Below are 55,061 nucleotides of genomic sequence, written 5' to 3' on the forward strand. Positions count from 1 at the left end.
GTTCACGGTGTCTTTACCTTCTATGTTGCCTTGGGGGAAATCGGTGGAATGCCGGGAGTCGGACCCGAATCGATTCCTAGAAAGCGCGAAGCTGGAAGCCCGACGCCGATACCCGCCTCGTGTGCGGGTATCGACGCCAGGCTTCCAGCTTCTTGCTTCAAGCTGCCGACCGGAGTCGCTTAGCGACGCAGACCCAGACGGCCGATCAGGGCAGTGTAGCGAGACACGTCTTTACCCTTCAGGTAGTCCAGCAGCTTACGGCGCTGGTTAACCATACGGATCAGACCACGGCGGGAATGGTGATCCTTGCCGTTGGCCTTGAAGTGATCCTGCAGCTTGTTGATGTTGGCGGACAGCAGGGCTACCTGCACTTCCGGGGAACCGGTGTCGCCTTCAGCTTGCTTGTATTCGTTAACGATCTGCGCTTTTTCTTCAACGCTCAGTGCCATGATGGGCTTCCTCTGAGTGAACAGGCCGGGAATCGCTTCCCGTGTTTTAAAAGGAGGAATGACCGTGCCTGCTGACAGCCACCCTCGTATCGGTCTTATGACCGAATCAGTCGACGCGGGGCGATACGCCCGTCGTCGGTCACTTCACCGATACCGATGAAACGACCTGTCTGATCCTGCACCCGCAACCAGCCGAACTTCGGCGCTTCCGGGGCCCGCACCGGCTGCCCGTGCAGCCAGTAGTACGCACTGTGCTCGGACAACTGCAACACCGGCCAATGCAACAGGCCGCTGTCTTCCGGCATCAGGAATTGGTCCAGCGCTTCCGGACCACCTTCGGCATGCACGCGTTCGAGCGTCTCGAGGGTGATCGCCTGGGCCAGGGCGAACGGCCCGGCCTGGGTCCGCCGCAGTGCCGCGACGTGCGCGCCGCAGCCCAGGACCCGGCCAAGATCTTCCACCAGCGTACGCACGTAGGTGCCTTTGCTGCAGGAAACGGCCAGGGTCGCACAGGGCGGCTCGAAAGAGAGCAAATCCAGGCGCGTAATAGTAACAGAACGCGCCTCGCGCTCCACTACCTCTCCTGCACGGGCGAGCTTGTACAGCGGCTGTCCGTCTTTCTTCAGCGCCGAGTACATCGGCGGCACCTGCTCTATGTCGCCACGGAAGCGCGGCAGGGCCTGTTCGAGATCGTCCCGACCGACGGTCACGTCCCGCTCGGCGAGCAGTTCGCCCTCGGCGTCGCCGGTGGTGGTGGTGATGCCCATGCGCATCACCGTCTCGTAACCCTTGTCGGCATCGAGAAGATACTGGGAGAACTTGGTCGCCTCGCCGAAGCACAGCGGCAGCACCCCGGTGGCCAGCGGGTCGAGGCTGCCGGTGTGGCCGGCCTTCTCGGCATTGAGCAGCCAGCGGACTTTCTGCAGTGCCTGGTTGGAACTCATGCCGCGAGGCTTGTCGAGCACCAGGATGCCGCTGATGGAGCGGCGGATACGCTTCACCTGGGCCACGCTCAGTCCTCGGTCTCGTCGCCGTGGCGGCGGCCGTCTTCGGCCACCGCACGTTCGATCAGCGCGGACAGCTCGGCGCCGCGGCGGATGCTTTCGTCGTAGTGGAAATGCAGTTGCGGCACGCTACGCAGCTTCATCGACTTGCCCAGCAACATGCGCAGGTAGCCGGCGGCGTCGTTGAGGATTTCCATGTTCAGGGCGATCTTGCCGGCATCGTCCTGGCCCATGACGGTGATGAACACCTTGGCGTGCGCCACGTCGCGGCTGACCTCGACACCGGTGATGGTGACCAGGCCCAGGCGCGGGTCCTTGATCTCGCGCTGGATCAGTTGAGCCAGTTCGCGTTGCATCTGATCGCCGATACGCTGGGTACGGCTGTAGTCTTTTGCCATTTTTCAACCTGCCTCCAGCGACACCCGGCCACTGGAAAAAAAAGCGACAAACGCCCGGGACAGCTGGAAGCCGGCCCGGGCGCTGTGGTTACGCACTCGCCATCAAAGGCTGCGTGCGACTTCGACCTTCTCGAACACTTCGATCTTGTCGCCGACCTTGACGTCGTTGTAGCTCTTCACGCCGATGCCGCACTCCATGCCGGCACGCACTTCGGCGACGTCGTCCTTGAAGCGACGGAGAGACTCCAGCTCGCCTTCGAAGATGACCACGTCGTCGCGCAGTACGCGGATCGGACGGTTGCGGTGCACCATGCCCTCGGTGACCATGCAGCCGGCGATCGCGCCGAACTTCGGCGAGCGGAACACGTCGCGCACCTCGGCGATGCCCAGGATGTTCTCCCGCAGATCGCTGCCGAGCATGCCGGTCAGGGCCTTCTTGACGTCCTCGATGATGTCGTAGATCACGTTGTAGTAACGCATATCCAGACCTTCGGCTTCGACGATCTTGCGCGCGCCGGCGTCGGCGCGCACGTTGAAGCCGAACAGCACCGCGTTGGAAGCCAGCGCCAGGTTGGCGTCGGACTCGGTGATGCCACCGACGCCGCCACCGACCACGCGGACCTGCACTTCGTCGTTGCCCAGGCCGCTGAGCGAGCCTTGCAGAGCCTCGAGCGAACCGCGCACATCGGCCTTGAGGACGATGTTCAGGGTCTTCTTCTCTTCCTGGCCCATGTTCTCGAAGATGTTTTCCAGCTTGCCGGCATGGGCACGCGCCAGTTTCACCTCACGGAACTTGCCTTGACGGAACAGGGCGACTTCGCGGGCCTTCTTCTCGTCGGCGACCACGGTCATCTCGTCACCGGCATCCGGCGTACCGTCCAGGCCGAGGATCTCGACCGGGATCGACGGGCCGGCTTCCTTGATCGGCTTGCCGTTCTCGTCGAGCATGGCGCGGACACGACCGTAGTTGATGCCGACCAGCACCATGTCGCCCTGGCGCAGGGTACCGTCCTGGACCAGCACGGTGGCCACCGGGCCGCGTCCCTTGTCCAGGCGCGACTCGACTACCACGCCACGGCCCGGGGCCGACGGAGTGGCTTTCAGTTCGAGCACTTCCGCCTGCAGCAGGACCGCTTCGAGCAGTTCATCGACGCCAGTACCGAGCTTCGCCGAAACCGGGACGAAGGGAGCGTCGCCGCCCCACTCTTCCGGGATCACGTCGAGAGCGGCCAGGCCGTTCTTGATGTTGTCCGGGTTGGCCTCGGGCTTGTCGATCTTGTTCACCGCGACCACGATCGGCACGCCCGCCGCTTTCGCGTGCTGCACGGCTTCCTGGGTCTGCGGCATGACGCCGTCGTCGGCCGCGACCACCAGGATCACGATGTCGGTCGCCTGGGCGCCACGGGCACGCATCGCGGTGAACGCGGCGTGGCCGGGGGTATCCAGGAAGGTCACCATGCCACGCTCGGTTTCGACGTGGTAGGCACCGATATGCTGGGTGATGCCACCGGCCTCGCCCGCGGCGACCTTGGCGCGACGGATGTAGTCGAGCAGCGAGGTCTTGCCGTGGTCGACGTGGCCCATGACAGTGACGACCGGCGCGCGGGTGACCGCCTCGCCTTCGAACTTCAGGGACTCGGCCAGTTGTTCTTCCAGCGCGTTCTCGCTGACCAGCTTGACCTTGTGGCCCAGCTCTTCGGCGACCAGTTGGGCGGTCTCCTGGTCCAGGACCTGGTTGATGGTCACCGGGGAGCCCATCTTGAACATGAACTTGACGACTTCGGCGCCCTTGACCGACATCTGGGCGGCCAACTCGGCTACGGTGATGGTCTCACCGATGTTCACTTCACGCACGATCGGTCCTGTCGGGTTCTGGAACCCGTGCTGGTTGCGCTTCTTCAGCTTCGACTTGCCACCACGACCGCCGCGACGGTAACCATCGCTTTCCTCGTCGGTGCTGCGTGGAGCCACGCGCGGAGCAGGAACCTTTTCCTTCTCCTTGACCGAGGGACGGTGCTGGGTGTGCTTGCGGTCGCGGCGGTCATCGTCCTCGTCACGCTTGGGCGCGCGGCGCGGCTCTTCCTTCTTGCGTTCTTCCACGGCGGCAGGCTTGGCCACCGGTTCGGCAGCCGCGACATCCGCCACCACGGCAGGCTCGGCACCGGCAGTAGCCGCTGCTTCCTGGGCAGCCTTGGCACGCGCAGCTTCCTCGGCCTTGCGCGCTTCCTCTTCGGCACGCTGGCGGGCAGCGGCCTCTTCGGCCTTCAGACGCTCCGCCTCTTCCGCCGCGCGCTGCTCCTCGAGTTCGCGCTGGCGCTCGGCCTCGATCTCGTCGGGGCTGCGCTTGACATAGGTTTTCTTCTTGCGAACTTCGACGCTCACCGTCTTGCTGCCACCCACTTTCAGCGTGGTAGTGGTCTTGCGTTGCAGGGTGATCTTGCGCGGCTCGCTGGCGCGATCGCCATGGCTGCCTTTCAGGTGGGTCAGCAGGGCTTGCTTCTCGCTATCCGTTACAACTTGTTCGGCACTGGTGTGCGGCAGACCTGCGTCACGCATCTGCAGCAGCAGGCGCTCCACCGGTGTGTCGACCACCTGGGCCAGTTCTTTCACCGTGACTTGCGTCATGCACTTCTCTCCTCAGGCCGCGACTGCTTACTCGAACCAATGGGCCCGGGCGGCCATGATCAACTTGCCGGCACGCTCTTCGTCCATGCCGTCGATGTCGAGCAGATCGTCGATCGATTGCTCGGCCAGATCTTCACGGGTGGTTACGCCACGCAGCGCCAGGTCCAGGGCCAGCTCCTTGCTCATGCCATCGAGGCTGAGCAGGTCTTCTGCCGGTTGTGCGTCGGCGAGCTTCTCTTCGGTCGCAATGGCCTTGGTCAGCAGGCGATCCTTGGCACGGGAGCGCAGCTCGTTGACGATGTCTTCGTCGAAGCCATCGATGCTGAGCATCTCTTCCATCGGTACGTAGGCGATTTCCTCAAGAGTCGTGAAGCCCTCTTCCACCAGTACCTGGGCCAGTTCCTCGTCGACATCCAGCTCGTCGACGAAGCGCTGCAGGATATCCCCGGTCTCGGCCTGTTGCTTGGCCTGGATATCCGCCTCGGTCATCACATTCAGGGTCCAGCCGGTCAACTGGCTGGCCAGACGGACGTTCTGGCCACTGCGGCCGATAGCCTGCGCCAGATTGTCCTCGGCGACGGCGATATCCATGGTATGGGTATCCTCGTCGACGATGATCGCCGCCACCTCGGCCGGAGCCATGGCGTTGATCACGAATTGCGCCGGGTTGTCGTCCCACAGGACGATGTCCACCCGCTCTCCACCGATCTCGCCGGATACCGCCTGGACGCGCGAACCGCGCATGCCGATGCAGGCGCCCTGCGGGTCGATGCGCTTGTCCTTGGAACGAACGGCGATCTTGGCGCGCGAGCCCGGGTCACGGGCGGCGGCCATCACGTCGATCAACTGCTCGGCGATTTCCGGTACTTCGATGCGGAACAGCTCGATCAGCATTTCCGGCGCGGTACGCGACAGGACCAGCTGAGGACCGCGGTTCTCGGTACGGATCTCCTTCAGCAGGGCACGCACGCGGGTGCCAACGCGGAAGGTCTCGCGCGGAATGATCTGGTCGCGGGCCAGCAGCGCCTCGGCGTTGTTGCCGAGATCGACGATGACGTTGTCGCGGGTGACCTTCTTCACGGTACCGGAAATGATCTCGCCGACCTTCTCGCGGTAGGCATCGACCACCTGGGCGCGCTCGGCCTCGCGGACCTTCTGCACGATGACCTGCTTGGCAGTCTGCGCAGCGATGCGGCCGAACTCGATGGATTCGATCTTTTCTTCGATGACCTCGCCGACCTTCGCGCCCGGCTTCTGCTCCTGGACGTCCTCGACGGTGATCTCGGTGGCGGGGTCCTGGTAGTCCTCGTCGGCGACGACGTGCCAACGACGGAAAGTCTCGTAGCTGCCGTTATGACGATTGATCTCGACGCGCAGGTCGACCTCGTCCTCGAAACGTTTCTTGGTGGCGGTCGCCAGAGCCAGCTCCAGCGCCTCGAAAATCACGCCGGCCGGTACGCCCTTTTCGTTGGATACCGACTCAACAACCAGCAGTACTTCTTTGCTCATTGTACGCCTCGCCTTTCAATCCATTGGATCCGCGGATTCGCGTCTCAATCAAAACGGGGAATGATGTTGGCCTTGTCGATCGAATCGATCGGCAGCAGGTACTCGTGATCGTCCACCAGGACCACCACATCCTGCTCCTCCACACCACGGAGAATGCCTTGGTAGTTACGCCGCCCCTCATAGGGCGAACGCAGCCTGATCTTCACTTGCTCGCCGGCATGCTTGGCGAACTGTTCGAGGGTGAACAGCGGCCGATCCATGCCCGGAGAGGACACCTCCAGGGTGTACTCGCCGCTGATCGGGTCTTCGACGTCGAGAATACCGCTGACCTGCCGACTGACGGCTTCACAGTCATCGATGAGGATGCCTTCGGGGCGGTCGATATAGACGCGCAACACCGAATGACGACCCTGGGAAATGAACTCGACGCCCCAGCACTCATAGCCGAGCGCCTCGACCACAGGGGCCAGCAAGGCCTGCAACTGTTCTAGCTTGCTCGACACCTGATCGCCTCGCGTATGTCGTAGAAACAAAAAATGGGCGAAACGCCCATCCCTAAATTGCCACTCGGAACCGTGGCATGGACTGTCCAGCTAACAAAAAGCCCCTAAAAAGGGGCCCTGAAAAACTGGTTGCGGGGGCTGGATTTGAACCAACGACCTTCGGGTTATGAGCCCGACGAGCTACCAGACTGCTCCACCCCGCGTCAAAGCTGGTGCAAGATTATACGACCGACACCCTGATGGGTCAACCGAACCTTGCGGAGACAAACCCCGCAGGACGGGGCTTGCTTATATGGTACCGAGGAGGGGACTCGAACCCCTACAGCCTATGGCCACTACCACCTCAAGGTAGCGTGTCTACCAATTCCACCACCTCGGCAGAAACCTTTCTCTTACTTCTGTTCAGGAGCCGCCGGTACATCGCCTGCACTTTCCGCAGGCTTGGACTGCTCCTGAAGAACCGGCACATCGTCAGCGGCCGGTGCTTTCTCTTGCTTCTGCTCCAGAACTGCCGGATCCGGCAGTCCGATGTGTTGCAGAGCATCAGACTTTTCTTTAGCGAAGTACGCTAAGCCAAGGCTGGTCAAGAAAAAAACCGCTGCCAGTATACCAGTAATCCGACTCAAAAAGGTAGCGGAACCTTGGCTTCCGAAAACAGTTGCCGAAGCACCTGCACCGAAAGAAGCCCCTGCATCCGCACCCTTGCCATGCTGAACGAGGATCAGGCCAACAAGACCCAATGCCATCAGCAGATGCACGACAATTACGACCTTTTCCAGCATCTTCAGCTTCCCGCGGCACGACAGATCGCGCCGAACTCATCCGCATTGAGGGAGGCTCCACCTACCAGCCCCCCATCGATATCCGGCATGCCGAACAACTCGGCTGCACTTGCCGCCTTTACACTGCCGCCGTAAAGGAGTCGCACACCTTTTGCGACCTCGGCATTTTCCGCTGCCAGTTGCGCGCGGATCGCCGCGTGCACTTCCTGGGCTTGCGCGGGGGACGCGGTCAACCCGGTCCCGATCGCCCAGACCGGCTCGTAAGCCACGACTGCGCGAGCAAAAGCTCCAACACCCAACTCGTCGATCACGCTTCCCAGCTGCCTTGCGACAACCTCCAGCGTCTTGCCCGCCTCGCGCTCCGCCCGGGTCTCCCCGACACACAGCACCGGCACCAGGCCGCACGACTGAGCCGCGGCAAACTTGCGACTCACAACCTCGTCACTCTCGCCGAGAATCAGGCGACGCTCCGAGTGGCCCACAAGGACCATGCTACAACCGACATCCGCCAACTGACTGGGAGCAGTCTCACCGGTCAGCGCGCCTTGCATCGGCTCGACGGCGCTGTTCTGCGCACCTACATCGATCGCCTTGCCGGCCAGGCCCTGGATGACCTGGCTGATGAACAAGCAAGGCGGCATCACAGCTACATCGACTCCGCTCGGCAACGCCAGCTGACGCAAGCCTTTGATCAACTCGGCCACACTGGAATGCGTACCGTGCATTTTCCAGTTACCGGCCACCAAGGGTCGACGCATGCTGTACCTCGCGGGGCAAAGTGGGCGCAGATGTTACTCAACAGTTCCCAGACTGGCAAGCAAAATCAAGCACATACCTCAGAAACAATTTTTGCCAGCTGTTCGGCGTGGGCACGAACGCTAGCTTCCTCGTCGCCCTCGACCATCACCCGGACCAACGGCTCCGTGCCGGATTTGCGCAGCAGGACACGACCGCGCCCGCCCATTTGCTCGGTGACGCGGACGCTGGCCTCCTTCACCGAGGGGTGCTCGAGCGGATCGTTTTCGCCCTTGAAGCGCACATTGATCAGCACCTGGGGGCACTTGCGAATCCCCTGGCGCGCCTCGGCCAGGGTCTGGCCGCGATGCTTGAGCGCCATCAGCACCTGTAGCGCCGCGATGATGGCATCGCCCGTCGTGGTGTTCTGGCAGCAGACGATATGCCCCGAATTCTCCCCTCCCAGCATCCAGTTCCGAGCCAGCAGTTCGGCCATCACATAGCGATCGCCGACCTTCGCCCGCACGAACGGGATATGCAGTTCCTGCAAAGCCAGCTCCAGGCCGAGGTTGCTCATCAGGGTGCCGACCACACCACCTTGCAGCCGCCCGCTTTCCTGCAGGTCGCGCGCGATGAGGAAAAGCAGTTCGTCGCCATCCACGACCGCACCGGTATGGTCGACCATCATCACCCGGTCGCCGTCGCCGTCGAAGGCGATGCCGAGGTCGGCATGGTGCTCGACCACCGCAGCCTGCAGGCCATCCAGGTGAGTGGAGCCGCACTTGTCGTTGATGTTCAGGCCATTCGGGCTGGCCGCCAGCACCGTCACTTCCGCGCCCAGTTCCCGGAAGACGCTGGGAGCGATCTTGTAGGTAGCGCCGTTGGCGCAGTCGAGCACGACCTTGAGACCGTTGAAGTCGGTGCTGGTCGGCACGCTGCTCTTGCAGAATTCGATGTAGCGCCCCGCCGCGTCATTGATCCGCGAAACCTTGCCGAGACGGGCGGACTCCACCACGGTCATCGGCGCATCGAGCAGTTCCTCGATCATCAGCTCGACGTCGTCCGGCAGCTTGGTCCCCTGCCCGGAGAAGAACTTGATGCCGTTGTCGTCGTGGGGATTGTGCGAAGCGCTGATCACCACCCCGGCCTCGGCGTGGAAAGTCCGCGTCAGGTAGGCGATGCCGGGGGTAGGCATCGGTCCCAGCAACAGGGTATCGGCGCCGGAAGCGGAGAGCCCGGCCTCGAAGGCCGACTCGAACATGTAACCCGAGCTGCGCGTGTCCTTGCCGATCAGGACTCGGCAGTTGCCCTGCCGGCGGAAAGCCATGCCCACCGCCCAGCCCAGCTTGAGAACGAAGTCCGGAGTAATCGGAAACTCGCCAACACGACCACGGATACCGTCAGTCCCGAAGTATTTTCTGCTCATCTTTTGTCTTCCGTGCTCAATCCGCCATTTCAACGGCGGAGATCATTCGCATCACGTCAACGGTCGCCGCCACGTCATGCACTCGAATTATCCGTGCGCCCTTGGCCAGCGCCAGGGCCGCCAGCGCGAGACTGCCGTAGAGGCGTTCGTCTACCTCCCGCCCCAGTACCTTGCCGATCATGCTCTTGCGCGAAACGCCGACCAACAACGGCAGGCCCAGGCCATGGAGCGCCTGCAGATGCCTGAACAGCACCAGGTTGTGCTCCAGTGTCTTGGCAAAACCGAAACCCGGATCCAGTAACAGCCGCTCGCGGTCGATTCCGGCCGCCACGCAGGCATCCACACGCTCCTGCAGGAACGCGCCGACTTCTGCCACCACATCCTGGTAGGCAGGCGCATCCTGCATGGTCTGCGGTTCTCCACGCATGTGCATGAGGCAGACCGCCAGGCCGCTATCCACCGCAGCATCCAGCGCGCCGTCGCGCTGCAGCGAACGGACGTCGTTGATCAGACCCGCTCCGAGACGCGCAGTTTCGCGCATAACCGCAGGCGTGGAGGTATCCACCGAAATCACGACGTCCAGCTCGCGGGCGATGCGTTCGACTACCGGAGCGACCCGCTCCAGCTCCTCCGTCGGAGAAACGCTGCGCGCACCGGGACGGGTCGACTCGCCGCCGACGTCGATGAGCGTTGCGCCTTCCCGCACCATGCGCTCGGCATGCCGCAGGGCATCGTCCAGCCGGTCGTAACGGCCGCCGTCGGAAAAGGAATCGGGGGTGACATTGAGGATGCCCATGACATGTGGGCGGGCCAAATCAAGAACCCGACTGCCGCAAGGCAGTCGGGTCGGGTATTGCGGATTGCTCATTCAGGGCTCTCAGTGCTCGCCGGCCGGCCCACCGATGGGAGGGGTGTTCTCGCGGCGGCCCGACTCTTCCAGGTTGGCCGGCGGGGTGCCGGTACCCGAACCACCCTGCCAGTCACGCGGCTCGCGCGGCACGCGACCGGCCATGATGTCGTCGATCTGGTCGGAGTCGATGGTCTCGTACTTCATCAGTGCGTCGGCCATCATCTCCAGCTTGTCGCGGTTCTCGTCGAGCAGTCGCTTGGCGGTACCGTAGCAGTCGTCGATGATGCGCCGGACTTCCTGGTCGATCATCTTGGCGGTCTCGCCCGACACATTGGCGTGCTGGCTGCCGGCGCTACGGCCGAGGAACACCTCGCCCTCCTCCTCCGCGTACATCAGCGGGCCGAGTTTCTCGGACAGACCCCACTTGGTCACCATGTTCCGCGCCAACTGGGTAGCACGCATGATGTCGTTGGAAGCGCCAGTGGTGACGCCTTCGAAGCCGAGGGTCATCTCTTCGGCGATACGGCCGCCGAACAGCGAGCAGATCTGGCTTTCCAGCGCGCGCTTGGACAGGCTGTAGCGATCTTCCTCGGGGAGGAACATGGTCACGCCCAGGGCACGTCCGCGCGGAATGATGGACACCTTGTAGACCGGGTCATGCTCCGGCACCAGGCGACCGACGATGGCGTGGCCGGCCTCGTGGTAGGCGGTGTTGCGCTTCTCCTTCTCGGACATGACCATGGTCTTGCGCTCGGCGCCCATCATGATCTTGTCCTTGGCCAGCTCGAACTCGCGCATGTCGACGATGCGCTTGTTGGAGCGCGCGGCGAACAGCGAGGCCTCGTTGACCAGGTTGGCCAGGTCGGCGCCGGAGAAACCGGGCGTACCGCGGGCGATGACGGCAGGATCGACATGGTCGCCCAGCGGCACCTTGCGCATGTGCACCTTGAGGATCTGTTCGCGCCCGCGGATATCCGGCAAGCCGACCACCACCTGGCGGTCGAAGCGGCCCGGACGCAGCAGCGCCGGGTCCAGAACGTCCGGACGGTTGGTGGCAGCGATGACGATGATGCCATCGTTCATCTCGAAGCCATCCATCTCCACCAGCAACTGGTTGAGGGTCTGCTCGCGCTCGTCGTGACCACCGCCCAGGCCGGCGCCGCGATGGCGGCCGACGGCGTCGATCTCGTCGATGAAGATGATGCACGGCGCATGCTTCTTGGCCTGGTCGAACATGTCGCGGACACGGGAAGCGCCCACGCCGACGAACATCTCGACGAAGTCGGAACCGGAAATGGTGAAGAACGGCACCTTGGCTTCGCCGGCGATGGCCTTGGCCAGCAGGGTCTTGCCGGTGCCGGGCGGGCCGACCATCAGCACGCCGCGCGGGATACGGCCGCCCAGGCGCTGGAACTTGCCCGGATCGCGAAGGAACTCGACCAGCTCGCTGACCTCCTCCTTGGCCTCGTCGCAGCCGGCGACGTCAGCGAAGGTGGTCTTGACCTGGTCCTCGGACAGCAGGCGCGCCTTGCTCTTGCCGAAGCTCATCGGGCCGCCGCGACCGCCGCCGCCGCCCTGCATCTGGCGCATGAAGAACATGAAGACGGCGATGATCACCAGGATCGGGAAGCTAGCGACCAGCAACTGGGTCCAGATGCTCTGCTGTTCGGGCTGCTTGCCCTCGACCACGACGTTGTTGTTGACCAGGTCGCCGATCAGGCCGTTGTCCTGGATCGCCGGGCGGATGGTCTTGAAGGTATCGCCGTCGCTACGCTTGCCGGTGATGACATAGCCATCCACGGTCACTCGCTCGACCTTGCCATCCTTGACCTGCTGGATGAAGTCCGAGTAGTTCAGCGTCTGTGGCTCGCTCGGGCTCGAGAAATTGTTCATCACGGTCACCAGTACCGCCGCGATGATCAGCCACAGAATCAGATTCTTTGCCATGTCGTTCAATTGACTACCCTCTGAAGCCGGCTCCGTCCTGGAAACCGCTTCACACGACGGCCAGACTCCTTCCGGCCAAAAGTACTACACAAGCGCCCGCGCACGCAGGCGTTGTCTGTAACCCTTTATGAACCCTCGCCCGTCCCGGCACAACAGGTCATCGACCAATAGACAGGCTATAGGGTCAATCATTCCAGTCTATTCCCCGCGAAAGCCGCGTGCGAGCAGATACTGTTCCCGCGAACGATCACGCGACGACAGGGGCTTGCGCATCTGTACCTTGTCGAACATTTCCCGGGCCTGCTTGTGGTACTGGTCGAAACCTTCGCCCTGGAAGATCTTGATCAGGAAATCGCCGCCCGGCCGCAGCACACGGCCGGCCAGGTCCAGCGCCAGTTCGCAGAGATACATGGCGCGCGGCTGGTCGGCGGCCCGCACTCCACTCATATTGGGGGCCATATCGGAAATCACAAGGTCTACCGGATGATCGCCGATCGCCTCGAGGATCCGCGCGAACACCGCGTCCTCGGTGAAGTCGCCCTGGATGAAGGTGACGTCGGGGATGCTGTCCATCTCGAGGATGTCCGAAGCGATCAGCCGGCCACGGTCGCCGATAACCCGGCTGGTGACCTGCGACCATCCGCCCGGCGCGGCGCCCAGGTCGACCACGGTCATGCCCGGACGCAGGATGCGGTCCTTCTCCTGGATCTCCAGCAGCTTGTAGCTGGCACGCGAGCGATAGCCATCGCGCTGGGCCATCTTCACGTAGGGATCGTCGAAATGTTCTTTCAGCCAACGCTGGCTGGTTTTGGAGCGGGCCACGGAATACCTCTTCGGGCACCCCCGGTCGGCGGGGGCAGCATCACTTGGACTAAAACTGGGGTAAAATAGACGACTTTTTCCCAGGGGTCTGATTATGGCGCTCACTCAAGAGCAGAAGAAACAGTTCAAATCTATCGGTCACCACCTGAAACCGGTATTGATCGTAGCCGAGAACGGCTTGACCGAAGGCGTTCTCGCCGAACTCGAGCGCGCACTCAACGATCACGAACTGATCAAGGTGAAACTGGCGCTGGCCGAGCGCGACGATCGCCGCGCCCTGCTCGACGAACTCTGCGCGCAGTCGCGCAGCGACCTGGTGCAAAGCATCGGCAAGATGGCGCTGGTCTATCGGAAGAACCCGAAGCCGAACAAGAATCTCTCGAACATCAGCCGTTTCGCCGGCATCTGATGCCCCATCCAACCAAGGTCGGGAAACTTCCCGACCTGGTTCAGACGCCTTCCTCGTCCCGCCCCGGTACCGGCTGCAACACCAGCAGCAGGCCACACATCGCCACCGCCAGGTAGTTGAACAGCAGCCAGCGCACCGCCTCGGGCGCCAGCCCACGCACCAGGAAATACACCAGGCAGAGCAGCGCGACGGCGAGCAACAACTGACCGCGAAGGTCTCGCCAAAGGCTCCTCGGCCCGTGGCTCGACACCAACACCAGCGCTTGCAGCACCGCACAGAATCCGGCGAAGCCGATCAGCAGCGGCGTCAACGCCGCGGCTACGGTTTCCACCAGCAGCGGCGCCAGTCCGGTCTTGGCCAACGCAGGCAGGACCACGAACTGCAGCAACCAGAGGCCGCCGACCCAGAACGTCTGGGCCAGCAGCCAACTGATCGCGCCTGCGCGCAACGGGGCGCGCTTAGATATGGCGAACCTCGACGATCTCGTACTCGACGTCGCCGCCCGGGGTTCTCACCAGCACGGCATCGCCTTCGGTCTTGCCAATCAGCGCACGGGCGATCGGCGAATTCACCGAGATCTTGCCACCCTTGATATCCGCCTCGTCGTCGCCGACGATCTGGTAGGTCACGGTCTCGTCGGTCTCGACGTTGGCGATGTCGACGGTGGTGCCGAAGATCACCTTGCCGCTGTGCGGGATGGCGGTGACATCGATGACCTGAGCGTTGGACAGCTTGGCCTCGATGTCGCGGATACGCGCCTCGACCATGCCCTGCTGTTCGCGCGCCGCATGGTACTCGGCGTTTTCCTTGAGGTCGCCCAGTTCACGCGCTTCGGCTATGGCCTGGCTGATCTGCGGGCGCAGCACGCCCTTCAGGTGTTTCACTTCTTCTTCCAGGGCGCGGGCGCCCTGGACGGTCATGGGGAACTTGCTCATGCCTTGATTCCTGCGTGGAGATCCTGCAGACGCCGAACGGTCTTCTCGGGACCGAACTTGAGCGCCTCACAGATCGCCTGCCCACCCGCAATGGTGGTGGTGCAGCAGATCTTGTGCTGCAGGGCGTTTCGACGAATGGAGTAGGAGTCAGCGATGGACTGCCGGCCCTCGGTGGTGTTGATGATCAGGGTGACCTCGTCGTTCTTGATCATGTCCACCACGTGCGGGCGACCTTCGGTCACCTTGTTCACGCGACGCACCGGCAGGCCCGCGGCCTCGATGACACGCGCGGTACCGGCGGTGGCTACCACTTCGAAGCCCAGCGCGACCAGGTCGCCAGCCACCTGGGCGGCGAACGGCTTGTCGTCTTCGCGGACGCTGATGAAGGCGCAACCGGCGGTCGGGAGGATCTCGCTGGCCCCCAACTGAGCCTTGGCAAAGGCTTCGGCAAAGCTATCACCGACGCCCATCACTTCACCAGTGGACTTCATTTCCGGGCCGAGGATCGGATCGACGCCGGGGAACTTGGCGAACGGGAACACCGCTTCCTTGACGCTGAAGAACGGCGGGATGATTTCCTGGGTGAAGCCGACCTCGGCCAGGGTCTTGCCGGCCATGACGCGGGCGGCGACCTTGGCCAGCGACTCGCCGACGCACTTGGAGACGAACGGCACGGTACGCGAGGCGCGCGGATTGACCTCGATGACGAAGATATCCTCGCCCTGCACCGCCATCTGCACGTTCATCAGGCCGACCACGCCAAGCTCCAGGGCCATTTTCTTGACCTGCTCGCGGATCTCGTCCTGGATGTGCTGCGGCAGCGAGTACGGCGGCAGCGAACAGGCGGAGTCGCCGGAGTGAACGCCAGCCTGCTCGATATGCTGCATGATCGCGCCGATCACCACGATCTCGCCGTCGCATACCGCGTCGATGTCGACTTCGATGGCGCAGTTGAGGAAGTGGTCGAGCAGCACCGGGCTGTCGTTGGAAACCTGAACCGCCTCACGCATGTAGCGCTTGAGTTCTTCTTCCTGGTAGACGATTTCCATCGCCCGCCCGCCCAGCACGTAGGACGGGCGTACCACCAGCGGATAACCGATGGCCTTGGACGCGGCCAGGGCCTCGTCTTCGCTGCGCGCGGTGGCGTTGGCCGGCTGGCGCAGGTTCAGGCGCTGGACCATCTGCTGGAAGCGCTCGCGGTCTTCGGCACGGTCGATGGCGTCCGGACTGGTGCCGATGATCGGCACGCCGGCCTCTTCGAGGGCGCGGCAGAGCTTCAGCGGGGTCTGGCCGCCGTACTGGACGATCACGCCCTTGGGCTGCTCGACGCGGACGATCTCAAGGACGTCCTCGAGGGTCACCGGCTCGAAGTACAGGCGGTCGGAGGTGTCATAGTCGGTGGAGACGGTTTCCGGGTTGCAGTTGACCATGATGGTCTCGTAGCCGTCTTCGCGCATCGCCAGCGCCGCGTGCACGCAGCAGTAGTCGAACTCGATGCCCTGGCCGATGCGGTTCGGACCGCCGCCGAGGATCATGATCTTCTCGCGGCTCGACGGGTTGGCCTCGCACTCTTCCTCGTAGGTCGAATACATGTAGGCGGTGTCGGTGGCGAACTCGGCGGCGCAGGTATCGACACGCTTGTAGACCGGCAGCACCTTCAGCTTGTGGCGATGGCTGCGCAGGTTCTTCTCGGTGACGCCTAGCAGCTTGGCCAGGCGCGCGTCGGAGAAGCCCTTGCGCTTGAGCTTGTACATCAGCTCGCGATCGATGGAGGACAGGCCGAGGGTCTTGACCTTCTCCTCGTCCTTGACCAGGTCCTCGATCTGCACCAGGAACCATTCGTCGATGCGGGTCAGCTCGAACACTTCCTCGACGCTCTTGCCGGCGCGGAAGGCGTCGGCGACGTACCAGACACGCTCGGCGCTGGGCACGGTCAGCTCGCGCTTGAGGATGCTGTCGGCCTCCGGGTCGTTCAGGTCGAGCTTCGGATCGAAGCCGGTGGCGCCGACTTCCAGGCCGCGCAAGGCTTTCTGCACCGACTCCTGGAAGGTCCGGCCGATGGCCATGACTTCGCCGACCGACTTCATCTGGGTGGTCAGGCGGGCATCGGCTTTCGGGAACTTCTCGAAGGCGAAGCGCGGGATCTTGGTCACCACGTAGTCGATGGCCGGCTCGAACGACGCCGGGGTGCGACCGCCGGTGATGTCGTTCTGCAGTTCGTCGAGGGTGTAGCCGACCGCCAGCTTGGCGGCGATCTTGGCGATCGGGAAACCGGTGGCCTTGGAGGCCAGGGCCGAGGAGCGGGAAACCCGCGGGTTCATCTCGATCACCACCATGCGCCCGGTGTTCGGGCAGATGCCGAACTGCACGTTGGAACCGCCGGTTTCCACGCCGATCTCGCGCAATACCGCCAGCGAGGCGTTGCGCATGATCTGGTATTCCTTGTCGGTCAGGGTCTGCGCCGGTGCCACGGTGATCGAGTCACCGGTGTGCACGCCCATCGGGTCGAAGTTCTCGATGGAGCAGACGATGATGCAGTTGTCCTTCTTGTCGCGGACCACCTCCATCTCGTACTCCTTCCAGCCGATCAGCGACTCGTCGATCAGCAGCTCGTTGGTCGGCGACAGGTCGAGGCCACGGGCGCAGATCTCTTCGAACTCTTCACGGTTGTAGGCGATACCGCCGCCGGTGCCGCCCATGGTGAAGGACGGACGGATGATGCAGGGGAAGCCGACCTGCTCGAGCACGCCGTAGGCCTCCTCCATGCTGTGGGCGATGCCCGAGCGCGGACAGGCCAGGCCGATATCCTTCATCGCCTTGTCGAAGCGCGAGCGGTCCTCGGCCTTGTCGATGGTATCGGCATTGGCGCCGATCATCTCCACGCCGAACTTCTCCAGCACGCCGTGGCGCTCCAGGTCCAGGGCGCAGTTCAACGCGGTCTGGCCGCCCATGGTCGGCAGCAGCGCGTCGGGGCGTTCCTTCTCGATGATCTTGGCCACGGTGGCCCACTTGATCGGCTCGATGTAGGTCGCGTCGGCCATCGCCGGGTCGGTCATGATGGTCGCGGGGTTGGAGTTCACCAGGATGACGCGGTAGCCCTCCTCGCGCAGGGCCTTGCAGGCCTGGGCGCCGGAGTAGTCGAATTCGCAGGCCTGGCCAATCACGATGGGGCCGGCACCGAGGATCAGGATGCTCTTTATGTCTGTACGTTTTGGCATGGGACTCTCGTTGCAATAATCAGGACAGGGTTGCGGTGGCCAGCTTCACACCAAAGCCGACGAACAGGGCGCCGACGCCCGAAGTGGCGCCGGCAGCCAACCGTTGCCGCCGGCGGAACCAGGCCGCCAGCCGCACACCGGTGAAAATCAGGAAGCTCAGGTAAAGGGCGCTGACCAGTTCCAGGATCACCGCCAGCACCAGGAACGACAGCCCCGGATAGGCATAGCCGGGATCGACGAACTGGATGAAGAAGGAGATGAAGAACAGGATCGCCTTGGGATTCGACAGGCTGAGCAGCAGCGCCTTGCGGAACGGCTGGTGGACATCCACCTGTTCGGCCTGCGCCGCCGTCGCCTCGGGATTGCGCAGCTTGCGCCAGGCGCCCCGCAGCATGCCGACGCCGAGATAGAACAGGTAGGCCGCACCGAGGTACTTCAGGCCGATGAACAGCATCGGCTCGGCCTTCAGCAGGGAGGCCACGCCGAGGGCCGACAGCAGCATCAGCACCGCGTCGCCGAGGAACACGCCGCAGGCGGCCCGGTAGCCGGTCGCCACGCCACGCTGGGCCGAAGTCGCGAGGACGAACAACGAGTTCGGTCCGGGCAACAGGATCACGAAAACCACACCCAGCACGTAGGTCCAGAAATCGGTTATCCCCAGGGTCGGCATGGCTCTGCTCCTCAGCGACGCTCGGCCATCGCCGAGATGAAGCGGTCGAACAGCGGGGCGACGTCATGCGGACCGGGGCTCGCCTCGGGGTGGCCCTGGAAGCTGAAAGCGACCTTGTCGGTGCGCTCGATACCCTGCAGGGTACCGTCGAACAGCGACTTGTGAGTGGCTCGCAGGTTGTCCGGCAGGGTGCTCTCGTCGACCGCGAAACCGTGGTTCTGGCTGGTGATCATCACCACGCCGCTGTCCAGGTCCTGCACCGGGTGGTTGGCGCCGTGGTGCCCGTGGCCCATCTTCAGGGTCTTGGCGCCAGAGGCCAGGGCCAGCAACTGATGGCCGAGGCAGATGCCGAACACCGGGATCTCGGTATCGAGGAATTCGCGGATCGCCTGGATCGCGTAGTCGCACGGTTCGGGGTCGCCGGGGCCGTTGGAAAGGAAGATGCCGTCAGGGTTCAGCGCCAGCACTTCGCTGGCCGGTGTCTGCGCCGGCACCACGGTCAGGCGGCAGCCGCGCGCCACCAGCATGCGTAGGATGTTCAGCTTCACGCCGTAGTCGTAGGCCACCACGTGATACGGCAGTTCACCGGCCGGGATCTCCGGATGACTGTCGCTTTCCAGGTTCCAGACGCTGGAGCGCCACTCGTAGCGCTCGGCGGTGGTGACCTCCTTGGCCAGGTCCATGCCCTTCAGGCCGGGGAAGGCGCGAGCCAGCTCCAGCGCGCGTTCCTCGGTAGCGTCGGCACCAGCCAGGATGCAGCCGTTCTGCGAACCCTTCTCGCGGAGGATACGGGTCAGGCGACGGGTATCGATGCCGGCGATGGCGACGGTGCCGTTGGCTTTCAGGTAGTCAGGCAGCGACTGCTTGCTGCGCCAGTTGCTGGCGATCAGCGGCAGGTCGCGGATGATCAGGCCGGCGGCCCAGACGCGGTTGGCCTCGGCGTCTTCCGGGGTGGTACCGGTATTGCCGATGTGCGGGTAGGTCAGGGTGACGATCTGCTGGGCGTAGGAAGGATCGGTAAGGATTTCCTGGTAGCCGGTCATGGCGGTGTTGAACACCACCTCGCCAACGGTCTGGCCGTCGGCACCGATGGCTTCACCGCGAAAAATGCTGCCGTCGGCAAGTGCAAGTATGGCTGGCTTAGTCAAGAAGACCTCCCGTAAATCAAGCCTGACTGGTCGCGCAGGTGTAAAAAAGCGGGATGACACCGTGAAGAGTCATCCCGCTTTTTTTCGATTCATGCTGCGCTGCTTTTAGTGGACACACTAAAGCTGTAGTTTACAGAATCGCGACATTCCGGTCCACCAATAAGACGACGTGCGGCAGCGTCTCAGCGTAGACCGAGCACATCCTGCATGTCGTACAGGCCGTTCTCCTTACCCTCCAGCCACAGCGCCGCACGCACCGCGCCACGGGCAAAGGTCATGCGGCTGGAAGCCTTGTGGGTGATCTCCACGCGCTCGCCCTCGGCGGCGAACAGCACGGTGTGGTCGCCCACCACGTCGCCGGCGCGCACGGTGGCGAAGCCGATGGTTTCCCGCGCCCGCGCGCCGGTCTGCCCCTCACGTCCGTAGACCGCCACTTCCTGGAGGTCCCGGCCGAGCGCCTGGGCTACCACCTCGCCCATGCGCAAGGCGGTGCCGGACGGTGCATCGACCTTGTGCCGGTGATGGGCCTCGATGATCTCGATATCCACTTCGTCGCCCAGCACCCGTGCCGCGGTATCCAGAAGCTTCAGGCAAAGGTTCACGCCGACGCTGAAGTTGGCAGCGAAGACGATCGGGATATCCTTCGCCGCTTCGGCCAGCAGCAGCTTCTCGTCGGCGCTGAAGCCGGTGGTGCCGATGACCATCGCGCGGCGCGCCTTGCGGCACTGCTCGAGGTTCTTCAGGGTTACGGAGGGATGGGTGAAGTCGATCAGGACGTCGAACTCCTCGCAGACCTTGCCCAGGTCCCCGGACAGCGGCACACCGATCCGGCCGAGACCGGCCAGCTCGCCGGCGTCCGCCCCCACCAGGGTGCTATCCGGACGATCCACCGCCGCCGTCAGCCCGGCGGCACCGCCGGTCTGCTGAACGGCCTCGATCAGGTTCTTGCCCATGCGCCCGGCGGCGCCCACTACGGCTATACGTCGCATAAAACCACTCCACGCGGAACCCGGACGCGGCTGTCAGGCCGCGCCCATGGCTTTGTTTATAGGTCGTCGAAGAAACGCTTCATGCCTTCGAACCAGCCACTGGCCTTGGGCGAATGCGAGGTGTCGCTCTGCAACGACTTGCGGAACTCCTCGAGCAGCTCGCGCTGGCGCTTGTCCAGGTTCACCGGGGTTTCCACCACCACCTTGCACATCAGGTCGCCGGCGCCGCCGCCGCGCACCGGGGCCACGCCCTTGCCGCGCAGGCGGAACAGCTTGCCGGTCTGGGTGCTTTCCGGAATCTTCAGCTTGACCCGGCCATCCAGGGTCGGCACTTCCAGCTCGCCACCCAACGCAGCGTCGGCGAAACTGATCGGCACTTCGCAGTACAGATGCTTGCCGTCACGCTGGAAGATCGGGTGCTCGCGCACATTGACCACCACGTACAGGTCGCCCGCCGGACCACCCATGCTGCCGGCTTCGCCTTCGCCGGTGAGGCGAATGCGGTCGCCGGTGTCGACGCCGGCCGGCACCTTCACCGACAGGGTCTTCTGCTCTTCCACGCGCCCCTGGCCATGGCAGGAGCCACAGGGATCGGAAATCATCTTGCCGGTGCCGTGGCAGCGCGGGCAGGTCTGCTGGACCGAGAAGAAGCCCTGCTGCATGCGCACCTGGCCGATACCGCCGCAAGTGGTGCAGGTGACCGGTGTGGTGCCGGGCTTGGCGCCGCTGCCGTTGCAGGTCTTGCAACCGACCAGGGTCGGCACGCGGATGGTGACGGTGGTGCCGCGTACCGCCTCTTCCAGGTCGAGATCCAGGGTGTAGCGCAGGTCCGCGCCGCGCTGCGCGCCGCCGCGCGAGCCACCGCGGGCGCCGCCGCCACCGAAGAAATCGCTGAACACATCGCCGAAGATGTCGGAGAAGCTCGCCCCGCCGAAACCGGCGCCAGCGCCCCCACCCATGTTCGGATCGACGCCGGCATGGCCGTACTGGTCGTAGGCCGCCCGCTTGCTGGCATCGGAGAGGACCTCGTAGGCCTCGTTGGCCTCCTTGAACTTGTCCTCGGCTTCCTTGTCGCCAGGATTGCGGTCCGGGTGGTATTTCATCGCCAGGCGACGGTAGGCCTTCTTCAGGTCCGCCTCGCTGGCGCCACGCTCAACCCCCAGAACCTCGTAAAAGTCTCGTTTCGCCATAACCTTTCCGTCTCAATTAAGGACCCTCCAGACACGCCAACGCGGGAGCAGGCTCCCGCGTGGCGGATCATGCGTACCGGCCTGGCCGGCACGCGGGGCAGAAGCAAGCCGGGGCTTACTTGTTGTCCTTGACCTCTTCGAACTCGGCGTCCACCACGTCGTCAGCGGCTTTCGCCTGCTCGCCCTGGGGAGCGTCTTCGCCCTGCTGGGCCTGTTCGGCGTACATCTTCTGCGCCAGCGGGGTGGAAGCCTGGGACAGAGCGTTCATCTTGGCCTCGATCTCGGCCTTGTCGTCGCCCTTCACCGCCGCTTCCAGCTCGCCCAGCGCCTTCTCGATGGTCGCCTTGTCCTCGGCGGTGGCCTTGTCGCCCGCCTCGGTGATCATCTTGCGGGTCGCGTGGACCAGCGCGTCGCCCTGGTTGCGAGCGGCAGCCAGTTCCTCGAACTTGCGGTCCTCCTCGGCGTTCGCCTCGGCATCGCGGACCATCTGCTGGATCTCATCCTCAGACAGGCCGGAGGATGCCTTGATCACGATGGACTGCTGCTTGCCGGTGGCCTTGTCCTTCGCCGAGACGTGCAGGATGCCGTTGGCATCGATATCGAAGGTCACCTCGATCTGCGGCACGCCGCGCGGAGCCGGCGGAATGTCGGCCAGGTCGAACTTGCCCAGCGACTTGTTCTGCGCGGCCTGCTTGCGCTCGCCCTGCAGCACGTGGATGGTCACCGCGCCCTGGTTGTCGTCGGCGGTGGAGAACACCTGCGACTTCTTGGTCGGGATGGTGGTGTTCTTCTCGATCAGACCGGTCATCACGCCGCCCAGGGTCTCGATGCCGAGGGTCAGCGGAGTCACGTCGAGCAGCAGCACGTCCTTCACGTCGCCGGCCAGGACCGCACCCTGGATGGCGGCACCGACAGCCACGGCTTCGTCCGGGTTGACGTCCTTGCGCGCTTCCTTGCCGAAGAACTCGGCAACGGTCTTCTGTACCAGCGGCATGCGGGTCTGGCCGCCGACCAGGATCACTTCATGGATATCGGAAACATCCAGGCCGGCATCCTTCAGCGCGGTGCGGCACGGCTCGATGGTGCGCTGCACCAGGTCTTCGACCAGGGACTCCAGCTTGGCGCGGGAAACCTTGACGTTCAGGTGCTTCGGACCGCTCGCGTCGGCAGTCACGTACGGCAGGTTGACGTCGGTCTGCTGGGTCGAGGACAGCTCGATCTTGGCTTTCTCGGCCGCTTCCTTCAGACGCTGCATGGCCAGCGGGTCGCCCTTCAGGTTGATGCCGCTTTCCTTCTTGAACTCGTCGACGAGGTAGTCGATCAGGCGGATGTCGAAGTCTTCGCCGCCGAGGAAGGTGTCGCCGTTGGTGGCCAGCACTTCGAACTGGTGCTCACCGTCGACTTCGGCGATCTCGATCACCGACACGTCGAAGGTACCGCCGCCCAGGTCATAGACGATCACGGTGTGGTCGCCCTTGGCCTTGTCCAGGCCGTAGGCCAGCACCGCCGCGGTCGGCTCGTTGATGATCCGCTTGACGTCGAGGCCGGCGATGCGGCCGGCGTCCTTGGTGGCCTGGCGCTGGCTGTCGTTGAAGTAGGCCGGAACGGTGATCACCGCTTCGGTGACCGGCTCGCCGAGGTAGTCTTCGGCGGTCTTCTTCATTTTCTTCAGCACTTCGGCGGAAATCTGCGGAGGCGCCATCTTCTGGCCCTTCACTTCCACCCAGGCGTCGCCGTTGTCGGCCTTGACGATGCTGTACGGCACCATCTGGATGTCTTTCTGTACCACGTTCTCTTCGAAGCGACGGCCGATCAGGCGCTTCACCGCATACAGGGTGTTCTGCGGGTTGGTGACCGCCTGGCGCTTGGCCGGCTGGCCCACCAGGGTTTCGCCATCGTTGGTGTAGGCGATGATCGAGGGGGTGGTACGCGCGCCCTCGGCGTTCTCGATGACCTTGACGTTACCGTTCTCCAGGATAGCCACGCAGGAGTTGGTGGTACCCAGGTCGATGCCAATGATTTTGCCCATATTCACTCTCCAGAAACTTTGATTCCGTGCGACCCGCCCGTGGGTCTCGTGCTCGGTTGACTACCCAGATGGGGTCGTCGCGTCGAATTTCAAGCCTGCTCGTCGATGGAAGGCGGGGTTTCCGCCGGCGCCTTGCTGACCACCACCATCGCCGGACGCAGCAGGCGGCCGTTGAGCAGGTAGCCTTTCTGGAACACCTTGAGGACACTGCCCGGCTCGGCCGAAGCACTTTCCTGCATAGCCATCGCCTGGTGCTGCTCGGGATTGAAAGGCTCGCCTTCCGGGTTCAGCGCCTCCACCTGGTAGCGGCGCAGGGTGTCGTCGAACATCTTCAGGGTCAGTTCCATCCCTTCGCGCATCGGCTTGATCGCCTCGTCGTTGGGATCGGACATCTCCAGGCCGCGCTCGAGGGTGTCGACCACCGCCAGCAGGTCGCCGGCGAATTTCTCCAGCGCGAACTTGTGCGCCTTCTCGACATCCTGCTCCGCACGCCGGCGTACGTTCTGCAGATCCGCGACCATGCGCAGCGCCTGGTCCTGGGCGGCAGCCAGCTGCTCCTCCAGTTCCTGCACGCGGGCGGTCAGGTCCTCGGCGGCGCCGGTGGGCTGCTCGGGGGTCTGTTGATCCAGGGTCTGCTGTTCGTCAGCCATGCCACTCTCCTTCAAAAATAAGCTGGCAAATACAAGGCGAACGCATAAGTTCGCAACGTTGCCGGCTATATGGGGACGGCTTTCCACGGTTCAAGGGGCGAGCGGCAATTGCCAGCCGGAAAAAATACTGTATAAATAACCAGACAAAACCCACGGAGCCGCCCGCCATGCTGGTTCACCTGTCCGTTCACAACTACGCCATCGTCGAGCACCTGGATCTCGAACTCGCTACCGGCATGAGCGTGATCACCGGCGAAACCGGCGCGGGCAAGTCGATCATGCTCGACGCCCTCGGCCTTACCCTCGGCGACCGCGCCGACAGCGGCGCGGTACGTCCCGGAGCGGACAAGGCCGACATTCTCGCCAGCTTCGACGTCAGCGCCATCGCCGAGGCCCGCGACTGGCTCGCCGAGCGCGACCTGGAACAGGACGGTCCGTGCATCCTGCGCCGGGTGATCACTGCCGAAGGTCGCTCGCGTGCCTACATCAACGGCACGCCCTGCCCTCTGGGCGACCTGAAGAGCCTGGGCGAACTGCTGATCGACATCCATAGCCAGCACGAGCACCAGTCGCTGCTGAAGAGCGAGACCCACCGGCGCCTGCTCGACGAGTACGCCGGCTGCCAGGAGCTGGCGCGCCAGGTGCAGCTCGCCGCGCAACGCTGGAAGCAGACCAGCCAGGAACTCGAACGCCTGTCGCGTAGCGGCGACGAACAGCGCGCCCGCCACCAGTTGCTCAGTTACCAGCTGGAAGAACTGGAAAACCTGTCCCTCGGCGAAAACGAACTGGAAAGCCTGGAGCAGGAGCAGAAGACCCTGAGCAACGCCGAAAGCCTGCTCGCCGCCTGCCGCCAAGTCGTGGAAATGTGCAGCGAGAGCGATGCCGGCAACGTCCTTTCCGCGCTCAATGCCAGCCTCAGCCGCCTGACCTCGTTCAGCGGCCAGCCCGCCGCCCTCGGCGAAGCGGTCAACCTGTTGTCCAGCGCGCAGATCCAGGTCGAGGAGGCGATCGGCGAACTGAACCGCTTCGTCGACCACTTCGATGCCGATCCCAATCGCCAGCAGCAGGTCGAGGAGCGCCTGGACGTCATTTATTCCCTGGCGCGCAAGCACCGGGTCCAGCCCGCCGAACTGGCCGACCTGCAGCAGCGCCTGTTCGACGAACTGGAGGCGCTGAACGCCGACGACGAAGCGGTCGGACGCCTGGGCGACGAGCTGGCCGCCTACGCCCGGCATTACCAGGAAAAAGCCGACGAACTGAGCCGCCTGCGCCAGGCCGCGGCCGCACCTCTTGCCGCCAGCGTGGAACAGGAGATGCAGCGCCTGGGCATGCCCGGAGGGCGCTTCGCCATCGTCCTGCATCCCGGCGACAGCGCCGAGCCGCAGGCCAACGGACTGGAAAGCGTGGAGTTCCTGGTCAGCGCCAACCCCGGGCAGCCGTTGAAAGGGCTGGCCAAGGTCGCCTCGGGCGGCGAACTGTCGCGGATCAGCCTGGCGATCCAGGTGATCACGGCACAGACCTCGCGCATCCCCACCCTGGTCTTCGACGAAGTCGACGTCGGCATCGGAGGCCCCACCGCCGAAGTGGTCGGACAGTTGCTGCGTCGCCTCGGCGAACGCGGCCAGGTCCTCACCGTGACCCACTTGCCGCAGGTCGCCGCCCAGGGCCACCAGCACCTGTTCGTGCACAAGGAACGCGGCAGCAGCGAAACCCGCACGGCGGTCGCCACCCTGAACAAGGCCCAGCGGATCGAGGAGATCGCCCGCATGCTCGGCGGCGTCGACCTGACCAAGGAATCCCTGGCCCACGCGAAGAAACTGGTCAACCTGGCCGCCCAGAACTGAACGTTCCTTCAATGGAAAATGAAAACGGCGACCCCAGGGTCGCCGTTTTCGCATGGAACCGTTGCGCGACTACTTCTTCTTGCGCACGTAGAGCACCAGATTGTGATCGACCAGCTCGAAGCCGCGCTCGCGGACGATTTCCTTCTGGCGCTTCTCGATTTCCGCGTCCATGAACTCGATCACCTCGCCGGTATCGACGCAGACCATGTGGTCGTGGTGGCCGCTATCGGCGAGCTCGAACACGGCATGGCCGCCATCGAAGTTGTGACGCACCACCAGGCCGGCGGCCTCGAACTGGGTCAGCACCCGATAGACGGTTGCCAGGCCCACGTCCTCGCCTGCTTCCATCAGCGCCTTGTACACGTCTTCGGCGCTCATGTGGCGTTGCTCGGCCGAGTCGAGCATCTGCAGGATCTTGACCCGCGGCAGGGTCACTTTAAGGCCGGCTTTTCGAAGTTCGCTATTTTCAACCATGTCTGCTTTCTCAGCGCGGGATGTTTCGCAGTATCCCGGAATACGGGTATGATCGGGCTTTTATTTGCCCAGCCAAGATAGTGGAAGTCGCTCACCGATGCAAAACGCCAAGCTCATGCTGACCTGTCTCGCTTTCGCGGGGCTTGCCGCACTCGCCGGTTGCTCGTTTCCTGGCGTCTATAAAATCGACATCCAGCAAGGCAACGTCGTAACGCAGGACATGATAGACCAGTTGCGCCCCGGAATGACCCGACGCCAAGTGCGGTTTATCATGGGCAACCCGCTGATCGTCGATACCTTCCACGCCAATCGTTGGGACTACCTCTACAGCATCCAGCCGGGCGGCGGTCGTCGCCAGCAGGAGCGCGTCAGCCTGTTCTTCAACGACAGCGACCAACTGGCCGGCCTGAACGGCGACTTCATGCCCGGCGTCAGCCGCGACGAAGCGATCCTCGGCAAGGAAGGCAGCACCACCGTCACCCAGCCGGCCGACCAGCAGAAACCGGAAGAGCAGAAGGAAGAGCCGCCGAAACCGGGCTCCACCCTGGAACAGCTCCAGCGCGAAGTGGACGAAGCCCAGCCGGTACCGGTTCCGACCCCCGAACCTTTGGACCCCAGCCCGCAATGACGGCTGGCGTTCCACGAAAAAGCCCGGCATTCGCCGGGCTTTTTCATTTCCGCAGGAACCCCCACGGCTAACCGCCTTCGCGCTCGCTCCGGGCCCGTGCGGCACGCTGCTTGCGTACCTCCTTGGGATCGGCGATCAACGGGCGGTAGATCTCCACCCGTTCGCCGGTCTCCAGCACCCGCTCCTCCGGGCGAGCCAGGAGCTTGCCGAAGATACCCAGCGGACAACCTTGCACATCCAGCCCTGGAAACGCCTCGGCGATGCCGGAGAGCAGCACGGCCTCGCGTGCGCTGGTACCTGCCGGCACGCTCAGGCGCAGTAACGCCTGTCGCTCCGGCAGCGCGTAGACCACCTCGACGGCGATCTCAGCCATAGAGTTGCTTGGCGCGCTGGCAGAACGCGTCGACCATGGTGTTGGCGGCCTGGGTGAACAGCGGCCCGAGGGTCGCCTTGACCAGCGGCCCGGCGTAATCGAAGGTCAGGTCGAGAGTGATCTTGCAGGCCTTCTCGCCCAGCGCCTTGAACTGCCAGACGCCATGCAGTTCGGTGAACGGTCCGTTTTCCAGGTTCATCTCGATGGAAGCTCCCGGCACCAGCACGTTGCGGGTGGTGAAGCGCTGGCTGAGGCTACCCTTGGCCACGGTCAGCTCGGCGCGCATCAGGCTTTCGCTCTCCTCCAGGACCTGGCTGGCCGAACACCAGGGCAGGAACTCCGGATAGCGCTTCACGTCGTTCACCAGATCGAACAGCGCACGGGCGGGATAAGGCAACAGCGCCGAACGCTGGATATGGGTGCTCATAGAACTCTCACTTCTGCTGTCGAGCGGGCGACTCCCCAAGCATAGCCGGCGGGACGGCGGCATCCGCCACGGCGGCGCGCTGCGCCCGCCGACCGGGGCCAGGGTTCGGCAGAAAAACGCTCAGCACAGCCTGACGCCACTTGAAGACTTTTCTTACAAAACCTTGGCCAGCGGCCAGGAAAAGAGTGGGCATTGTCCGAAATTCACCTCTATCCCTCAAGCGCGACGCCGCCCCATAGCGGTGAAGCCGGCGACTCCCTATAATGCGCCGCCTATGGCTAAGCAGAAGAAACACCCTTCGGGGACCATCGCGCAGAACAAGAAGGCTCTGCACGACTATTTCATCGAACAACGCTTCGAGGCGGGCGTCGCCCTGGCGGGCTGGGAAGTGAAAAGCCTGCGCGCCGGCAAGGCCCAACTGGTCGACAGCTACGTGCTGCTCAAGGATGGCGAGGCCTGGCTGCTCGGCAGCCACATCACGCCCCTGACCACCGCCAGCACGCACGTGATCGCCGACCCGGTGCGCACGCGCAAGCTGCTGCTGCACAAGCGCGAACTGGGCAAGCTGTTCGGCGCCGTGCAACAGAAGGGCTACGCCTGCGTCGCCCTGTCGATGTACTGGAAGAAGCACCTGGTCAAGTGCGAGATCGCCCTGGCCAAGGGCAAGAAGGACTTCGACAAGCGCCACACCGAGAAGGAGCGCGACTCCGATCGGGAGATCCAACGCGCCATGCGCCACGGCAAGGACGACTGAGCGCGTCCCTGCCCGCGCCTCGCTAGTCCTCCTGCACGCTGCGCCGGCGCTGCGAGCGCTTCATCCTGCGCGCCTCTTCCTGGACCTCCGCCAGGACCTCCTGCACATAGTGGATGTGCTGGTTGGACACCTCCCGGGCCAGCTCCGCCTGACCGCTGATGATCGCGTCGTATAGGCGCTGGTGCTGCTCCATCAGTTGCGCGCGGGTTTCCGTGCGCTGCGCGTACATCCCGCCGATATTGGTCACCACGTTGCGCCGCAACAAGTCGAACAGGCCCTTGATGGTGTGCAGCAGCACGGTGTTGTGGCTGGCCTCGGCGATCGCCAGGTGGAAGCGCGCGTCGGCGGCGCCCTCTTCCGCGCTGACCTGGTCGTTGCGCGCATAGCAGGCCTGGAGCGCCTCGAAGGCCTCGGTCAGGCGCTGGTGATCGAGGGAGGTCGCACGCAGCGCCGCGTAGTAGGCACAGGACCCTTCCAACGTGTGGCGAAACTCCAGCAGGTCGCGCTGGGCCTCCGGGTTACCCTCCAGCAGGTGCAGCAGCGGATCGCTGAAAGTCGCGCCCAGCGATTCGGTCACATAGTTGCCGCCACCCTGGCGGCTGACCAGCAGCCCCTTCGCCACCAGTTTCTGGATCGCCTCGCGCAGCGACGGCCGGGAAACCCCGAACTGCTCGGCAAGCACGCGCTCGGCGGGCAGCCGCTCGCCGGACTTCAGCGTGCCCTCCAGGATCATCGCCTCCAGTTGCGCAACGATGTCATCCGACAGACGGCGCTGCCTGACCTGACCAAATTCCATATCCCGACACCCTTACCCGAAGTTTCGTCGCAAAGCCTCTGCCATGCGCCCAGCGCGAAAAAGAGAGGAAGCGTACCGAGCCGCTCCCCGCACCACAAGCGAGGCGCCACGAGCCCCGCACGAGCATCCTTAGACAAAAGTCGTAGACGGGCAAATTGACACGCCGAACGCTCGACTCTTAACCTGAGCGCTCGCTTTTGTAAATTGGTCTTACCAATTATGCGAGCTTTGCCAGGTTCGGCTGCCCAGCGCCCTTGCACACACAGGTCTTGGCGCGTGTCCGATCTGGTCACAGGCAAACCCAACAACAATTAGGGAGCCAACCCCCATGCAAGCCTGGCAACAACTCTATACCCCCCTGGGCAGTCTCGGCCTGTCGGCCGCCGCGGCCGTCATCCCGATCGTGTTCTTCTTCCTCGCCCTGGCGGTATTCCGCCTCAAGGGCCACATCGCCGGCAGCATCACCCTGGCGCTGGCCATCACGGTGGCCATCTTCGCCTTCCACATGCCCGCCGACATGGCCTTCGCCGCCGCCGGCTACGGCTTCCTCTACGGTCTCTGGCCGATCGCCTGGATCATCGTCGCCGCGGTCTTCCTCTACAAACTGACGGTGAAGAGCGGCCAGTTCGAGGTGATCCGCAGCTCGGTGCTGTCGATTACCGGCGACCAGCGCCTGCAGGTACTGCTGATCGGCTTCTCCTTCGGGGCCTTCCTCGAAGGCGCCGCCGGTTTCGGCGCGCCGGTGGCGATCACCGCCGCCCTGCTCGTCGGCCTCGGCTTCAATCCGCTCTACGCCGCCGGCCTGTGCCTGATCGCCAACACTGCGCCGGTGGCCTTCGGCGCACTGGGCATCCCGATCATCGTCGCCGGCCAGGTGACCGGTATCGACGCCTTCAAGATCGGCGCCATGACCGGCCGCCAACTGCCGTTCCTGTCGATCCTGGTACCGTTCTGGCTGGTGTTCATGATGGACGGCTGGCGCGGCATCCGCGAAACCTGGCCGGCCGCCATCGTCGCCGGCGGCAGCTTCGCCATCACTCAGTACCTGACGTCCAACTTCATCGGCCCGGAGTTGCCGGACATCACCTCGGCGCTGGTCAGCCTGGTCTCCCTGACCCTGTTCCTCAAGGTCTGGCAGCCGCAGGGCGCCAGCGAAGCGCTCGCCGCCAGCGGCGGCGCGGCCGTGGCCGGTGGCGGCTTCGGCGGGCAACGCAGCGTCGAACCGTCCGCCTACAGCTTCGGCGAGATCCTCAAGGCCTGGTCGCCGTTCCTGGTGCTCACCGTACTGGTGACCATCTGGACCCTGAAACCTTTCAAGGCCCTGTTCGCCCCGGGCGGCGAGCTCTACTGGCTGGTGTTCAACTTCGCCATCCCGCACCTGGACCAACTGGTGGTCAAGGGCGCGCCGATCGCCACCAGCGCCACGCCGATCGCCGCGGTATTCAAGTTCGACCCGATCTCCGCCACCGGCACGGCGATCTTCCTCTCGGCGCTGGTATCGATGTTCATCCTGCGCATCGGAGCGAAAATTGGTATTACCACTTTCAAGGAAGTCCTGGTGGAGCTGAAGTGGCCGATCCTGTCCATCGGCATGGTCCTGGCCTTCGCCTTCGTCACCAACTACTCGGGCATGTCCACCACCCTGGCCCTGGTCCTGGCCGGTACCGGCGCGGCGTTCCCGTTCTTCTCGCCGTTCCTCGGCTGGCTGGGGGTATTCCTGACCGGTTCGGATACGTCCTCCAACGCCCTGTTCAGCTCCCTGCAGTCGACCACCGCGCACCAGATCGGAGTCAGCGACACCCTGCTGGTGGCCGCCAATACCAGCGGCGGCGTGACCGGCAAGATGATCTCCCCGCAATCCATCGCCGTGGCCTGTGCCGCGACCGGGATGGTCGGCAAGGAATCCGACCTGTTCCGCTTCACCCTGAAGCACAGCCTGATCTTCGCCGCGCTGGTCGGACTGATCACCCTGGCCCAGGCATACCTATTCACCGGCATGCTGGTGCACTGACCGCGCCCTGATCGGCCGCGCGTCGGCGATACTGCGCAGGAAATGGCCCGGGGAGACTCGCCTACGATCGTAGGCCCGGCTCCCTTGGCCATTTCCGCCGTGTCCCGCTCCACTGCGCTCGATGCGAAACCTTTCGACACAACGGAAGAGCCCAATGATCATTTCCGCTTCCACCGACTACCGCGCCGCCGCCCAACGCAAGCTGCCGCCGTTCCTCTTCCACTACATCGACGGCGGCGCCTACGCCGAGTACACCTTGCGTCGCAACGTCGAGGACCTGTCGGCCATCGCCCTGCGTCAGCGGGTGCTGAAGAACATGTCCGAGCTGAGCCTGGAAACCCGCCTGTTCAACGAGACCCTGGCGATGCCGGTGGCGCTCGCCCCGGTCGGTCTCACCGGCATGTACGCCCGCCGCGGCGAAGTCCAGGCGGCACGCGCGGCGGCGGCGAAGGGCGTGCCCTTCACCCTGTCGACGGTATCGGTGTGCCCGATCGAGGAGGTCGCCCCGGCCATCGACCGGCCGATGTGGTTCCAGCTCTACGTGCTGAAGGACCGCGGCTTCATGCGCAACGCCCTGGAGCGGGCCAAGGCCGCCGGCGTCACCACCCTGGTGTTCACCGTCGACATGCCGGTCCCCGGCGCCCGCTACCGCGACGCCCATTCCGGCATGAGCGGCCCCTACGCCGCGCCGCGCCGCATCCTGCAAGCCATGACCCACCCGGCCTGGGCCTGGGACGTCGGCCTGCTGGGCAAGCCCCACGACCTCGGCAACATTTCCGCCTACCGCGGCAACCCGACCGGACTGGAGGACTACATCGGCTGGCTGGGCGCCAACTTCGACCCGTCGATTTCCTGGAAGGACCTGGAGTGGATCCGCGAGTTCTGGGACGGCCCGATGGTGATCAAGGGCATCCTCGACCCCGAGGATGCCAGGGATGCGGTGAAGTTCGGCGCCGACGGCATCGTCGTCTCCAACCACGGCGGCCGCCAGCTCGATGGCGTGCTGTCCAGCGCCCGCGCGCTGCCGGCGATCGCCGACGCGGTGAAGGGCGAACTGGCGATCCTTGCCGACTCCGGCATCCGCACCGGTCTCGACGTGGTGCGGATGATCGCCCTCGGCGCCGACAGCGTGCTGCTCGGCCGCGCCTTCGTCTACGCCCTGGCCGCCGCCGGCGAGGCCGGGGTGCGCAACCTGCTCGAACTGATCGAAAAGGAAATGCGCGTGGCCATGGTCCTCACCGGGGCCAAGTCGATCGGCGAGATCAGCGCCGACTCGCTGGTCCGCGAACTGGGCGCCTGAGACGCCCGCCAGAAAAGCCTGAAAACGCCCGGGGCGTGACCGTCGTCCCAGGGCCGAGGAAAGCCGATGAGCCTGCCGATTCCCTTTCTCGAGACCGTCGAGCGGCTGATACCGCGCGAACGCCGCTTCGACGACCCGCTGTCGACCCTGGCCTTCGGCACCGACGCCAGTTTCTACCGGTTGATTCCCAAGCTGGTGCTGCGCGTCGAAAGCGAGGACGAGGTCGCCGCGATCCTATCCGCCGCCTACCGCGAGCAGGTCCCGGTGACCTTCCGCGCCGCCGGCACCAGCCTCTCCGGCCAGGCCATCAGCGACTCGGTGCTGCTCGTCCTCGGCGACAACTGGAACGGCCGGGAAATCCGCGCCGACGGCGCGCAGATCCGCCTGCAGCCGGGTGTCATCGGCGCCCAGGCGAACGCCTGGCTGGCGCCGTTCGGCCGCAAGATCGGTCCCGACCCGGCCTCGATCAACGCCTGCAAGATCGGCGGCATCGTCGCCAACAACGCCAGCGGCATGTGCTGCGGCACCGCGCAGAACAGCTACCACACCCTTGCCGGCCTGCGCCTGCTGCTGGCCGACGGCACCCGCCTGGACAGCGAGGACCCGGCCAGCGTCGCGGCCTTCCGCGCCAGCCACGGCGAGCTGCTGGAACGGCTCGCCGAACTCGGCCGCGAGACCCGCGCCAACGCCGAACTGGCCGCGAAGATCCGCCACAAGTACCGGCTGAAGAACACCACCGGCCTGTCGCTGAACGCGCTGGTCGACTACGACGAGCCGCTGGACATCCTCACCCACCTGATGGTCGGCTCCGAGGGCACCCTCGGCTTCATCAGCGCGGTGACCTACGACACCGTCCCGGAACACCCGCACAAGGCCTCGGCGCTGCTGGTTTTCCCCACGGTGGAAACCTGCTGCACGGCGGTCGCGGTGCTCAAGCGCCAGCCGGTCTCGGCGGTGGAACTGCTCGATCGGCGCAGCCTGCGCTCAGTGGAGAACATGCAGGGCATGCCGGAATGGGTGAAGAGCCTTTCCGCCGGTGCCTGCGCCCTGCTCATCGAGTCCCGCGCGGCGAGCCGCACGCTGCTGCACGAACAGCTCGGGCGGATCATGGCCTCCATCGCCGAATATCCGCTGGAGAAGCAGGTCGACTTCAGCGAAGACCCGGCGGTCTACAACCAGCTCTGGCGCATCCGCAAGGACACCTTCCCGGCTGTCGGCGCGGTGCGCGAGACCGGCACCACGGTGATCATCGAGGACGTCACCTTCCCCGTCGAACGACTGGCCGAGGGAGTCAACCGCCTGATCGAGCTGTTCGACAAGCACCGCTACGATGAGGCGATCCTCTTCGGCCACGCGCTGGAGGGCAACCTGCACTTCGTCTTCACCCAGGGCTTCGACTCGCCCGAGCAGATCGCCCGCTACTCGGCGTTCATGGACGACGTGGCGCACCTGGTGGCGGTGGAGTACGGCGGCTCGCTGAAGGCCGAGCATGGCACCGGGCGCAACATGGCGCCGTTCGTCGAACTGGAGTGGGGCGAGGACGCCTATCGCTTGATGTGGCAGCTCAAGCGCCTGCTCGACCCGCGCGGCATCCTCAACCCGGGCGTGGTCCTCAGCGACGACCCGCAGAGTCACCTGAAGAACCTCAAGCCGCTGCCGGCCGCCGACGAGATCGTCGACAAGTGCATCGAGTGCGGCTTCTGCGAACCGGTCTGCCCGTCGCGCGGACTGACCCTCACGCCACGCCAGCGCATCGTCCTGTGGCGCGACATCCAGGCGAAGAAGCGCGCCGGCGTCGACACCACGGCGCTGGAGCGCGACTACCGCTACCAGGGCATCGACACCTGCGCCGCCACCGGCCTATGCGCCCAGCGCTGTCCTGTGAACATCAACACCGGCGAGCTGATCCGCAAGCTGCGCGGCGCCGACGCCCGCCACGCCGAAGGCGCCACCTGGCTGGCGCGCAACTTTGCCGGCGCCATGCGCGCTGCGCGCTTCGCCCTGCTCGCTGCCGACGGCGCCCGGCGCCTGCTTGGCGCGCCCCTGCTGGCCAGGGCCAGCCACAGCCTCAGCCAGGCCAGCGGCGGCCGCGTGCCGCAATGGACGCCGGCGCTGCCGCAGCCGGTACGCTTGGCGCCGCCGCCCGCCCCGCTCGACGACGAGCGGCCACGGGTGGTCTATCTCGCCGCCTGCGTCTCGCGCGCCATGGGCCCGGCCTTCGGCGACGAAGAGCGCGAGCCGCTGCTGGACAAGACCCGCCGTCTGCTGGAAAAGGCCGGCTACCAGGTGGTATTCCCGGATAACCTGGACAACCTCTGCTGCGGCCAGCCGTTCGCGTCCAAGGGGTATGCGAAGCAGGCCGACGACAAGCGCGACGAGCTGCTCGCCGCCCTGCTCCAGGCCAGCCGCGGCGGCCTCGACCCGATCTACTGCGACACCAGCCCCTGCACCCTGCGCCTGGTCCAGGGTCTGGACGATCCGCGGCTGCAGATCCACGACCCGGTGAAATTCATCCGCAGTCACCTGCTCGATCGCCTGGAGTTCATCCCGCAGGACAAACCGGTAGCGGTGCACGTCACCTGCAGCACCCAGCACCTCGGCGAGAGCCAGGCGCTGATCGACCTGGTCGGCCGCTGCACCCGCGAGGTGGTGATCCCGGAAGGCATTCACTGCTGCGGCTTCGCCGGCGACAAGGGCTTCACCACGCCGGAACTGAACGCTCACTCCCTGCGCAGCCTGAAGGATGCCGTGCAGTTCTGCGAGGAAGGCGTGTCCACCAGCCGTACCTGCGAGATCGGCCTCAGCGAGCACGGCGGGATCGACTACCGCGGGGTGGTCTACCTGGTGGACCGGGTGACGCAGGCGAAGGGCGCGCCTCGGTAGGGCGAATAACCGCCTCGCGGTTATTCGCCGGGCCATGCTCCGCAGAAACGGCGGATAGCGCCGCTGGCGCTATTCGCCCTACGTCAAGACTCTCACCGGTAGGGCGAATAACCGCCTCGCGGTTATCCGCCGGGCCATACTCCGCAGAAACGGCGGATAGCGCCGCTGGCGCTATTCGCCCTACGTCAAGACTCTCACCGGTAGGGCGAATAACCGCCTCGCGGTTATCCGCCGGGCCATGCTCCGCAGAAGCGGCGAATAGCGCCGCTGGCGCTATTCGCCCTACGTCAGGCGAAATGGGTGCTCCGGCGTCGTCGGCCCGCGCCGGGGCGGGCAAAAAATCCGTCGTTAAGCACCTCTTAAGTCAGCCGCGCCTATCGTGCCTTCCACCGCGAGGACATCCCTCGCCGAAACGGAAGCAGGAGGCCTTCATGGCAATTCAACCGTTGCGACTCGATCCGATCACCGTGCTCGGCAAGCAACTGGTCATCGAGCTGTTCGACTGCGTCGACCAGCGCTTCGACGATATCCAGTGGATCGAGGAAAGCATGCTCGAGGCCGCCCGCCAGGCCAACGCCACCATCATCACCTCGGCGTTCCACAAGTTCAGCCCGATCGGCATCTCCGGCGTGGTGGTGATCGCCGAATCGCACCTGGCGATCCATACCTGGCCGGAGTACGGCTATGCCGCGGTCGACGTGTTCACCTGCGGCGACGTGCTCGATGGCGCCCAGGCCGTGCGCGTGCTCAGCGAACGCCTGGGCAGCCGTCGGCACCTGATCTCGAGCATGGACCGCGGCCTCGGCGGCCATCGCCTGGGGCTGCTCAGCCGCAGCCTGGCTGGCAATGGCCCGGTCGACGAAGACAGCCCGACCCTGCGCTGGGCGCTGGGCCAGGGCACGGGGGTGGCCTGATGGATACGCCGATCGAACGCGCCCCGCTGGCTCCCGACCTGAGCCAGGCCCGTTACGCCGTCGACCTCACCGGCCTGGTGCCGGCGGAGGTCGCCGCCGGGCTGCCGCCGCTGCCGCCGAACCACTTCTATTTCTATCCGCCGGACCCGCTGCTGGAAGGCGACGGCGCAATCACCGCGATCGAGGACAGCGACCCCTTCGACCAGTACGTCTACCGCCTGCGCCGGGTGCTCTACCAGGGCCGCACGCGCTGGCAGAACGTGCTGATCGCCGACACCTACAACTACGACCGCGTGCTGATGCTCGACGGCGCGATCCAGAGCGCCGAGAGCGACGAGTCGCTGTACCACGAGCTGCTGGTGCAGCCGGCCATGCTCGCCCACGACGAGCCGCGCGACGTACTGATCATCGGCGGCGGCGAAGGCGCCACCCTGCGCGAGGTGCTGTCCCATGCCAGCGTGCGGCGGGCGGTGATGGTCGATCTCGACCGGGAGCTGGTGGAACTGTGCCGCGAGCACCTGTTCCAGTGGCACCAGGGCGCCTTCGACGACCCGCGCAGCGAGTTGCTTACCGAGGACGGCCGGGCCTATCTCGAACGCGACCCGTCGCTCTACGACGTGGTCATCATCGATGTCGTCGACATGCTCGACAACGGCCCGGCCCAGGCTCTCTATACCCGCCAGTTCTACGAACTGCTGCACTCGCGGCTGCGTCCGGGCGGGGTGATCGCGGTGCAGGGCCTGGAGTTCTCGCACAGCGACGACAAGCCCCACGCGGCCCTCGCCCGCACCCTGCGCAGCGTCTTCGCCCAGGTTCACAGCTACCGCGCCACGGTGCCGTCGTTCCTTTCCTCCTGGGGCTTCCTGCTGGCCTCCGACTGGCTCGACGCAAACCACTGGCAGGCCGATGACATCGACCGGCGCATCGAACGCAAGCTCGGCCCGCTGTGGCTCGACCACCTCGACGGCGACTACCTCAAGGCCTGCTTCGTGATGGACCGGGAAACCCGCTTCCTGCTCGCCCAGCCGGGGCCGGTGCTGGAAGACGGAGTCGCCTTCGTGGCGCCGCCGGACATCGAGGAGATCGAATTCGGCCCGGCGCAACTGCCGGCCCTGGCGAGGACCTGAACATGCCCGCCGCCCCCCTGGCCAGCGTACCGCTGGTCGCCACCGGCTCGCCCTGCCTGCTGCACCGCGTGCGCTTCCGTCCCGGCGCCAGCAGCGGCGGCCTGCCGCTGCTGGCCAACCTGCGCGATCCGCAGCCGGCGCTGGCGCTTCTGGCGCAGCGCAGCGAGCTGGGCGAAGACGCGAAACTGCCGGACACCGCCGGCGACAACGAACTGCTGGTGATCTTCGCCAGCGCCGGCCTGCAGACCGGACACGCCTGGCGTCAGCGCCTGGAAGCCTGGATGGCCGCCGGCGAGGACGAGCGCCAGCCACCCCTGGAAGCGCCCTCGTTCGGCGAGCGGGTGCTGTGGCGCCCCGGCCGCGCGCTGATCATCGGCAACCCCGAACGCTGCCAGGAACTGCTCGAGGGCCTGGCCGTCTTCGCCTGGCACGAAGGTCACCTGCGCCGCCTGGAAGACGACACCGCGGCGGCCTGGGAGCCGGCCCAGGCCGATGTCGAACTGACCCAGCTACCGCGCCGTGCCGCCCTGCGGCGCCAGGAACATGTGAACCGGCAGGTACGACGCACTACACTCTGGCGCATGGCCTACGCCCGCCTGGAGTCGCACCTGGAGAAGCCGCCGCTGCAACTGAACGGCGCTGTGCGCCGGCTCTACAACGAACTGGCCATGCAGGCCGAAGTGCACGATCGCCTGGCGACCCTGGACGACCGCATCGAAGTGCTGCAGGACCTCTACGAACTGGCCGCCGACCGCCTCGGTGAATACCGTTACTTCCGGGGCGAACTGCGGGTCGAATGGCTGATCGTCGCCATCCTCCTGCTGGAGGCCGGCCTGAGCCTGTGGGAATTGTGGAATCACTGAAACGAGGCTGCCATGAGAATACTGCTGGCCGAGGACGACCTGCTGCTCGGCGACGGCATCCGCGCCGGGCTGCGCCTGGAAGGCGATACCGTGGAATGGGTGACCGACGGCGTGGCCGCGGAGAACGCGCTGGTCACCGACGAGTTCGACCTGCTGGTGCTCGACATCGGCCTGCCGCGCCGCAGCGGCCTGGACATCCTGCGCAACCTGCGTCACCAGGGCCTGCTCACCCCGGTGCTGCTGCTCACCGCGCGGGACAAGGTGGCCGACCGGGTCGCCGGGCTCGACAGCGGTGCCGACGACTACCTGACCAAGCCCTTCGATCTCGACGAACTGCAGGCACGGGTGCGCGCCCTGACCCGCCGCACCACCGGTCGCGCCCTGCCGCAACTGGTGCACGGCGAGCTGCGCCTGGACCCGGCGACCCACCAGGTGACCCTGTCCGGCCAGGCGGTGGAACTGGCGCCGCGCGAATACGCGCTGCTGCGCCTGCTGCTGGAGAACAGCGGCAAGGTGCTCTCGCGCAACCAACTGGAGCAGAGCCTCTACGGCTGGAGCGGCGACGTCGAGAGCAACGCCATCGAGGTCCATGTCCATCACCTGCGGCGCAAGCTCGGCAACCAGTTGATCCGCACCGTCCGCGGCATCGGCTACGGCATCGACCAGCCGGCGCCCTGAAAACCGCCTACCGGAGTCCTCCGATGCCGCGTACCGCCGTCCCCTCCGTCCGCCGGCGCCTGCTGATCAACCTGCTGGTCGGCTTCGTGCTGTGCTGGCTGAGCGTGGCGGCGCTGACCTACCACCTCTCGCTGAAGCAGGTGAACCGCCTGTTCGACGACGACATGGTGGACTTCGGCGAAGCCGCCCTGCGCCTGCTCGACCTTGCCACCGAAGACCAGGCCAGCGAGGACGGCTCGATCACCGAGATCATCGAACGCAGCCGCGAGGCGATCCAGGGCCTGCCCCTGCTGCGCCGCGAAAGCGCCCTCGGCTACGCCCTGTGGCGCGACGGCCAGCCGCTGCTGTCGAGCCTCAACCTGCCGCCGGAGATCACGGCCCAGGGCCCCGGCTTCAGCACCGTGGAAGCCCAGGGCACCCACTGGCGGGTGCTCCAGCTGAATATCGACGGCTTCCAGATCTGGATCAGCGAAAACCTGATCTACCGCCAGCACACCATGAACCTGCTGCTGTTCTACTCGCTGTTCCCGCTGCTGCTGGCGCTGCCGTTGCTCGGCGGCCTGGTCTGGTTCGGCGTTGCCCGCGGCCTGGCGCCGCTACGCGAAGTGCAGGCCGAGGTCCAGCAGCGCTCCGCGCGACACCTGCAGCCGATCGCGGTGGAGGCGGTGCCGCTGGAGATCCGCGGCCTCATCGACGAACTCAACCTCCTGCTGGAGCGCCTGCGCACCGCCCTCGAGGCCGAACGCCGACTGACCAGCGACGCCGCCCATGAGATCCGCACGCCGCTGGCCAGCCTGCGCACCCATGCCCAGGTCGCGCTGCGTTCGGAAGACCCCAAGGCCCACGCCCGCGGCCTGCTGCAAGTCAGTCGCAGCGTCGAGCGGATCAGCACCTTGATGGAGCAGATCCTGCTTCTCGCCCGCCTCGACGGCGACGCCCTGCTGGAGCAATTCCACCCGGTCAACCTCGCCACCCTGGCCGAAGACGTACTCTCCGAACTGGCGCGCCAGGCCATCGACAAGGACATCGAGCTGTCGTTGCACCAGGAGACCGTGCACGTGATGGGCATCGACCTGTGGCTGAAGGCGATGGTCGGCAACCTGGTGGGCAACGCCCTGCGCTACACACCGGCTGGGGGCCAGGTCGAGATCCGCGTCGAGAATCGCGCCCAGCACGCCGTGCTGCGGGTGCGCGACAACGGCCCCGGGGTCGCCCTGGAAGAGCAGCAGGCGATCTTCACCCGCTTCTACCGCAGCCCCGCCACCAGCAGCGGCGAGGGCAGCGGCCTGGGCCTGCCGATCGTCAAGCGCATCGTCGAACTGCACTTCGGCAGTATCGGCCTGGGCAAGGGACTGGAGGGCAAAGGGCTGGAAGTACAGGTGTTCCTGCCGAAGACCCAGCCGGACGCGACGCGGCCGCCGGCCAGAGGTCCGGACAGCGGGCGGTCACATATCTGATAGCCTGCGCATTGGCCGGGAAAGGGATAGGCTAGCGGCTTCGCAACCTCCCAGGAGACCCGGATGAATATCGGTGAAGCGGCGAAGAAAAGCGGACTGACGCCGAAGATGATCCGTTACTACGAGTCCATCGAGTTGCTCCGCCCGGCCGGACGCAGCGCCAGCGGCTACCGCCACTACAACGAGAACGACCTGCATACCCTGGCGTTCATCCGCCGTTCGCGGGACCTCGGTTTCTCCCTCGACGAAGTCGGCAAGCTGCTCACCCTCTGGCAGGATCGCCAGCGCGCCAGTGCCGACGTCAAGGCCCTGGCGGCGCAGCACGTGCGCGAGCTGAACCGCAAGATCGAGGAACTCAGCACCCTGCGCGACACCCTGCAGGACCTGGTCGAGCACTGCCAGGGCGACCACCGCCCCGACTGCCCGATCCTCAAGGATCTGGCGTCTGGCTGCTGCCACTGATATCCAGCAGCGGCCAGCGCGCCGTCCAGTTCTTCTCCCGCAGGCGCCGCCGGTAGACCTCCGGCTTGCCGGCGAAATGCGCGGTGGGCCGCACCTTCAGCGCCAGCAGGTCGTCGACGCCCAGCGGCGCCAGTAGCTCCAGGCGTTCGCCGACGAGTCGCAGCGCCACCGCCGTGCACGTTTCCGCCCAGTGGCACAGCGCATCGGCGCAATCCCGGTAGGGCCGGTCGCCGTTGCGCAGGTGCATGCGCGCCTGGTTCTTCACCGACCAGGGCGCCTCGCAGCGACGGCGCAACGCGGCCTCGAAGTCGGCGTCGGCCTGCGGGTCGAGGGCCCGCGGGGCGAAATGAAGTACGTCGATGTCCGCCAGCGGCGTGGCTTCGCCGTAGCCATGCAGATGGTCCCATACCGCGTTGCGCACGAAGCCGGCGCCGATCCAGGCGCCCTCCGGGCCGACCTCGCGCAGCACGCGGAGCAGATGCAGGCGCGAGGAATCGGCGGCGATCAGCGCGAGGATGTCTTCCGCCGTTTTCATCCCAACCGCCGCACCGGCCAGGCGAAGCGTCGCAGCAGGCTGGCCGGCAACAGGGTGATGGCCAGCCCGACGAACACCAGCGCGCAGGCCAGCAGGCTGTCCAGGTCGAGGCGTTCGCCGAGCAGCAGCCAGCCGGCGAGCATGCCCGACACCGGCACCGCCAGGGCGAACGGGGTCACCAGGCTGGCCGGGTAGTGGCGCAGGAGGAAACTCCAGATGGCGAAGCCCACCGTGGTCGCGCCGAAGGCGATGTAGAGCAGCGCGCCGAAGCCGCCCCAGCTCATGTTCAGCACTGCGCGCTCGATGGCTTGCGGACCTTCGAATAGATAGGAAAGCGCCAGCAGCGGCAAAGGCGGGACCAGGCTGACCCAGCAGATCAGGCGCAGCATGTCGGTGGCCCCGGAACGCTTGGTGGCGATGTTGGCGAAGGACCAGGCCAGCGCCGCGGCAACCACCAGCAGGAATGCCAGCAGGCTGTCTCCCAGCGGCCGCTCCAGGCCGATCAGGACCAGCCCCGCCGCCGCCAGCAGGAGGCCGAACAACCCGCGCGGCGACGGCCGCTCGCCCAGCCACAGGGCGGCGATGAGGATGGTGAAGAATACCTGGCTCTGCAGCACCAGCGACGACAGCCCGGCCGGCATGCCCTGGGCCATGCCGACGAACAGCAGGCCGAACTTGACCACTCCGAGGAGCACGCCGATCAGCAGGATGCGTCCGAACGGCGCCGGCATCGGCCCGCGCAGGACCAACAGCGGCAGCGCCGCCAGGGCGAAGCGCAGGGCGCAGAACAGCAGCGGCGGGAAGTCGCCGAGGCCGACCTTGATCACGACGAAGTTCAGACCCCAGATCAGGGTCACCAGCAGGGCGAGCAGGATATGTGCAACAGGCATGGCGGCCTCCGGAAAACTTCAGGCCACGCTAGCAGTTGCGTACGCAAGGGTCGCGATACAGTTGGCGGGAAAAAACATCCGCCAGCCGCTCACTGCAACCAAGGCGGCGGCGGTTCCTCGCGCTCGCCACGCGGCGCGTCGTCGGCCTGGCGCAGCGCCTGGCGACGCGCCTCCTCGCGCTGCGCGGCCTCGATCTCGCGGAGCACCGCGCGCACGTCGGCGGCCTCTTCGGCTTCGACGAAGGTGCCGCTGAGCGGGGTTTCCGCTGTCAGCTCGCCGGCTTCGTAGAGCGCCCACATTTCCTTGGCATAGCGGGTCTGCCTGAGTTCCGGGGCGAAGCGGCCGAAGTAGGCGGCCATGTTGCCGACGTCGCGTTCGAGCATGCTGAACGCATGGTTGTTGCCGGCCGCGTCGACCGCCTGCGGCAAGTCGATGATCACCGGGCCATCCGGACCGAGCAGGACGTTGAACTCGGAGAGGTCGCCGTGCACCAGGCCGGCGCAGAGCATGGCAACGATCTGGCGGATCAGGAAAGCGTGGTGGCGCCGTGCCTCGTCGGGCTCCAGCGTCACGTCGTTGAGACGCGGCGCAGCATCGCCGTCGGCGTCCGCCACCAGTTCCATCAGCAACACGCCATCGAGGAAATCATAGGGCTTCGGCACCCGCACACCAGCCCCGGCGAGACGGAACAGGGCCGCCACTTCGGCATTCTGCCAGGCTTCCTCCTGTTCGCGGCGGCCATACTTCGAGCCCTTGGCCATGGCCCGCGCCTGGCGGCTGTTGCGGACCTTGCGGCCCTCCTGGTACTCGGCGGCCTGGCGGAAGCTGCGCTTGTTGGCCTCCTTGTAGACCTTGGCGCAACGCAGGCTGTCGCCGCAACGCACCACATAGACCGAGGCTTCCTTGCCGCTCATCAGCGGGCGCACGACCTCGTCGATCAGACCGTCTTCGATCAACGGTTCCAGGCGTCTGGGTGTCTTCATCGGTGCTACGCGGTTCCTCGGGGCCAATGTGGAAGGCAAAGGGTCTGACGTTATACGGCAAACGCCGTGCCGAGCACAGCCGGACGCGCCGGCTTTCCGCCGGACTGCGCACCGATCAGCGTACTAGGCTGGTGGCGCGGTGAGTTCGATGCTTTCCGCCACCGCCTGTTCCAGCCGCTGCATCTCCACGTCCAGCGCCTCGGCGCTGTCGGCGTAGCGCTGGGCAACCTCGGCGAAAGCGTCGGCCACGGCGACGAAGGCCTCCACCAGCCGTGGGTCGAATTCACTGTCGGCGCCGGCCTGGATCAACAGCACCGCCTCGGCGTGCGCCAGCGGCGGCCGGTAGGCGTGCCGGCTGGTCAGTTCATCGTAGCGGTCGGCCAGGGCGACGATCCGCGCCGCCAGGGGAATCCGCTCGCCCGCCAGGCCCTCCGGAAAGCCCCGGCCATCCCAGCGTTCGTGATGGCTGTAGGCGATCTGCCGGGCGAAGCGGAGGAACCCGGAAGGCTGGCCGAGCCGCCGCTCGGCGCTGGCCAGGGCGTCGCGCCCGGCGCGGGTATGGCCCTGTAGCAGGGCGGTGTCGGCGGCGTCCAGTTGCCCGGGGTTGAGCAGGACCCGGTCGGGCACCGCGACCTTGCCGATGTCATGCAACAGCGCCGACTTGCTCAGCAGGTCGACAGCCTCCGGAGTCAGCTCGTCGGCGAACGCCCGCTGCGCCGCCAGGTGCTCGGCGAGCAGCCTGACATAGCGCTCGATACGCGGAAGATGGCGGCTGCGCGGGTTGTCGCGAAGATCGCCAAGGGTCGCCAGGGCTTCGATGACGGCGTCCTGCAACTGTTGCAGCTGGCGCGTGCGACGGCGCACTTCGAGTTCCAGGTATTCGCTCTTGTCGCGCAGGAAATCGGCATTGGCCTTCAGTTGCAGGTGGGTGCGCACCCGCGCCAGGACGATCGGCGGGCTCACCGGCTTGCCCAGGTAATCCACCGCGCCCAGGGCCAGGCCCTGTTGCTCGTCGTCGCGATCGGCGCGGGCAGTGAGAAACATCAACGGGATGTCGCGGGTCAGCGGATCGGCCTTGAGCCGTCGGCAGACCTCGTAGCCGTCCATGCCCGGCATGTTCACGTCGAGCAGGATCAGGTCCGGGCGCGGCTCTTCGACGGCCGCCCGCAGCCCGGCCGGGCCGCTGCCGGCGGTGCGCACGCGGTACTGCTCCTCGAGCAGCTCGCGCATCAGCAGCAGGTTGTCCGGGGTGTCGTCCACCACCAGCACGAGTTCCTGCTCGGGCCTGTCCAGCATGCTCTCCATTGCCCCTCCGGCCTTCGCTACGGGGCCGCCTGGCGGCGACCGTCACTCCGTATTGAAGACGCTGGAGACGACTTCTGCACGCCCGGTCAGGCGCCCGGGGCGACCGTTCAGGGCGTCAGGCGGAAACGCAGTGGCGAATCCTCGGCCTCGGCGCCGTTCTCGCTCTCGCCGAAGGCCCGGCGCTCGATGGGGTCCTGGCCGAAATACTCCTTGATCGGCGACTCGATGGCCTTGCCGCCGGGGCTCACGTGACTGGCGCAACCGCCAAGGAACACCAGGACCACACCGATGACCAGCGCTTTCATCTTCGTACCCCCGTCAGCCCGGCCCATCCGGGCGCTGCGCCGCAGCATGGCGCAGCCCGCCTTAGGGATCGCTTAAGGCATTCAGGCGGCGGCGCGGCTGGCGCGCCACTGGGGCAGGCCGATGAGCACCACGGCGCTGATGATCACCAGCATCGCCAGCCCCTCGATACCGCCGATCCGCTCGCCGGCGAACAGGGTGCCGAGCAACACCGCCACCGCCGGATTGACGTAGGCATAGCTGGTGGCCGCCGCCGGCCGCACGTTGCGCAGCAGGTACTGGTAGGCGCTGAAGGCGATGATCGAGCCGAACAGGATCAGGTACACCAGCGCCAGCCAGCCGCTGGTGCTCGGCCAATGCTCCAGGCGCTCACCGCTGGCCAGACTGCCGACCAGCAGCACCGCGCCGCCGACCAGCATTTCCACGGCGCTGGCCATCGGTCCGGCCGGCAGCGACAGGCGCCGGCTCCACACCGAGCCGAAGGCCCAGGACGCGGCGGCGAACAGGATCAAGCCGGCGCCGGCAGGGCTGGCCTGGAGGTTCGAACCGAGGTTGAGCAGGACGATGCCGAACAGCCCGAGCACGATGCCGCCCCATTCCAGGGTGGTGTTGCGCTGGCCGAACAACTGGCTGAACAGCAGGGTGAACAGCGGCACCGTAGCCACCGCGAGGGCCGCCACCCCGGAAGACACGCCCCAGTGCTCGGCCACCGTCACCCCGCCGTTGCCGCAACTGAGCAGGAGGATTCCGACGATCCCCGCGCCGCGCCACTCGCGCCAGGTCGGCAACGGCGCGCCGCGCCAGCGCAACCAGGCGAACATCAGGCCGCCGGCGATGACGAAGCGCACCCCGGCCATCAGCATCGGTGGCCAGGACTCGACGCCGAAGCGGATCGCCAGGTAAGTGGAGCCCCAGATGAAGTACAGGGCGAAGAACGCACCGAAAAGCAACAGCGGAATGCGACGGGCAGGCATGGAAAGCACTCGACAGGGCAGGCGGGAGAAAGACTTCATTTTATGAGGTCGCCACCCGCCGGTTAAGGCACAGCCGCTGGTTATCGGGACGTAACACTTTTCTTTCCATGGAAATCGGCCATGCTTTCCGTCGATTCGACAACCGGGACCCATCATGGACAAATACGACCGTGCGCTCCTCGCCGCCCTGATCGACAACGGCCGCCTGACCTTCGCCGAACTGGCCCGGCGCATCAACCTGTCGCCCCCGGCGGTGGCCGACCGGGTGGCCAAGCTGGAGGCCGAAGGGGTGATTACCGGCTACCACGCCTCGGTGAACCTGGCCAAGCTCGGCCTGCCCATCGAGTGCGTCATCGAACTGCGGATCACCGAGAAGGATTGCCAGTCGGTGCTCGACGAACTGGCCCGGATCCCCCAACTGACCCTCTGCCACCGGATCACCGGCGACGCCTGCGTGCTGATGAAGGCCGCTGTGGCTTCGATGCCGGAGCTGCAGGACCTGATCGACCGGCTGATGAAGTTCGGCATCAGCAAGACCTCGATGATCCTCTCCACCCCCTTCGCCGACCGCCAGCCGGCAAGCCTGCGGGGGCAGGACGGCAATGGCGGATGTGCGGCGTGAGCCCTTCGCCGGGGTTATCCGGCAGGCGTCGGGATCCGTACCTTCATCGCCGCCACGAACCCAAAGCGTAGGGCGCATAACGCCAACGGCGTTATCCGCCGCAGCGGCACTCCCGGCCGATAGCGGAGCCGCCCTCACCCCAACTCTCTCCCTGAAGAGAGAGGGGATTCTCCGTACAAGCGTCGAATTCGCTGTCTCCAACGCCGCCGACGAACCCGAACCGTAGGGCGCCGGCAAAAAAAAGGCGGTCCCGTTCGCACGGCACCGCCCAAGTCACGGAGTTGCTTACATCGTCGAGCGACAAGGCCGCTCGCCCTATTGGATTACCGCTCGATGATCGCGGTCACACCCTGCCCACCGGCGGCGCAGATGGAAATCAGCCCGCGTCCCTGCTCCGCCACCGAGAGCAGCTTGGCCAGGTTGGCGACGATCCGTCCTCCCGTGGCGGCGAACGGGTGGCCGGCGGCCAGCGAGCTGCCCTTGACGTTGAGCTTGCTGCGGTCGATGGAGCCCAGCGGCTGGTCGAGGCCGAGACGGGTCTTGCAGTACTCGGGGTCTTCCCAGGCCTTCAGGGTGCAGAGCACCTGGGCGGCGAAGGCCTCGTGGATCTCGTAGTAGTCGAAGTCCTGCAGGCTCAGGCCGTTGCGTGCCAGCAGCCGCGGCACCGCGTAGACCGGCGCCATCAGCAGGCCCTCCTGGCGATCGACGAAGTTCACCGCCGCCGCCTCGCCGTCCTTGAAGTAGGCCAGGATCGGCAGGCCGCGCGCCTTCGCCCACTCCTCGCTGGCCAGCAGTACCACCGAGGCGCCGTCGGTCAGCGGCGTCGAGTTGGCCGCCGTGAGGGTGCCGCGCGAGCCGCGCTCGAACACCGGCTTGAGGGTGCCGATCTTCTCCAGGTCGATGTCCGGGCGCAGGTTCTGGTCGCGGGTCAGGCCGCGGAACGGCGTCATCAGGTCGTTCTGCCAGCCCTCCTCATAGGCCGCGGCCAGCTTGTGGTGGCTCTCGAAGGCCAGCCTGTCCTGCTCGTCGCGGGGAATCTGCCAGGTCTGCGCCATCAGTTCGCAGGACTCCCCCATCGACAGCCCGGTGCGCGGCTCGCCGTTGCGCGGGATGGCCGGGACCACGTGGCGCGGGCGGATCTTCAACAGGCTCTTGAGCTTGTCCAGGTTGCTCTTGCCACGGTTGGCCTCGAGGAGAATCTTGCGCAGACCCTCGTTGACCCCGATCGGCGCGTCGGAAGTGGTGTCGACGCCGCCGGCGATGCCGCTGTCGATCTGCCCGAGGGCGATCTTGTTGGCCACCAGGATCGCCGCCTCCAGGCCGGTACCGCAGGCCTGCTGGATATCGTAGGCCGGGGTTTCCGGGGCCAGGCGCGAACCGAGCACGCATTCGCGGGTCAGGTTGAAGTCGCGCGAATGCTTCAGCACGGCGCCGGCCACCACCTCGCCAAGGCGCTCTCCGTGCAGGTTGTAGCGCTCCACCAGGCCTTCCAGGGCGGAAGTGAGCATCTCCTGGTTGCTCGCCGTGGCGTACACGGTGTTCGAGCGGGCGAAGGGAATACGGTTGCCGCCGACAATGGCGACCCGGCGCAGCTGGGTCATGGAAGAACTCCTTGCTGGAATCGTTTACGCCGAGCCGAGGCTCGACCCGTTAACTGAGCGGTCAGTGGCGCACAGGCTAACCTTAGCCGGTCGCGTCGCATTGGCCGCCCTGCCGTTATCCCGGTCAGCGCGGTCAATTGCGGCGAACAGGTGGCTGCGTAGAGTTGTCCACACTGTTACCCGCGTTCCCTCGGCATCGTTGGCCGGCGGAATCCACCTTCAGCCTTGGAGCCTTTCCACCGGGAGCCCGTTCCATGACCGATCGTTACATCGCCTTCGCCAACTCCCCCGTCGGCCGCCGCCTGGTTGGCGCCGTCGGCCTTCCCTCCCCGCTGCGCCTGGAGCGCTGGCAGGCCGGCCGGGTGCGGCCGGTGGACGGCCCGCTGGTGATCGGCGGGAGCGGCGCGCTGGCCGAGGCCGTGCTGCCCTTCGCCGGCAAGCTGACCGACGCGGTGTTCGCCGCCGTCGAGGGACAGTTCGAGCTGCCGCGCTGGACCGCCGAACACAGCCCGCGGGCCAAGGCGGTGCTGTTCGACGCCAGCGGCCTGACCCGCTTCGAGCAGTTGGTGGCGCTGCGCGACTTCTTCCAGCCGGTGCTCAAGGGCCTCGACAAGTGCCCGAAGGTGGTGGTCCTCGGACGCGCCCCCGAGTCTCTCAAGGACCCGGTCGCCGCCAGCGTGCAACGCAGCCTGGAAGGTTTCACCCGCTCCCTGGGCAAGGAAATCCGTCGCGGCGGCAACGTGCAGTTGCTGTACGTCGGCAAGGGCGCCGAGGACCAACTGGAAGGCGCACTGCGCTTCTTCCTCTCGCCGAAGAGCGCCTACGTCTCCGGCCAGGTGATCCGTCTTGCCGCCAACAGCGCCCAGGTCCACGACTGGAGCAAGCCGCTGGCCGGCCAGCGCGCGCTGGTCACCGGCGCCGCCCGCGGCATTGGCGCGGCCATCGCGGAAACCCTGGCGCGCGACGGCGCGGAAGTGGTGCTGCTCGACGTGCCGCCGGCCAGGGAGGCCCTCGAAGGCCTCGCCGCGCGCCTCGGCGGCCGTGCCGTGGCCCTCGACATCTGCGCCGCGGACGCCGGGCAGCAACTGGTGGACGCGCTGCCTGAGGGCGTCGATATCGTCGTGCACAACGCCGGGATCACCCGCGACAAGACCCTGGCGAAGATGAGCAGCGACTTCTGGAACTCGGTGATCAACGTCAACCTCAATGCCCCGCAGGTGCTGACCCAGGCCCTGCTCGACGGCGGCAAGCTGCATGACAACGGCCGGGTGGTGTTGCTGGCGTCGATCAGCGGCATCGCCGGCAACCTCGGGCAGAGCAACTACGCGGTGAGCAAGGCCGGCCTGATCGGCCTGGCCCAGGCCTGGGCGCCGGCGCTGGGCAAGCGCGGCATCACCATCAACGCGGTGGCGCCGGGCTTCATCGAGACGCAGATGACCGCCGCCATTCCGCTGACCATCCGCGAGGCCGGCCGGCGGATGAACTCCATGAGCCAGGGCGGCCTGCCGCAGGACGTCGCCGAAACAGTGGCCTGGTTCGCCCAGCCGTCGTCCGGCGCGGTCAGCGGCCAGGTGCTGAGGGTGTGCGGGCAGAGCCTGCTGGGGGCCTGAGGCGGCCCCTAACTCCCCGGCGACGGGCAGGCGCCCTGCACCAGGAAAACACCGGTAGCCCCTTCGGACAGGCCCTACCCGCGCCCCTGCTGCCCGCGCCGGCGGAACTCCACCGGCGTCTCGCCGACCCAGCGCTTGAACGCGCGATAGAAGGTGCTCGGCTCGGAAAACCCGGTGCGTTCGACGATCACTTCGATGCGCTCGTCGGTCTTCAGCAGCAGTTCCTTGGCCAGTCGGCAGCGGTAGTCGGTGACCAGATCGTTGAAGCGCACCCCGGCCATCGCCAGGCGTTCGCGCAGACGTCGGGCCGGCATGCCGAGGCGCGCGGCGACCTGCTCCAGGGTGGCGCCTCCGTCCACCAGCAACTCGCCGATCAGTTCGCGGACCTGGCGCACCAGGTCCAGGCGCTCCACCTCGGCCAGTTGCCGGCGCGCCAGCGACTCGTGCATGCGCAGCAGTTCCGGGGCGGCGTGGCGCGAGGGTTTGTCCAGCACCGCGGCATCGAATACCAGCGCGTAGCGCGGCATGCCGAGGATCGTCGGGCAGCCGTAGACCGCACGGTAGCGCTCCATCGGCGCGCCGGTTTCGTTCATCAGTTGCACTTCCAGCGGCTTGAACTCGCCCTCGGTGAGCGCGCCGAACAGGCGGATCACCGCGCCGGCGAGCATTTCCGGGAAGTGGCGGTTGATCGCCGGCGATTCGCCCAGCGACAGCACCGCGCGCTCGCCCTCCACCTCCAGTTGCGCCTGCAGGGTGTCGGACAGCAGGCGTACGTAGCGCAGGGAATGGCGCAGGCCGGCGCCGAAGGTATCGCTGGAGAGGAACAGGTATTCCAGGAGCAGGCCGTGGAACGCCGGCAGGTGCTCGGCCAGGTGCAGGCCGACATGCTCTTCGCCGCACTCGTCGGCGGCGGCCTTCCAGAACAGGTTCTGTGCGGAATGGGGGAAACGGCCGGCCGGCAGGCCACCCGGCGGCAGCCCGACACGGACCAGGACCCGGTCCGGATCGCAGCCGCTGGCGCGCAGGGCGTCGATCACCGGGCGCATCAGCGCTACATCGTCGGTCAGATCACGCATGGTGTTTTTTCTAGTTATCCATGGGGCGGGCCCATCTTAGGCAGCTTTGCCATCCCCTCTCAAGGAGAGGCCATAGAAATAACCCATCCCGCATGACGGAAAAACCCTCAGATCGACTAGCCGCCGGCGTGGTCGAAAATCTCGATGCAGACGCATCCCGGAGCCGATTGACCGCCCTGCCAGCGGCGTCGGCCAGGCGGCCAATGCCTGCTGCGGGTGCTCGACTAAGCTGACAGCCACCTATTTCGAGGAGATGTCCAATGCCCACCGCCTGGCTCGACCTGCCCGCCCCACCCGCCCTGCCCGGCCTGTTCCTGCGCGCCGCACTGCGCCGCGGCATCCGCGGCAAGGCCCTGCCCGAGCGCGGCCTGCGCAGCCAGGTCACGGTGGACCCGAAGCACCTCGAGCGCTACCGCCAGGTCTGCGGCTTCCGCGACGACGGCCTGCTGCCGCCGACCTACCCGCACATCCTCGCCTTCCCGCTGCAGATGGCGCTGCTCACCGACAAGCGCTTCCCCTTCCCGCTGCTCGGCCTGGTCCACCTGGAGAACCGCATCGACGTGCTGCGCGCGCTCGGCGGCCTCGGCCCGTTCACCGTGAGCGTCGCGGTGGAAAACCTGCAACCGCACGACAAGGGCGCCACCTTCAGCATCGTCACCCGCCTGGAAGACCAGCTTGGCCTGCTCTGGGTCGGCGACAGCAAGGTGCTCTGCCGCGGCGTCAAGGTGCCCGGCGAAATTCCGCCGAAAGCCGAGCAGGAGCCGCTGCCGCTGGAGCCGGTCGACAACTGGAAGGCGCCCGCCGACATCGGCCGGCGCTATGCCCGTGCCGCCGGCGACTACAACCCGATCCACCTGTCGGCGCCCAGCGCCAAGCTGTTCGGCTTTCCCCGCGCCATCGCCCACGGCCTGTGGAACAAGGCTCGCAGCCTGGCCGCCCTCGGCGAGCGACTGCCAGCCTCGGGCTATCGGGTCGAGGTGCGCTTCCAGAAGCCAGTGCTGCTGCCGGCCAGCCTCACCCTCCTGGCCAGCGCGGCGGCGGCGGACGGCCAGTTCAGCCTGCGCGGCAAGGACGACCTGCCGCACATGGCCGGGCATTGGAGCCGGCTACAGGGCTGACGCCGGTCCGCCATGCCTTGAAGCTTCGGGCGCAAAGCCCGAAGCTATGCGGCTGCTTACCGCCACCGCGAAGAATCCCCCATGGACCTGCACGAACTCACCGCGCGCCTGCACGCCATCCGCGACCGCAACGACTGGCGCCAATTCCACAGCCCGAAGAACCTGGCCATGGCCGCCAGCGTCGAGATGGCCGAACTGGTGGAGATCTTCCAGTGGCTGACGGAAGACCAGTCGCGCACGCTGTCGGCCGAGCAGCTCGAACACGCTGGCCAGGAAGTTGGCGACATCGTCCTTTATCTGCTGCTGTTCTGCGGGGAAACCGGCCTCGACCTGGAACAGGTGGTGCGCGCCAAGCTGGCCGACTGCGAACGGCGCTTCCTGCCATGAGCGACCGCCATTTCGACGAACTGGCGACGCGCTTCGCCGAAAAGATCTATGGCGGCGCCAAGGGTGCGATCCGCCTCGCGGTACTCCAGGCCGACCTCGCCGAGGCCCTCCCGGAGCGACCTCTGCGGGTCCTCGACATCGGCGCCGGGCTCGGCCACATGTCGCTCTGGCTGGCCGCTCGCGGCCACCGCGTAACCCTCGCCGAGCCAGCGCAACCCATGCTCGACGGCGCCCGCCAGCGCTTCGCCGAAGCCGGGCAGGCCGCCGAATTCATCCAGGCGCCCTGGCAGGAACTGCTCGGCCAGCTCACCGAGCCCTACGACCTGGTGCTCTGCCACGCCGTGCTCGAGTGGCTGGCCGAACCCCATGCGATCCTGCCGGTGCTGCACCAACTCTGCGCACCCGGCGGCTGGCTGTCGCTGGCCTTCTACAATCGCGACGCGCTGATCTACCGCAACCTGCTCAAGGGCCACTTCCGCAAGCTGCGCAAGGAACGCTTCGCTGGCGAGGGGCAGAGCCTGACCCCGCAGCGCCCGCTCGACCCGCGCGAGCTGGAACAGGCGCTGGCAGCGCGTTGGCGCATCGAGGCGCGCAGCGGCGTGCGGGTGTTCCACGACTACATGCCGAGCGAGTTCCAGGCCAAGGCCGAACGGCTCGACCTGGTGGAAATGGAACTGGCCTACCGCCGCCACCCGGCCTTTGCCGGGCTTGGCCGCTACCTGCACTGGCTGTGCCGCCCGCAATGAAAGGCGCAGAATGCAGTCTGAGCCTGCAAGGGCCGCCGACGTAGCGCGGCCACGGAGCGTCGAGCATGCAATCGCGACTGTTGATCCTGCCGTTACTCGCCAGCCTGGCCGCCCTCGGTGCCTGCCAGGGCGACAATCCCTACCGTGCCAGCTCCCTGCCCTACCCGCCGCAGCCGGCCGCCGCGGCCAATCCCGGCCTCGATCCCGGGGCCTATCCGGCGGCGCCGCGCGACTACGCCCGCTACCGTAGCTGGAGCTGGGCCGCCGCCGGGGTCAGCGGCTTTCCCCAGGGCCTGGACGACAACCAGTTGCGCGACGCCGTCAGCCAGCAGCTCGACCAGCGCGGCCTGCGCCCGGCGCGGCCGGGCAGCGCGGCCGACCTGCAGGTCAGCGCGTTCCTGCGCAACGAACTGCGCACCCGCCAGGTCACCGACTACTACGGCGGCTACTACGGCAACTACGGCGGCTGGCGCGATCCCTGGTACGGCTATGGCGCCAGCTACCCGGTGACCCGCAGCTACACCGTGCAGGTCACCGTGGTCCGCGTCGAGCTGAACGACGCCCGCAGCGGCCAGCCGGTGTGGGGCAACAGCGCCGAGTTCGACTCCGGCGACTCCGCCAGCGAACAGGCCAAGGCCCTGCGCGAAGCGGTGAAACGGGCGCTGTCGAGCTACCCGCCGGGCTGATCGGCGAGCACCCGGCGGCGGATCGCCTCCATCTTCCTGGGCGAGTTGCTCATCACCGCGTCGGCGCCCAGGGCGCGCGCGGTGCGGTAGTCCTCGGCGGTCTCGATGCCGAACATCACCACCTTCACCGGCTCGCGGCGCACGCAGTCCATCGCTTTGCGCGTCCACAACTGCGCCGCCGGCACCTTGTAGGAGGACTCACCAAGGGTGAAGCGCTCGGTCACCGTCAGTTCGCGGCGCAGCTCGATGCCCATCCAGGTGCCGCCGGCCGGCGGTGCCTCGCAGCGCTCGCCGAAGGCCAGGCCGACCAGGCGGTTGCGCGTCGCATCGCGGCTTTCGAACTGTCGCGCGCGGTCCGCGTAGCGCTGCGTCAGGTAGTCGTTGGCGGCCTTCTCGGTGGAATAGAAACGCACCCGCGACCAGGCCTTCTGCCGCTCCAGCTCGCCGGCCACGGCATCGACCAGCGGCTCCACCGGCAGCGACTTCATGTCGAGGAACACCGGCACCTGCGGCGGGATCGCCCGCAGCGCCTGGCGCAGCGTAGGAATCCGCAGCGGCTTCTGGCGGTAGGGATAGCTGCCGTCCTCGGCCTTGAACATATAGCCGGCGTTCAAGCGCGCCAGCTCGGCCAGGCTCGACTGGCCGACCGCGCCGGCGCCCTGGGTCAGGACCGCCAGGTCAGCGGGGCGATAGAGCACCGGATGGCCATCGGCGCTCAACTGCACCGACAACCATAGCGCGTCGGCGCCGTTGTCCAGCGCCTTGCGGATCGCCAGCAGGGTGTTCTCCGGGTAGTCCGCGGTGCCGGCGCGATGGGCCACCAGCAGCGGGCCCGGGCCATCCGCCGGTACCACCGAGCGTGCCTCGACGCAGCCGGTCAGCGACAGGCCCAGCAGCAGGATCGCAATACTTCGATTCATTTCATTCTCCCGTCGCGCCCTATAGG

The 55,061-nt window shown here is 66.1% G+C and carries 54 protein-coding genes and 2 tRNA genes (1 of these 56 cut by a window edge); 19 read left to right on the forward strand and 37 right to left on the reverse strand.

Annotation, left to right across the window (positions count from 1 at the left end; translation table 11 throughout):
- From pnp to rlmE, 15 genes are all read right to left on the reverse strand, one after another.
- A protein-coding gene (gene pnp, locus VQ067_RS26035) for a polyribonucleotide nucleotidyltransferase (protein WP_003095181.1) crosses the window boundary here: on the reverse strand, nucleotides 1–6 show its 5' portion. Its footprint begins 2,100 nt before the window's first position; the window shows 6 of its 2,106 coding nt (coding positions 1–6); the start codon lies at nucleotides 4–6; its stop codon lies off the left edge, out of view.
- Nucleotides 7–179: 173 nt separating this feature from the next.
- Nucleotides 180–449, reverse strand: coding sequence for a 30S ribosomal protein S15 (gene rpsO, locus VQ067_RS26040; protein WP_003095184.1), 270 nt, complete (start codon nucleotides 447–449; stop codon nucleotides 180–182).
- A 95-nt stretch (nucleotides 450–544) separates the two neighbouring features.
- The gene (gene truB, locus VQ067_RS26045; RefSeq protein ID WP_033990065.1) at nucleotides 545–1,459 is read right to left on the reverse strand and encodes a tRNA pseudouridine(55) synthase TruB; all 915 of its coding nucleotides are present in this window, start codon (nucleotides 1,457–1,459) and stop codon (nucleotides 545–547) included.
- A 2-nt stretch (nucleotides 1,460–1,461) separates the two neighbouring features.
- Complete coding sequence (gene rbfA, locus VQ067_RS26050) at nucleotides 1,462–1,851, reverse strand: 30S ribosome-binding factor RbfA (RefSeq protein ID WP_003095188.1); 390 nt, start codon at nucleotides 1,849–1,851, stop codon at nucleotides 1,462–1,464.
- A gap of 102 nt (nucleotides 1,852–1,953) precedes the next feature.
- Entirely contained in the window at nucleotides 1,954–4,476 is a 2,523-nt protein-coding gene (gene infB, locus VQ067_RS26055; RefSeq protein ID WP_003100517.1) for a translation initiation factor IF-2, read from the reverse strand.
- Between the two features lie 27 nt (nucleotides 4,477–4,503).
- Nucleotides 4,504–5,985, reverse strand: a complete 1,482-nt coding sequence (gene nusA, locus VQ067_RS26060; protein WP_003095192.1) for a transcription termination factor NusA — start codon at nucleotides 5,983–5,985, stop codon at nucleotides 4,504–4,506.
- A 44-nt stretch (nucleotides 5,986–6,029) separates the two neighbouring features.
- A complete protein-coding gene (rimP, locus tag VQ067_RS26065; protein ID WP_003095193.1) occupies nucleotides 6,030–6,488 on the reverse strand; it encodes a ribosome maturation factor RimP in 459 nt (152 codons plus the stop codon).
- 126 nt (nucleotides 6,489–6,614) lie between these two features.
- A tRNA-Met gene (locus tag VQ067_RS26070) sits at nucleotides 6,615–6,691 on the reverse strand.
- Between the two features lie 90 nt (nucleotides 6,692–6,781).
- Nucleotides 6,782–6,867, reverse strand: a tRNA-Leu gene (locus VQ067_RS26075).
- A gap of 13 nt (nucleotides 6,868–6,880) precedes the next feature.
- The gene (secG, locus tag VQ067_RS26080) at nucleotides 6,881–7,270 is read right to left on the reverse strand and encodes a preprotein translocase subunit SecG (RefSeq protein WP_003095194.1); all 390 of its coding nucleotides are present in this window, start codon (nucleotides 7,268–7,270) and stop codon (nucleotides 6,881–6,883) included.
- A gap of 2 nt (nucleotides 7,271–7,272) precedes the next feature.
- On the reverse strand, nucleotides 7,273–8,028 hold the full coding sequence (gene tpiA / locus VQ067_RS26085; protein ID WP_003100513.1) for a triose-phosphate isomerase: 756 nt from the start codon (nucleotides 8,026–8,028) through the stop codon (nucleotides 7,273–7,275).
- A gap of 65 nt (nucleotides 8,029–8,093) precedes the next feature.
- The gene (gene glmM, locus VQ067_RS26090) at nucleotides 8,094–9,431 is read right to left on the reverse strand and encodes a phosphoglucosamine mutase (protein ID WP_003095196.1); all 1,338 of its coding nucleotides are present in this window, start codon (nucleotides 9,429–9,431) and stop codon (nucleotides 8,094–8,096) included.
- Nucleotides 9,432–9,447: 16 nt separating this feature from the next.
- A complete protein-coding gene (folP, locus tag VQ067_RS26095) occupies nucleotides 9,448–10,299 on the reverse strand; it encodes a dihydropteroate synthase (protein WP_003095197.1) in 852 nt (283 codons plus the stop codon).
- Between the two features lie 9 nt (nucleotides 10,300–10,308).
- Nucleotides 10,309–12,228: an ATP-dependent zinc metalloprotease FtsH gene (gene ftsH, locus VQ067_RS26100; protein ID WP_003095200.1), complete on the reverse strand. Its 1,920-nt coding sequence runs from the start codon at nucleotides 12,226–12,228 to the stop codon at nucleotides 10,309–10,311.
- Nucleotides 12,229–12,426: 198 nt separating this feature from the next.
- On the reverse strand, nucleotides 12,427–13,050 hold the full coding sequence (gene rlmE, locus VQ067_RS26105; protein ID WP_003095202.1) for a 23S rRNA (uridine(2552)-2'-O)-methyltransferase RlmE: 624 nt from the start codon (nucleotides 13,048–13,050) through the stop codon (nucleotides 12,427–12,429).
- 94 nt (nucleotides 13,051–13,144) lie between these two features.
- Here rlmE and yhbY point away from each other — a divergent pair, with 94 nt between their 5' ends.
- Nucleotides 13,145–13,459 (forward strand): ribosome assembly RNA-binding protein YhbY, encoded by a 315-nt coding sequence (gene yhbY, locus VQ067_RS26110; protein WP_003095204.1) that lies wholly within the window; start codon nucleotides 13,145–13,147, stop codon nucleotides 13,457–13,459.
- A gap of 40 nt (nucleotides 13,460–13,499) precedes the next feature.
- Here the strand turns inward: yhbY and VQ067_RS26115 are convergent, their stop codons facing one another.
- The 9 genes from VQ067_RS26115 to grpE form a co-directional block, all read right to left on the reverse strand.
- Complete coding sequence (locus tag VQ067_RS26115; RefSeq protein ID WP_003109321.1) at nucleotides 13,500–13,907, reverse strand: DUF4149 domain-containing protein; 408 nt, start codon at nucleotides 13,905–13,907, stop codon at nucleotides 13,500–13,502.
- 10 nt (nucleotides 13,908–13,917) lie between these two features.
- On the reverse strand, nucleotides 13,918–14,394 hold the full coding sequence (gene greA / locus VQ067_RS26120; protein ID WP_003095206.1) for a transcription elongation factor GreA: 477 nt from the start codon (nucleotides 14,392–14,394) through the stop codon (nucleotides 13,918–13,920).
- Complete coding sequence (gene carB / locus VQ067_RS26125) at nucleotides 14,391–17,612, reverse strand: carbamoyl-phosphate synthase large subunit (protein WP_003095207.1); 3,222 nt, start codon at nucleotides 17,610–17,612, stop codon at nucleotides 14,391–14,393. The genes greA and carB overlap by 4 nt, the downstream gene beginning before the upstream one ends.
- 19 nt (nucleotides 17,613–17,631) lie before the next feature.
- Nucleotides 17,632–18,282, reverse strand: a complete 651-nt coding sequence (gene leuE / locus VQ067_RS26130; RefSeq protein WP_003095208.1) for a leucine efflux protein LeuE — start codon at nucleotides 18,280–18,282, stop codon at nucleotides 17,632–17,634.
- Nucleotides 18,283–18,293: 11 nt separating this feature from the next.
- Nucleotides 18,294–19,430: a glutamine-hydrolyzing carbamoyl-phosphate synthase small subunit gene (gene carA / locus VQ067_RS26135; RefSeq protein ID WP_003095209.1), complete on the reverse strand. Its 1,137-nt coding sequence runs from the start codon at nucleotides 19,428–19,430 to the stop codon at nucleotides 18,294–18,296.
- A 182-nt stretch (nucleotides 19,431–19,612) separates the two neighbouring features.
- A complete protein-coding gene (gene dapB, locus VQ067_RS26140) occupies nucleotides 19,613–20,419 on the reverse strand; it encodes a 4-hydroxy-tetrahydrodipicolinate reductase (protein WP_017148601.1) in 807 nt (268 codons plus the stop codon).
- 56 nt (nucleotides 20,420–20,475) lie between these two features.
- Nucleotides 20,476–21,609 (reverse strand): molecular chaperone DnaJ, encoded by a 1,134-nt coding sequence (dnaJ, locus tag VQ067_RS26145; protein ID WP_003095211.1) that lies wholly within the window; start codon nucleotides 21,607–21,609, stop codon nucleotides 20,476–20,478.
- Between the two features lie 115 nt (nucleotides 21,610–21,724).
- Complete coding sequence (dnaK, locus tag VQ067_RS26150; RefSeq protein ID WP_340080944.1) at nucleotides 21,725–23,638, reverse strand: molecular chaperone DnaK; 1,914 nt, start codon at nucleotides 23,636–23,638, stop codon at nucleotides 21,725–21,727.
- A gap of 89 nt (nucleotides 23,639–23,727) precedes the next feature.
- Nucleotides 23,728–24,288, reverse strand: coding sequence for a nucleotide exchange factor GrpE (gene grpE / locus VQ067_RS26155; RefSeq protein WP_003095213.1), 561 nt, complete (start codon nucleotides 24,286–24,288; stop codon nucleotides 23,728–23,730).
- Between the two features lie 167 nt (nucleotides 24,289–24,455).
- Between grpE and recN the strand changes: the two genes are divergently transcribed.
- Nucleotides 24,456–26,132, forward strand: a complete 1,677-nt coding sequence (gene recN, locus VQ067_RS26160) for a DNA repair protein RecN (RefSeq protein WP_003135243.1) — start codon at nucleotides 24,456–24,458, stop codon at nucleotides 26,130–26,132.
- 69 nt (nucleotides 26,133–26,201) lie between these two features.
- Here recN and fur read toward each other — a convergent pair whose 3' ends face one another.
- Nucleotides 26,202–26,606 (reverse strand): ferric iron uptake transcriptional regulator, encoded by a 405-nt coding sequence (gene fur / locus VQ067_RS26165; protein ID WP_003095216.1) that lies wholly within the window; start codon nucleotides 26,604–26,606, stop codon nucleotides 26,202–26,204.
- Nucleotides 26,607–26,703: 97 nt separating this feature from the next.
- On the opposite strand from fur, the gene VQ067_RS26170 reads away from it, so the two are divergent.
- Complete coding sequence (locus VQ067_RS26170; RefSeq protein WP_003109323.1) at nucleotides 26,704–27,234, forward strand: outer membrane protein assembly factor BamE; 531 nt, start codon at nucleotides 26,704–26,706, stop codon at nucleotides 27,232–27,234.
- A gap of 67 nt (nucleotides 27,235–27,301) precedes the next feature.
- Here the strand turns inward: VQ067_RS26170 and VQ067_RS26175 are convergent, their stop codons facing one another.
- Nucleotides 27,302–27,607 (reverse strand): RnfH family protein, encoded by a 306-nt coding sequence (locus tag VQ067_RS26175; protein ID WP_004365388.1) that lies wholly within the window; start codon nucleotides 27,605–27,607, stop codon nucleotides 27,302–27,304.
- The gene (locus VQ067_RS26180) at nucleotides 27,600–28,034 is read right to left on the reverse strand and encodes a type II toxin-antitoxin system RatA family toxin (protein WP_003100497.1); all 435 of its coding nucleotides are present in this window, start codon (nucleotides 28,032–28,034) and stop codon (nucleotides 27,600–27,602) included. Before VQ067_RS26180 ends, VQ067_RS26175 begins: the two co-directional genes overlap by 8 nt.
- Nucleotides 28,035–28,308: 274 nt before the next feature.
- Between VQ067_RS26180 and smpB the strand changes: the two genes are divergently transcribed.
- Entirely contained in the window at nucleotides 28,309–28,788 is a 480-nt protein-coding gene (smpB, locus tag VQ067_RS26185; RefSeq protein WP_003100496.1) for an SsrA-binding protein SmpB, read from the forward strand.
- A 22-nt stretch (nucleotides 28,789–28,810) separates the two neighbouring features.
- Here smpB and VQ067_RS26190 read toward each other — a convergent pair whose 3' ends face one another.
- The gene (locus tag VQ067_RS26190; RefSeq protein ID WP_003095221.1) at nucleotides 28,811–29,584 is read right to left on the reverse strand and encodes an FCD domain-containing protein; all 774 of its coding nucleotides are present in this window, start codon (nucleotides 29,582–29,584) and stop codon (nucleotides 28,811–28,813) included.
- 328 nt (nucleotides 29,585–29,912) lie between these two features.
- Between VQ067_RS26190 and VQ067_RS26195 the strand changes: the two genes are divergently transcribed.
- The 9 genes from VQ067_RS26195 (at nucleotide 29,913) to cueR (ending at nucleotide 41,279) form a co-directional block, all read left to right on the forward strand.
- Nucleotides 29,913–31,595, forward strand: a complete 1,683-nt coding sequence (locus VQ067_RS26195) for a lactate permease LctP family transporter (RefSeq protein ID WP_033990066.1) — start codon at nucleotides 29,913–29,915, stop codon at nucleotides 31,593–31,595.
- Between the two features lie 154 nt (nucleotides 31,596–31,749).
- Nucleotides 31,750–32,895, forward strand: coding sequence for an FMN-dependent L-lactate dehydrogenase LldD (gene lldD, locus VQ067_RS26200; RefSeq protein ID WP_003095228.1), 1,146 nt, complete (start codon nucleotides 31,750–31,752; stop codon nucleotides 32,893–32,895).
- Between the two features lie 66 nt (nucleotides 32,896–32,961).
- Nucleotides 32,962–35,778, forward strand: coding sequence for an FAD-binding and (Fe-S)-binding domain-containing protein (locus VQ067_RS26205; protein ID WP_023096169.1), 2,817 nt, complete (start codon nucleotides 32,962–32,964; stop codon nucleotides 35,776–35,778).
- A gap of 431 nt (nucleotides 35,779–36,209) precedes the next feature.
- The gene (gene speD, locus VQ067_RS26210) at nucleotides 36,210–36,692 is read left to right on the forward strand and encodes an adenosylmethionine decarboxylase (protein ID WP_003095236.1); all 483 of its coding nucleotides are present in this window, start codon (nucleotides 36,210–36,212) and stop codon (nucleotides 36,690–36,692) included.
- Entirely contained in the window at nucleotides 36,692–37,819 is a 1,128-nt protein-coding gene (locus tag VQ067_RS26215) for a fused MFS/spermidine synthase (protein WP_003112185.1), read from the forward strand. Before speD ends, VQ067_RS26215 begins: the two co-directional genes overlap by 1 nt.
- A 2-nt stretch (nucleotides 37,820–37,821) precedes the next feature.
- Entirely contained in the window at nucleotides 37,822–38,682 is an 861-nt protein-coding gene (locus VQ067_RS26220; protein WP_023111897.1) for a hypothetical protein, read from the forward strand.
- 12 nt (nucleotides 38,683–38,694) lie between these two features.
- Nucleotides 38,695–39,360, forward strand: coding sequence for a two-component system response regulator PrmA (gene pmrA / locus VQ067_RS26225; RefSeq protein WP_003102236.1), 666 nt, complete (start codon nucleotides 38,695–38,697; stop codon nucleotides 39,358–39,360).
- 23 nt (nucleotides 39,361–39,383) lie between these two features.
- Nucleotides 39,384–40,817 (forward strand): two-component system sensor histidine kinase PmrB, encoded by a 1,434-nt coding sequence (gene pmrB, locus VQ067_RS26230; RefSeq protein ID WP_003111296.1) that lies wholly within the window; start codon nucleotides 39,384–39,386, stop codon nucleotides 40,815–40,817.
- 63 nt (nucleotides 40,818–40,880) lie between these two features.
- A complete protein-coding gene (cueR, locus tag VQ067_RS26235; RefSeq protein WP_003095248.1) occupies nucleotides 40,881–41,279 on the forward strand; it encodes a Cu(I)-responsive transcriptional regulator in 399 nt (132 codons plus the stop codon).
- Here cueR and VQ067_RS26240 read toward each other — a convergent pair.
- The 6 genes from VQ067_RS26240 to yedA form a co-directional block, all read right to left on the reverse strand.
- Nucleotides 41,248–41,814, reverse strand: a complete 567-nt coding sequence (locus VQ067_RS26240) for a nucleotidyltransferase family protein (RefSeq protein ID WP_003111297.1) — start codon at nucleotides 41,812–41,814, stop codon at nucleotides 41,248–41,250. The two genes, cueR and VQ067_RS26240, sit on opposite strands and share 32 nt — an antisense overlap.
- Entirely contained in the window at nucleotides 41,811–42,704 is an 894-nt protein-coding gene (locus VQ067_RS26245; protein ID WP_003161352.1) for an EamA family transporter, read from the reverse strand. The genes VQ067_RS26240 and VQ067_RS26245 overlap by 4 nt, the downstream gene beginning before the upstream one ends.
- An 89-nt stretch (nucleotides 42,705–42,793) precedes the next feature.
- Nucleotides 42,794–43,687 carry a PA4780 family RIO1-like protein kinase gene (locus VQ067_RS26250; protein ID WP_003095255.1) on the reverse strand — a complete coding sequence of 298 codons (894 nt, stop codon included), beginning with the start codon at nucleotides 43,685–43,687 and terminating at the stop codon, nucleotides 42,794–42,796.
- Nucleotides 43,688–43,810: 123 nt separating this feature from the next.
- Nucleotides 43,811–44,992 (reverse strand): cyclic di-GMP phosphodiesterase, encoded by a 1,182-nt coding sequence (locus tag VQ067_RS26255; RefSeq protein WP_003095256.1) that lies wholly within the window; start codon nucleotides 44,990–44,992, stop codon nucleotides 43,811–43,813.
- A gap of 107 nt (nucleotides 44,993–45,099) precedes the next feature.
- Entirely contained in the window at nucleotides 45,100–45,345 is a 246-nt protein-coding gene (locus VQ067_RS26260; protein ID WP_003102243.1) for a hypothetical protein, read from the reverse strand.
- A 33-nt stretch (nucleotides 45,346–45,378) separates the two neighbouring features.
- Complete coding sequence (yedA, locus tag VQ067_RS26265) at nucleotides 45,379–46,269, reverse strand: drug/metabolite exporter YedA (protein WP_021264024.1); 891 nt, start codon at nucleotides 46,267–46,269, stop codon at nucleotides 45,379–45,381.
- 154 nt (nucleotides 46,270–46,423) lie between these two features.
- On the opposite strand from yedA, the gene VQ067_RS26270 reads away from it, so the two are divergent.
- Nucleotides 46,424–46,891, forward strand: coding sequence for an Lrp/AsnC family transcriptional regulator (locus tag VQ067_RS26270; RefSeq protein WP_003095262.1), 468 nt, complete (start codon nucleotides 46,424–46,426; stop codon nucleotides 46,889–46,891).
- 323 nt (nucleotides 46,892–47,214) lie between these two features.
- Here VQ067_RS26270 and VQ067_RS26275 read toward each other — a convergent pair whose 3' ends face one another.
- Entirely contained in the window at nucleotides 47,215–48,492 is a 1,278-nt protein-coding gene (locus VQ067_RS26275) for an acetyl-CoA C-acetyltransferase (RefSeq protein WP_003095263.1), read from the reverse strand.
- A gap of 254 nt (nucleotides 48,493–48,746) precedes the next feature.
- Here VQ067_RS26275 and VQ067_RS26280 point away from each other — a divergent pair, with 254 nt between their 5' ends.
- Entirely contained in the window at nucleotides 48,747–50,102 is a 1,356-nt protein-coding gene (locus VQ067_RS26280; RefSeq protein WP_023101604.1) for a 3-oxoacyl-ACP reductase, read from the forward strand.
- A 74-nt stretch (nucleotides 50,103–50,176) separates the two neighbouring features.
- On the opposite strand, the gene VQ067_RS26285 is transcribed toward VQ067_RS26280, so the two are convergent.
- Nucleotides 50,177–51,178, reverse strand: a complete 1,002-nt coding sequence (locus VQ067_RS26285; RefSeq protein WP_003095270.1) for an AraC family transcriptional regulator — start codon at nucleotides 51,176–51,178, stop codon at nucleotides 50,177–50,179.
- 260 nt (nucleotides 51,179–51,438) lie between these two features.
- On the opposite strand from VQ067_RS26285, the gene VQ067_RS26290 reads away from it, so the two are divergent.
- The 4 genes from VQ067_RS26290 (at nucleotide 51,439) to VQ067_RS26305 (ending at nucleotide 54,115) form a co-directional block, all read left to right on the forward strand.
- Nucleotides 51,439–52,296, forward strand: coding sequence for a MaoC family dehydratase (locus VQ067_RS26290; protein WP_003095272.1), 858 nt, complete (start codon nucleotides 51,439–51,441; stop codon nucleotides 52,294–52,296).
- 81 nt (nucleotides 52,297–52,377) lie between these two features.
- A complete protein-coding gene (locus VQ067_RS26295) occupies nucleotides 52,378–52,683 on the forward strand; it encodes a nucleotide pyrophosphohydrolase (RefSeq protein ID WP_003102255.1) in 306 nt (101 codons plus the stop codon).
- A complete protein-coding gene (locus VQ067_RS26300) occupies nucleotides 52,680–53,429 on the forward strand; it encodes a methyltransferase domain-containing protein (protein ID WP_003111303.1) in 750 nt (249 codons plus the stop codon). The genes VQ067_RS26295 and VQ067_RS26300 overlap by 4 nt, the downstream gene beginning before the upstream one ends.
- A gap of 65 nt (nucleotides 53,430–53,494) precedes the next feature.
- Nucleotides 53,495–54,115, forward strand: a complete 621-nt coding sequence (locus VQ067_RS26305; protein ID WP_019726931.1) for a DUF4136 domain-containing protein — start codon at nucleotides 53,495–53,497, stop codon at nucleotides 54,113–54,115.
- Here VQ067_RS26305 and VQ067_RS26310 read toward each other — a convergent pair.
- Nucleotides 54,100–55,035: a glycerophosphodiester phosphodiesterase family protein gene (locus VQ067_RS26310; RefSeq protein ID WP_003102260.1), complete on the reverse strand. Its 936-nt coding sequence runs from the start codon at nucleotides 55,033–55,035 to the stop codon at nucleotides 54,100–54,102. The two genes, VQ067_RS26305 and VQ067_RS26310, sit on opposite strands and share 16 nt — an antisense overlap.
- Between the last annotated feature and the right edge of the window lie 26 nt (nucleotides 55,036–55,061).

Origin of the sequence: Pseudomonas sp. KBN12P06040 (assembly GCF_037574965.1) — a bacterium.
Taxonomy (GTDB): Bacteria; Pseudomonadota; Gammaproteobacteria; order Pseudomonadales; family Pseudomonadaceae; genus Pseudomonas; species Pseudomonas aeruginosa.

Bases quoted from the DNA above. Each gene is read 5' to 3' on its own strand.
- rpsO (WP_003095184.1), bottom strand. From the start codon at position 449: ATGGCACTGAGCGTTGAAGAAAAAGCGCAGATCGTTAACGAATACAAG.
- rbfA (WP_003095188.1), bottom strand. From the start codon at position 1,851: ATGGCAAAAGACTACAGCCGTACCCAGCGTATCGGCGATCAGATGCAA.
- infB (WP_003100517.1), bottom strand. From the start codon at position 4,476: ATGACGCAAGTCACGGTGAAAGAACTGGCCCAGGTGGTCGACACACCG.
- nusA (WP_003095192.1), bottom strand. From the start codon at position 5,985: ATGAGCAAAGAAGTACTGCTGGTTGTTGAGTCGGTATCCAACGAAAAG.
- secG (WP_003095194.1), bottom strand. From the start codon at position 7,270: ATGCTGGAAAAGGTCGTAATTGTCGTGCATCTGCTGATGGCATTGGGT.
- tpiA (WP_003100513.1), bottom strand. From the start codon at position 8,028: ATGCGTCGACCCTTGGTGGCCGGTAACTGGAAAATGCACGGTACGCAT.
- glmM (WP_003095196.1), bottom strand. From the start codon at position 9,431: ATGAGCAGAAAATACTTCGGGACTGACGGTATCCGTGGTCGTGTTGGC.
- folP (WP_003095197.1), bottom strand. From the start codon at position 10,299: ATGAGCAATCCGCAATACCCGACCCGACTGCCTTGCGGCAGTCGGGTT.
- ftsH (WP_003095200.1), bottom strand. From the start codon at position 12,228: ATGGCAAAGAATCTGATTCTGTGGCTGATCATCGCGGCGGTACTGGTG.
- yhbY (WP_003095204.1), top strand. From the start codon at position 13,145: ATGGCGCTCACTCAAGAGCAGAAGAAACAGTTCAAATCTATCGGTCAC.
- greA (WP_003095206.1), bottom strand. From the start codon at position 14,394: ATGAGCAAGTTCCCCATGACCGTCCAGGGCGCCCGCGCCCTGGAAGAA.
- carB (WP_003095207.1), bottom strand. From the start codon at position 17,612: ATGCCAAAACGTACAGACATAAAGAGCATCCTGATCCTCGGTGCCGGC.
- leuE (WP_003095208.1), bottom strand. From the start codon at position 18,282: ATGCCGACCCTGGGGATAACCGATTTCTGGACCTACGTGCTGGGTGTG.
- dapB (WP_017148601.1), bottom strand. From the start codon at position 20,419: ATGCGACGTATAGCCGTAGTGGGCGCCGCCGGGCGCATGGGCAAGAAC.
- dnaJ (WP_003095211.1), bottom strand. From the start codon at position 21,609: ATGGCGAAACGAGACTTTTACGAGGTTCTGGGGGTTGAGCGTGGCGCC.
- dnaK (WP_340080944.1), bottom strand. From the start codon at position 23,638: ATGGGCAAAATCATTGGCATCGACCTGGGTACCACCAACTCCTGCGTG.
- grpE (WP_003095213.1), bottom strand. From the start codon at position 24,288: ATGGCTGACGAACAGCAGACCCTGGATCAACAGACCCCCGAGCAGCCC.
- recN (WP_003135243.1), top strand. From the start codon at position 24,456: ATGCTGGTTCACCTGTCCGTTCACAACTACGCCATCGTCGAGCACCTG.
- fur (WP_003095216.1), bottom strand. From the start codon at position 26,606: ATGGTTGAAAATAGCGAACTTCGAAAAGCCGGCCTTAAAGTGACCCTG.
- VQ067_RS26170 (WP_003109323.1), top strand. From the start codon at position 26,704: ATGCAAAACGCCAAGCTCATGCTGACCTGTCTCGCTTTCGCGGGGCTT.
- VQ067_RS26175 (WP_004365388.1), bottom strand. From the start codon at position 27,607: ATGGCTGAGATCGCCGTCGAGGTGGTCTACGCGCTGCCGGAGCGACAG.
- VQ067_RS26180 (WP_003100497.1), bottom strand. From the start codon at position 28,034: ATGAGCACCCATATCCAGCGTTCGGCGCTGTTGCCTTATCCCGCCCGT.
- smpB (WP_003100496.1), top strand. From the start codon at position 28,309: ATGGCTAAGCAGAAGAAACACCCTTCGGGGACCATCGCGCAGAACAAG.
- VQ067_RS26190 (WP_003095221.1), bottom strand. From the start codon at position 29,584: ATGGAATTTGGTCAGGTCAGGCAGCGCCGTCTGTCGGATGACATCGTT.
- VQ067_RS26195 (WP_033990066.1), top strand. From the start codon at position 29,913: ATGCAAGCCTGGCAACAACTCTATACCCCCCTGGGCAGTCTCGGCCTG.
- lldD (WP_003095228.1), top strand. From the start codon at position 31,750: ATGATCATTTCCGCTTCCACCGACTACCGCGCCGCCGCCCAACGCAAG.
- VQ067_RS26205 (WP_023096169.1), top strand. From the start codon at position 32,962: ATGAGCCTGCCGATTCCCTTTCTCGAGACCGTCGAGCGGCTGATACCG.
- speD (WP_003095236.1), top strand. From the start codon at position 36,210: ATGGCAATTCAACCGTTGCGACTCGATCCGATCACCGTGCTCGGCAAG.
- VQ067_RS26215 (WP_003112185.1), top strand. From the start codon at position 36,692: ATGGATACGCCGATCGAACGCGCCCCGCTGGCTCCCGACCTGAGCCAG.
- VQ067_RS26220 (WP_023111897.1), top strand. From the start codon at position 37,822: ATGCCCGCCGCCCCCCTGGCCAGCGTACCGCTGGTCGCCACCGGCTCG.
- pmrA (WP_003102236.1), top strand. From the start codon at position 38,695: ATGAGAATACTGCTGGCCGAGGACGACCTGCTGCTCGGCGACGGCATC.
- pmrB (WP_003111296.1), top strand. From the start codon at position 39,384: ATGCCGCGTACCGCCGTCCCCTCCGTCCGCCGGCGCCTGCTGATCAAC.
- cueR (WP_003095248.1), top strand. From the start codon at position 40,881: ATGAATATCGGTGAAGCGGCGAAGAAAAGCGGACTGACGCCGAAGATG.
- VQ067_RS26240 (WP_003111297.1), bottom strand. From the start codon at position 41,814: ATGAAAACGGCGGAAGACATCCTCGCGCTGATCGCCGCCGATTCCTCG.
- VQ067_RS26245 (WP_003161352.1), bottom strand. From the start codon at position 42,704: ATGCCTGTTGCACATATCCTGCTCGCCCTGCTGGTGACCCTGATCTGG.
- VQ067_RS26250 (WP_003095255.1), bottom strand. From the start codon at position 43,687: ATGAAGACACCCAGACGCCTGGAACCGTTGATCGAAGACGGTCTGATC.
- VQ067_RS26255 (WP_003095256.1), bottom strand. From the start codon at position 44,992: ATGGAGAGCATGCTGGACAGGCCCGAGCAGGAACTCGTGCTGGTGGTG.
- VQ067_RS26260 (WP_003102243.1), bottom strand. From the start codon at position 45,345: ATGCTGCGGCGCAGCGCCCGGATGGGCCGGGCTGACGGGGGTACGAAG.
- yedA (WP_021264024.1), bottom strand. From the start codon at position 46,269: ATGCCTGCCCGTCGCATTCCGCTGTTGCTTTTCGGTGCGTTCTTCGCC.
- VQ067_RS26270 (WP_003095262.1), top strand. From the start codon at position 46,424: ATGGACAAATACGACCGTGCGCTCCTCGCCGCCCTGATCGACAACGGC.
- VQ067_RS26275 (WP_003095263.1), bottom strand. From the start codon at position 48,492: ATGACCCAGCTGCGCCGGGTCGCCATTGTCGGCGGCAACCGTATTCCC.
- VQ067_RS26280 (WP_023101604.1), top strand. From the start codon at position 48,747: ATGACCGATCGTTACATCGCCTTCGCCAACTCCCCCGTCGGCCGCCGC.
- VQ067_RS26285 (WP_003095270.1), bottom strand. From the start codon at position 51,178: ATGCGTGATCTGACCGACGATGTAGCGCTGATGCGCCCGGTGATCGAC.
- VQ067_RS26290 (WP_003095272.1), top strand. From the start codon at position 51,439: ATGCCCACCGCCTGGCTCGACCTGCCCGCCCCACCCGCCCTGCCCGGC.
- VQ067_RS26295 (WP_003102255.1), top strand. From the start codon at position 52,378: ATGGACCTGCACGAACTCACCGCGCGCCTGCACGCCATCCGCGACCGC.
- VQ067_RS26300 (WP_003111303.1), top strand. From the start codon at position 52,680: ATGAGCGACCGCCATTTCGACGAACTGGCGACGCGCTTCGCCGAAAAG.
- VQ067_RS26305 (WP_019726931.1), top strand. From the start codon at position 53,495: ATGCAATCGCGACTGTTGATCCTGCCGTTACTCGCCAGCCTGGCCGCC.
- VQ067_RS26310 (WP_003102260.1), bottom strand. From the start codon at position 55,035: ATGAATCGAAGTATTGCGATCCTGCTGCTGGGCCTGTCGCTGACCGGC.